At 63.8% G+C, this 57,541-nt stretch carries 50 protein-coding genes, 1 tRNA gene and 2 rRNA genes (1 of these 53 cut by a window edge); 32 read left to right on the top strand and 21 right to left on the bottom strand.

Annotated features, from left to right (window positions below; all coding sequences use genetic code 11):
• The 5 genes from FIV09_RS07610 to FIV09_RS07590 form a co-directional block, all read left to right on the top strand.
• On the top strand, nt 1-556 hold the 3' portion of the coding sequence (locus tag FIV09_RS07610) for a sulfotransferase family protein (RefSeq protein WP_152449425.1). It extends 74 nt beyond the left edge of the window; 556 of the gene's 630 nt are visible here — the last part of the coding sequence; the start codon falls outside the window, past its left edge; the stop codon is at nt 554-556.
• On the top strand, nt 553-2,928 hold the full coding sequence (locus FIV09_RS07605) for a glycosyltransferase family 2 protein (protein ID WP_152449424.1): 2,376 nt from the start codon (nt 553-555) through the stop codon (nt 2,926-2,928). Before FIV09_RS07610 ends, FIV09_RS07605 begins: the two co-directional genes overlap by 4 nt.
• A 2-nt stretch (nt 2,929-2,930) precedes the next feature.
• Nucleotides 2,931-3,623 carry an FkbM family methyltransferase gene (locus FIV09_RS07600; protein WP_152449423.1) on the top strand — a complete coding sequence of 231 codons (693 nt, stop codon included), beginning with the start codon at nt 2,931-2,933 and terminating at the stop codon, nt 3,621-3,623.
• A 4-nt stretch (nt 3,624-3,627) separates the two neighbouring features.
• Nucleotides 3,628-4,677 (top strand): glycosyltransferase family 2 protein, encoded by a 1,050-nt coding sequence (locus FIV09_RS07595; protein ID WP_152449422.1) that lies wholly within the window; start codon nt 3,628-3,630, stop codon nt 4,675-4,677.
• A gap of 114 nt (nt 4,678-4,791) precedes the next feature.
• Nucleotides 4,792-5,772 (top strand): phosphoadenosine phosphosulfate reductase, encoded by a 981-nt coding sequence (locus tag FIV09_RS07590; protein ID WP_152449421.1) that lies wholly within the window; start codon nt 4,792-4,794, stop codon nt 5,770-5,772.
• Nucleotides 5,773-5,779: 7 nt separating this feature from the next.
• On the opposite strand, the gene FIV09_RS07585 is transcribed toward FIV09_RS07590, so the two are convergent.
• On the bottom strand, nt 5,780-6,055 hold the full coding sequence (locus tag FIV09_RS07585; RefSeq protein WP_152449420.1) for a hypothetical protein: 276 nt from the start codon (nt 6,053-6,055) through the stop codon (nt 5,780-5,782).
• 135 nt (nt 6,056-6,190) lie between these two features.
• Between FIV09_RS07585 and pyrC the strand changes: the two genes are divergently transcribed.
• The 17 genes from pyrC to FIV09_RS07500 all read left to right on the top strand — a co-directional run bounded on the left by pyrC (nt 6,191) and on the right by FIV09_RS07500 (nt 21,597).
• A complete protein-coding gene (pyrC, locus tag FIV09_RS07580) occupies nt 6,191-7,225 on the top strand; it encodes a dihydroorotase (RefSeq protein WP_152449419.1) in 1,035 nt (344 codons plus the stop codon).
• A gap of 150 nt (nt 7,226-7,375) precedes the next feature.
• Entirely contained in the window at nt 7,376-8,053 is a 678-nt protein-coding gene (locus FIV09_RS07575) for an orotate phosphoribosyltransferase (RefSeq protein WP_152449418.1), read from the top strand.
• 232 nt (nt 8,054-8,285) lie between these two features.
• A complete protein-coding gene (locus FIV09_RS07570; RefSeq protein WP_152449417.1) occupies nt 8,286-9,779 on the top strand; it encodes a replicative DNA helicase in 1,494 nt (497 codons plus the stop codon).
• On the top strand, nt 9,776-10,177 hold the full coding sequence (locus FIV09_RS07565; RefSeq protein ID WP_152452438.1) for a VOC family protein: 402 nt from the start codon (nt 9,776-9,778) through the stop codon (nt 10,175-10,177). The genes FIV09_RS07570 and FIV09_RS07565 overlap by 4 nt, the downstream gene beginning before the upstream one ends.
• 57 nt (nt 10,178-10,234) lie before the next feature.
• Nucleotides 10,235-11,272, top strand: a complete 1,038-nt coding sequence (alr, locus tag FIV09_RS07560) for an alanine racemase (RefSeq protein ID WP_152449416.1) — start codon at nt 10,235-10,237, stop codon at nt 11,270-11,272.
• The gene (locus tag FIV09_RS07555; RefSeq protein ID WP_152449415.1) at nt 11,247-11,660 is read left to right on the top strand and encodes a hypothetical protein; all 414 of its coding nucleotides are present in this window, start codon (nt 11,247-11,249) and stop codon (nt 11,658-11,660) included. The genes alr and FIV09_RS07555 overlap by 26 nt, the downstream gene beginning before the upstream one ends.
• A 226-nt stretch (nt 11,661-11,886) precedes the next feature.
• The gene (locus FIV09_RS07550; RefSeq protein WP_216646455.1) at nt 11,887-12,708 is read left to right on the top strand and encodes a DNA repair protein; all 822 of its coding nucleotides are present in this window, start codon (nt 11,887-11,889) and stop codon (nt 12,706-12,708) included.
• Between the two features lie 107 nt (nt 12,709-12,815).
• Nucleotides 12,816-14,186 carry a DNA repair protein RadA gene (radA, locus tag FIV09_RS07545; protein WP_152449414.1) on the top strand — a complete coding sequence of 457 codons (1,371 nt, stop codon included), beginning with the start codon at nt 12,816-12,818 and terminating at the stop codon, nt 14,184-14,186.
• Between the two features lie 37 nt (nt 14,187-14,223).
• A complete protein-coding gene (locus tag FIV09_RS07540; protein WP_152449413.1) occupies nt 14,224-14,796 on the top strand; it encodes a CvpA family protein in 573 nt (190 codons plus the stop codon).
• Between the two features lie 140 nt (nt 14,797-14,936).
• Nucleotides 14,937-16,397, top strand: coding sequence for an amidophosphoribosyltransferase (gene purF, locus FIV09_RS07535; protein ID WP_152452436.1), 1,461 nt, complete (start codon nt 14,937-14,939; stop codon nt 16,395-16,397).
• 65 nt (nt 16,398-16,462) lie between these two features.
• On the top strand, nt 16,463-16,924 hold the full coding sequence (locus FIV09_RS07530; protein WP_152449412.1) for a hypothetical protein: 462 nt from the start codon (nt 16,463-16,465) through the stop codon (nt 16,922-16,924).
• Nucleotides 16,908-17,474, top strand: coding sequence for a DUF2199 domain-containing protein (locus tag FIV09_RS07525; protein ID WP_152449411.1), 567 nt, complete (start codon nt 16,908-16,910; stop codon nt 17,472-17,474). Before FIV09_RS07530 ends, FIV09_RS07525 begins: the two co-directional genes overlap by 17 nt.
• A gap of 109 nt (nt 17,475-17,583) precedes the next feature.
• Complete coding sequence (locus tag FIV09_RS07520) at nt 17,584-17,862, top strand: amidophosphoribosyltransferase (RefSeq protein ID WP_152449410.1); 279 nt, start codon at nt 17,584-17,586, stop codon at nt 17,860-17,862.
• A 32-nt stretch (nt 17,863-17,894) separates the two neighbouring features.
• Nucleotides 17,895-18,536 carry an SDR family oxidoreductase gene (locus FIV09_RS07515; RefSeq protein WP_152449409.1) on the top strand — a complete coding sequence of 214 codons (642 nt, stop codon included), beginning with the start codon at nt 17,895-17,897 and terminating at the stop codon, nt 18,534-18,536.
• A 369-nt stretch (nt 18,537-18,905) separates the two neighbouring features.
• Nucleotides 18,906-19,691: a 5'/3'-nucleotidase SurE gene (gene surE / locus FIV09_RS07510; RefSeq protein ID WP_152449408.1), complete on the top strand. Its 786-nt coding sequence runs from the start codon at nt 18,906-18,908 to the stop codon at nt 19,689-19,691.
• On the top strand, nt 19,688-20,332 hold the full coding sequence (locus FIV09_RS07505; protein ID WP_152449407.1) for a protein-L-isoaspartate(D-aspartate) O-methyltransferase: 645 nt from the start codon (nt 19,688-19,690) through the stop codon (nt 20,330-20,332). Before surE ends, FIV09_RS07505 begins: the two co-directional genes overlap by 4 nt.
• A 68-nt stretch (nt 20,333-20,400) precedes the next feature.
• Nucleotides 20,401-21,597, top strand: a complete 1,197-nt coding sequence (locus tag FIV09_RS07500) for a peptidoglycan DD-metalloendopeptidase family protein (RefSeq protein WP_371417771.1) — start codon at nt 20,401-20,403, stop codon at nt 21,595-21,597.
• Between the two features lie 332 nt (nt 21,598-21,929).
• Here FIV09_RS07500 and FIV09_RS07495 read toward each other — a convergent pair whose 3' ends face one another.
• The 4 genes from FIV09_RS07495 to FIV09_RS07480 are packed head-to-tail and all read right to left on the bottom strand — an operon-like array spanning nt 21,930 to nt 24,382.
• Nucleotides 21,930-22,727 (bottom strand): ATP-binding protein, encoded by a 798-nt coding sequence (locus FIV09_RS07495; protein WP_371417770.1) that lies wholly within the window; start codon nt 22,725-22,727, stop codon nt 21,930-21,932.
• Nucleotides 22,728-22,768: 41 nt separating this feature from the next.
• Complete coding sequence (gene tatC / locus FIV09_RS07490) at nt 22,769-23,683, bottom strand: twin-arginine translocase subunit TatC (protein ID WP_152449405.1); 915 nt, start codon at nt 23,681-23,683, stop codon at nt 22,769-22,771.
• Nucleotides 23,680-24,147 carry a Sec-independent protein translocase protein TatB gene (gene tatB, locus FIV09_RS07485; protein WP_152449404.1) on the bottom strand — a complete coding sequence of 156 codons (468 nt, stop codon included), beginning with the start codon at nt 24,145-24,147 and terminating at the stop codon, nt 23,680-23,682. The genes tatC and tatB overlap by 4 nt, the downstream gene beginning before the upstream one ends.
• A gap of 10 nt (nt 24,148-24,157) precedes the next feature.
• A complete protein-coding gene (locus tag FIV09_RS07480; protein WP_152449403.1) occupies nt 24,158-24,382 on the bottom strand; it encodes a twin-arginine translocase TatA/TatE family subunit in 225 nt (74 codons plus the stop codon).
• A 213-nt stretch (nt 24,383-24,595) separates the two neighbouring features.
• On the opposite strand from FIV09_RS07480, the gene FIV09_RS07475 reads away from it, so the two are divergent.
• Nucleotides 24,596-25,267, top strand: coding sequence for a YafY family protein (locus FIV09_RS07475; protein WP_152449402.1), 672 nt, complete (start codon nt 24,596-24,598; stop codon nt 25,265-25,267).
• Between the two features lie 226 nt (nt 25,268-25,493).
• On the opposite strand, the gene FIV09_RS07470 is transcribed toward FIV09_RS07475, so the two are convergent.
• The 4 genes from FIV09_RS07470 to FIV09_RS07455 form a co-directional block, all read right to left on the bottom strand.
• Complete coding sequence (locus FIV09_RS07470; protein ID WP_172975653.1) at nt 25,494-26,585, bottom strand: ABC transporter ATP-binding protein; 1,092 nt, start codon at nt 26,583-26,585, stop codon at nt 25,494-25,496.
• 64 nt (nt 26,586-26,649) lie between these two features.
• Nucleotides 26,650-27,204: an RSP_2648 family PIN domain-containing protein gene (locus tag FIV09_RS07465; RefSeq protein WP_152449400.1), complete on the bottom strand. Its 555-nt coding sequence runs from the start codon at nt 27,202-27,204 to the stop codon at nt 26,650-26,652.
• Nucleotides 27,201-28,397, bottom strand: coding sequence for an RSP_2647 family RNA methyltransferase (locus FIV09_RS07460; RefSeq protein ID WP_152449399.1), 1,197 nt, complete (start codon nt 28,395-28,397; stop codon nt 27,201-27,203). The genes FIV09_RS07465 and FIV09_RS07460 overlap by 4 nt, the downstream gene beginning before the upstream one ends.
• A 36-nt stretch (nt 28,398-28,433) precedes the next feature.
• The gene (locus FIV09_RS07455; RefSeq protein ID WP_152449398.1) at nt 28,434-29,096 is read right to left on the bottom strand and encodes a DUF6778 family protein; all 663 of its coding nucleotides are present in this window, start codon (nt 29,094-29,096) and stop codon (nt 28,434-28,436) included.
• Nucleotides 29,097-29,433: 337 nt separating this feature from the next.
• Between FIV09_RS07455 and edd the strand changes: the two genes are divergently transcribed.
• Nucleotides 29,434-31,239, top strand: coding sequence for a phosphogluconate dehydratase (gene edd, locus FIV09_RS07450; protein WP_152449397.1), 1,806 nt, complete (start codon nt 29,434-29,436; stop codon nt 31,237-31,239).
• A 69-nt stretch (nt 31,240-31,308) separates the two neighbouring features.
• Entirely contained in the window at nt 31,309-31,950 is a 642-nt protein-coding gene (locus FIV09_RS07445; RefSeq protein ID WP_152452432.1) for a bifunctional 4-hydroxy-2-oxoglutarate aldolase/2-dehydro-3-deoxy-phosphogluconate aldolase, read from the top strand.
• Between the two features lie 52 nt (nt 31,951-32,002).
• Here FIV09_RS07445 and FIV09_RS07440 read toward each other — a convergent pair whose 3' ends face one another.
• Nucleotides 32,003-32,260, bottom strand: a complete 258-nt coding sequence (locus tag FIV09_RS07440; protein ID WP_152449396.1) for a hypothetical protein — start codon at nt 32,258-32,260, stop codon at nt 32,003-32,005.
• On the bottom strand, nt 32,257-35,040 hold the full coding sequence (locus tag FIV09_RS07435) for a glutamine-synthetase adenylyltransferase (RefSeq protein WP_152449395.1): 2,784 nt from the start codon (nt 35,038-35,040) through the stop codon (nt 32,257-32,259). The genes FIV09_RS07440 and FIV09_RS07435 overlap by 4 nt, the downstream gene beginning before the upstream one ends.
• A gap of 233 nt (nt 35,041-35,273) precedes the next feature.
• Here FIV09_RS07435 and FIV09_RS07430 point away from each other — a divergent pair, with 233 nt between their 5' ends.
• The 3 genes from FIV09_RS07430 (at nt 35,274) to FIV09_RS07420 (ending at nt 37,207) form a co-directional block, all read left to right on the top strand.
• Nucleotides 35,274-35,696, top strand: a complete 423-nt coding sequence (locus FIV09_RS07430; RefSeq protein ID WP_152449394.1) for a DUF2852 domain-containing protein — start codon at nt 35,274-35,276, stop codon at nt 35,694-35,696.
• Between the two features lie 103 nt (nt 35,697-35,799).
• Nucleotides 35,800-36,243, top strand: coding sequence for an RDD family protein (locus tag FIV09_RS07425; protein WP_152449393.1), 444 nt, complete (start codon nt 35,800-35,802; stop codon nt 36,241-36,243).
• A gap of 151 nt (nt 36,244-36,394) precedes the next feature.
• Nucleotides 36,395-37,207 carry an arginyltransferase gene (locus FIV09_RS07420; RefSeq protein WP_152449392.1) on the top strand — a complete coding sequence of 271 codons (813 nt, stop codon included), beginning with the start codon at nt 36,395-36,397 and terminating at the stop codon, nt 37,205-37,207.
• A gap of 671 nt (nt 37,208-37,878) precedes the next feature.
• On the opposite strand, the gene FIV09_RS07415 is transcribed toward FIV09_RS07420, so the two are convergent.
• The 3 genes from FIV09_RS07415 to FIV09_RS07405 all read right to left on the bottom strand — a co-directional run bounded on the left by FIV09_RS07415 (nt 37,879) and on the right by FIV09_RS07405 (nt 42,374).
• Complete coding sequence (locus tag FIV09_RS07415; RefSeq protein ID WP_152449391.1) at nt 37,879-40,233, bottom strand: TRAP transporter large permease subunit; 2,355 nt, start codon at nt 40,231-40,233, stop codon at nt 37,879-37,881.
• A gap of 17 nt (nt 40,234-40,250) precedes the next feature.
• Complete coding sequence (locus FIV09_RS07410; RefSeq protein WP_371417769.1) at nt 40,251-41,147, bottom strand: TRAP transporter small permease subunit; 897 nt, start codon at nt 41,145-41,147, stop codon at nt 40,251-40,253.
• A 138-nt stretch (nt 41,148-41,285) separates the two neighbouring features.
• Nucleotides 41,286-42,374 carry a TRAP transporter substrate-binding protein gene (locus tag FIV09_RS07405; RefSeq protein WP_152449389.1) on the bottom strand — a complete coding sequence of 363 codons (1,089 nt, stop codon included), beginning with the start codon at nt 42,372-42,374 and terminating at the stop codon, nt 41,286-41,288.
• A gap of 529 nt (nt 42,375-42,903) precedes the next feature.
• Here FIV09_RS07405 and FIV09_RS07400 point away from each other — a divergent pair.
• The 3 genes from FIV09_RS07400 to FIV09_RS07390 all read left to right on the top strand — a co-directional run bounded on the left by FIV09_RS07400 (nt 42,904) and on the right by FIV09_RS07390 (nt 45,940).
• A complete protein-coding gene (locus FIV09_RS07400) occupies nt 42,904-43,887 on the top strand; it encodes a TRAP transporter substrate-binding protein (protein WP_152449388.1) in 984 nt (327 codons plus the stop codon).
• 113 nt (nt 43,888-44,000) lie between these two features.
• A complete protein-coding gene (locus tag FIV09_RS07395; protein ID WP_152449387.1) occupies nt 44,001-44,549 on the top strand; it encodes a TRAP transporter small permease in 549 nt (182 codons plus the stop codon).
• 86 nt (nt 44,550-44,635) lie between these two features.
• Nucleotides 44,636-45,940: a TRAP transporter large permease gene (locus tag FIV09_RS07390; RefSeq protein WP_152449386.1), complete on the top strand. Its 1,305-nt coding sequence runs from the start codon at nt 44,636-44,638 to the stop codon at nt 45,938-45,940.
• A 75-nt stretch (nt 45,941-46,015) separates the two neighbouring features.
• On the opposite strand, the gene FIV09_RS07385 is transcribed toward FIV09_RS07390, so the two are convergent.
• The 4 genes from FIV09_RS07385 to FIV09_RS07370 form a co-directional block, all read right to left on the bottom strand.
• The gene (locus FIV09_RS07385; protein ID WP_152449385.1) at nt 46,016-46,300 is read right to left on the bottom strand and encodes a hypothetical protein; all 285 of its coding nucleotides are present in this window, start codon (nt 46,298-46,300) and stop codon (nt 46,016-46,018) included.
• A gap of 209 nt (nt 46,301-46,509) precedes the next feature.
• Nucleotides 46,510-48,024, bottom strand: coding sequence for a trypsin-like serine protease (locus tag FIV09_RS20590; RefSeq protein WP_254702455.1), 1,515 nt, complete (start codon nt 48,022-48,024; stop codon nt 46,510-46,512).
• Nucleotides 48,025-48,037: 13 nt separating this feature from the next.
• Complete coding sequence (locus FIV09_RS07375; protein ID WP_152449384.1) at nt 48,038-50,689, bottom strand: S8 family serine peptidase; 2,652 nt, start codon at nt 50,687-50,689, stop codon at nt 48,038-48,040.
• A gap of 40 nt (nt 50,690-50,729) precedes the next feature.
• On the bottom strand, nt 50,730-52,337 hold the full coding sequence (locus FIV09_RS07370; RefSeq protein ID WP_152449383.1) for a hypothetical protein: 1,608 nt from the start codon (nt 52,335-52,337) through the stop codon (nt 50,730-50,732).
• A 332-nt stretch (nt 52,338-52,669) separates the two neighbouring features.
• Between FIV09_RS07370 and FIV09_RS07365 the strand changes: the two genes are divergently transcribed.
• Nucleotides 52,670-52,858: a hypothetical protein gene (locus tag FIV09_RS07365; RefSeq protein WP_152449382.1), complete on the top strand. Its 189-nt coding sequence runs from the start codon at nt 52,670-52,672 to the stop codon at nt 52,856-52,858.
• Nucleotides 52,859-53,097: 239 nt separating this feature from the next.
• Here FIV09_RS07365 and FIV09_RS07360 read toward each other — a convergent pair.
• The 3 genes from FIV09_RS07360 to FIV09_RS07350 all read right to left on the bottom strand — a co-directional run bounded on the left by FIV09_RS07360 (nt 53,098) and on the right by FIV09_RS07350 (nt 57,043).
• A tRNA-Met gene (locus tag FIV09_RS07360) sits at nt 53,098-53,174 on the bottom strand.
• 58 nt (nt 53,175-53,232) lie between these two features.
• Nucleotides 53,233-53,347, bottom strand: a 5S ribosomal RNA gene (rrf, locus tag FIV09_RS07355).
• A 195-nt stretch (nt 53,348-53,542) separates the two neighbouring features.
• Nucleotides 53,543-57,043 (bottom strand): 23S ribosomal RNA (locus tag FIV09_RS07350).
• Nucleotides 57,044-57,541 lie beyond the last annotated feature (498 nt).

The following is a 57,541-nucleotide window of genomic DNA, read 5'->3' as shown; positions in this document are numbered from 1 at the left end:
CGCGGGCCTCAACGTGGCGGATTGGAAGATCCGGCCCGAGCAAAGCACGCACGACGCCCTTGAGGGCGAGTTCGTCGGCAAGTGCCTTTATGAGGCGTATTTCACCACCGGTGATCCGCTGGCCGCGATGGCGGAATTCGACGCCTTCTCCGAGATCAGCGCCATTGGCGGCGGGGCGAATTACTGGCCGCAATTCGATTACGGGCTTCTTGCGGCCATCTCGGCCCATCATCCGGGCACGAAGTTCCTGCTGTCCTACCGCGCACCCGCCGATATCGTGGAAAGCATGCTGGCCTGGCGGAACCTTGGAACGGGGCGGCTGCCGAAGAACGCGATCCCGGGCCTGCCGGAAGGATATGGTCAGGACGCGCCGGAGCTGGAGCGCTGGGTTGCGGGCCATTACGCCTATCTGCGGGCCGCTTTCGAGGGGCGCGCCGACTTCATGGAATACAACATCTCCGACCCGCAAGCCCCTGAAAAAATTGGCGCCTTTCTGGGATTGGAGCTGCCCTGGTGGGGCCACGCGAATGAACGCGCGCCCGAGGCCGCCTCGTGAGGATCGTCCTGCATATCGGCCCCGAGGCACAATCCTCCGAACGCATCCAGCGCATCTTCAACGACAAGCGGGAGCAATTGGCGGGCAAAGGCGTGCTTTACGCCCGCTCGCCCGGTGCCAAGAACCACACGCGGCTTTTCATGGCCGTCAGCGATCCCGATGCGGTCGATACGCTGCGGTTCAATCGCGGCTTCACCCTGCCCGAGAAACAGGCGGCCTTGCGCGATGAGGTCGCCGCGGCCTTGCGCGCGGAGGCCGAGCGCGTCGCGCCGGACGTCCTGATCCTGTCGTGTCATCAGCTGGGATCGGCCCTGACATCGACGAGCGAACGTGCGCGCTTGCGCGACCTGCTGCTGCCGATCTCGGACGATATCACGGTTCTGGCGCAGGTGGATGACCCGGCGCGGATGCTCGCGCGCGCCTATGCAGCGCAGGTGATCGAAGGACGCGCCGTGCCTTTGACCCAGGAGTTGGGATTGCTGGAGGCCGAAAGCTGGTGGGATGCGGCGCTGGCAACCCGGCCCGATCCGGCCCCTGAGAAAGGCGTCTTTTCGGATGTGCAGGGCGCGCCCTACTGGCTTGATCTGAAACGCCTTGTCGCGGAATGGGATGGCACCTTCGGGGCCGGTGCGACCCGGCTTTGGGGGCTTGATCCCGATACGCTCTGGTCGGAGCGCGCGACGGAGGCCTTGCGCGCGGCGTTCGGCATCGAGGCGAATTTCGGCCGGGCCGAAGAGGTCACCCGTCCGGCCGCACCGCCCGAGGTCTGGCTGACGCGGGCGCGGATGTTCAATGATGTTGTGCTGCGGCTTCTGGAAAAGCCCGAGACGATCCTCGGACGTCCGCTTTGGCGCAAGCTTGTCATGGAAATGAAAATCGATGGCGCGCCGATCAATACCGGCGCATTGTTCAGCATTTCCAATCGGTTCAAGCCTGACCTTGAAGCACTGCATGAAGCGCATCCGCTGCTCGGTTTCGCCCCGCTGATCCCGCCCGTTCAGTCCGACCCCTGGACCGAGGCTGATCCGCAGATGGGCTTTCGCGCGACGCAATACCTGATGGCCGCGCGCTGGCGCATCGATCAGGCCGCGAAGGAGGAACGCGACAGCAAAGCGGCGGAGCTCGCACAACTCGAAGTGGGCCTGCCCAGCGAGGCGCCCGAGACGGGCCCCGTGCCGGAAGCCGGGCTGACCACGACGGCAAAGGCGATGATGCCGCCGCTTGCGAAACAGAAATTCGCGCAGCTCAAGGGATCGCCCTTCGCGCCCCACAACAAGCTTGGCCGCGTCAACGAGGAAGAGCTGGCAGCGGCTTTCACCGAACACCCGCCGCGCGATCTGCCCGAGGGTCAGAAAGGCCGCGTCATCGTGGGCTGCATGAAGAACGAGGCGCCCTATATCCTCGAATGGGTGGCCTATCACCGCGCGATCGGGGTCGATAATTTCCTCATCTATACAAATGGTTGCGAGGACGGGACGAGCGAAATCCTCGACCGGCTCGACGCGCTTGGCATCGTCCAGCATCGCAACAACGACGATTGGAAAGGCAAGTCGCCGCAGCAGCACGCGCTCAACCAGGCGCTGAAGGAGCCGGTGATCCGGCAGGCGGACTGGATCATCCATATCGACGTGGACGAGTTCATCAATGTGCGCTGCGGAAACGGCACGCTGGACGATTTTTTCGCGCGCGTGCCGGAGGCCACGAATGTCGCGATGACCTGGCGGCTTTTCGGCCATTCTGGGGTGACGCAGCTCTCCGATCAGTTCGTGATCGAACAATTCGATCAATGCGCGCCGCGTTACTGCCCCAAGCCGCACACGGTCTGGGGTTACAAGACGATGTTCCGCAATATCGGGGCTTACCAGAAGATTTCCTGCCACCGGCCCAACAAGCTGATCGATGGCGCCGAGGCCCGCGTGCGCTGGGTCAACGGATCGGGCGAGGACATGACGGGCGAGGCCATTCAGAACGGATGGCGCTCTTCGAAAAAATCCATTGGTTACGACCTGTTGCAGCTCAATCATTATGCACTTCGGTCGGCGGAAAGCTTCCTGATCAAACGCCAGCGGGGCCGCGCGCTGCATGTCGACCGCTCCATCGGTCTGAACTACTGGATCCGCATGGATTGGTCCGGGGCGCGGGATATCACGATCAAGCGCAACGTGCCGCGGCTCAAGGCGGAATATGACCGCTTGCTGGCCGATCCGGAACTGGCGCGCCTGCACGCGGCGGGCCTCGATTGGCATCGCGCGAAAGCCCGGGAATTGCACGGCATGCCGGAATTCGAAGAGCTTTATCAGCAGGCCGTGCGGTTGGAGCTGACCGAAATGGAACGCGTCGCCTATGCGCTGGCGCTCGATATGGAGAGCTGAACATGGACATGGACGTCACCGACACCTTCGAGACCCCGAATGGCCTGCGCTTTCCCCGAGACCGGGATTTCATCTCGCGTCGTACGGAAAAGGCCCTGACGACAGAGGGTTACGAGGACAAGGAAACGCGCGCGGTGGTGCAGCTTCTGCGCCGGGACGACCGCGTGCTCGAACTGGGATCGGGCATCGGCTACATGTCGACGCTCATGGCGCGGCGGCGACCGCTGGAGGCGATCGAGACCTATGAGGCCAATCCGCGCCTGCTGCCTTTCATCCGGGCCGTGCACGCGCTGAACGAGCGCACGGAGATCGCGTCGCACAATGCAATCCTGTCGGAGGGCGGCGGCGACCCGGTACCGTTCTATATCCGCCGCGACTTCCTGGCCTCGTCGCTGTGCCGCGAGGACGATCCCGACACCATCGTCGAGACCGTGGAGGTGCCGCAGATCGACATCGCGGCGGTGACCGCGCGGCTGAAACCCACCTTCCTCGTCTGCGATATCGAAGGGGCCGAGGCCCATCTGCTGCCCGCCGCGGACCTGTCGCATCTGCGCGCGGCTGTGGTGGAACTGCATCCGCAATGGATCGGTCAGGATGGCGTGCAGGCCGTGTTCGACGCCTTCCACCGCGCCGGACTGACCTATTTTCCGAAAGTCAGCCACGCCAAGGTGGTCTGCTTCAAGAAAGGCTTCTAGCCCATTGAATATACTTGCGATCCTCTGTGTGCGCAACGAAGGGGCCTATCTTCTGGATTGGCTGGCCCATGCGCAGGCGGCGGGCATCAGCCACGTTCTGGCCTATACGAACGCGTGCGAGGACGGCACGGATCGGATCCTGGACCGGCTGGCCGAGCTCGGCCATGTGACGCATCGGCCCAATCCGGGGCCTTATGACAAGGGGGGCATTCAGTTCACCGCGCTGAAGGATGCGGCCAAGCAGCCCGTCACGCAGGCTGCGGACTGGATCCTGCCGCTCGATGTGGACGAGTTCGTCAACGTGCATGTGGGCGCGCGCGACCTGCCCGCGCTGATCAACGCCCTGCCCGAGGCGCAGGCGATCACCCTGACGTGGCGGCTGTTCGGATGCGGCGGGCAGGCCCGCTACGATCCCGCGCCCGTGCCGGAGCGGTTCACGCGCGCCGCCCCGCAGGTCATGCACTGGCCTTGGCGGTCGGCGATGTTCAAGACGCTCTATCGCAATGACGGCACGTATCGAAAACCCGGCGTGCATCGCCCGCGCGATCCCGATCCGGCGCGCGTCGAGACGGCGCGCTGGTTCGATGGGTCGGGGCGGGAACTCGACGCGCAGTTTCGCACGCGGCGGATTTTTTCGAATTTCGGGCAGGACAATTGCGCGCTCGTGCAGCTCAACCATTATCCCCTTGGATCGATGGAGGAATTCGTCCTGAAGGCGGCGCGCGGCCGGGCCGTGCATTCGGATGACCTGCTGGGGCTCGACTACTGGGTCGAGCGCAACTTCGACACCAAGGACGACCATTCCATCGCCGAGGTCAGCGCCCGCGCGGCCCCCTTGCGCGCAGCGTTTGCCGCAGATCCGGCACTGGCGGAGCTGCACGCGCGTGCCGTGGCATGGCGTCGCGCGCGGTTCGATGCCTTGATGCTCGAGGAGCCCTATCGCGCCCTGATGGGGCGCCTCCTGATGACGCCATCATCGCGCCCCTTGCCCGCTGATGCCGCACAATTTCTCAAGTCCTACGGGCTGCGTGCGGCAAAAACCCGGGCTGTCTGAACCAAACCCCCTTTGAATTTCCCTGCATCAGGCGCATTTTTGTCAAAATGAAAGGGCATTGTTTCCAGAACACGGCGCTCCTTTCCGCGCCTTTTGTCGATGATGGGTGGCATTATGCCGATTGAGACCGCATGGGATACCGAGCTTGCCGGGCTCGACTATGATGCGTGGCGCACGCAACTGGGCGAGATCGGCGAGGAGACCGGTTTCTTCGAGCCATTGGGCGATCGCCACCATGCGCTGTTCGACGAACGCGGAGACACGCTGCTGGTCAGCTTCGAGACGTTTCCAGGCATCATCACCTATGACAAGGGCGCGCGCCCGATCGCGCTGTCGGTGGCGGAGGCCGAGGATTGGTCGCTTCTGTCCGTGGTGTCGAAGAACGATACCTGGTTCCGCGACGGCGATGTCTTCGCCTTTTTCGACCAGCTGACGGATGACGGCTTTTTCGACGATTTCGAGCGGGTGATCTTTTACGGCGCAGGCCCTTGCGGTTACGCGGCGGCGGCGTTTTCGGTCAGCGCGCCGGGCGCTGTCGTGGTGGCGGCGCAGCCCCAGGCGACGCTCGATCCCGGGCTGACGGGCTGGGACGAACGCTTCACCGAATACCGGCGCATGGATTTCACCAATCGTTACGGCTACGCGCCGGACATGATGGACGCGGCCCTGCGCGGCTATGTGCTGTTCGATCCGCGCGAGACGCTCGATGCGATGCATGCAGCCCTGTTTCACCGCGAAGGCGTGACGCGCCTGCCGATGCCGTTCATGGGCTCGGCCCTGCAAGCGGCGCTGATCGAGATGGAGATCCTGCGCGACGTGTTGCGCGAGGCGGCAGACGGGACATTGAACAGCGTGAGCTTCGCCAAGCTGATGCGGGCACGGCGCGATTACGGGCCGTATCTGCGCAAATTGCTGGCGCGGGTCGAGGCCGATGAGCGTCTGGAGCTGACGCGGTGGCTCTGCACCAATGTGGCCACCCGCAAGAGCGCTCCGCGATTCCGACGCCGTCTGCGCGCCTTGCGCCGGATCGATGAGGCAAGCGCGGAGGTCGACGAGACCCCCAACGATCAGGACGGAAAGACCGCCGCAGAGTGAAGCGGGGTTAGTTCCGGCGGGCGAGGATCGCTTCGCGCAATTCCGACTGGAAATGGCCGATCAGCCCGCCTGCGAGCAGGGCCAGCGGACTCGTCTCGACCCCAATAAGCCCCAGAAGCGCAACCGCGATGGCCAGTGCCAGCGCGAAGGCGACGACACGGCGGCCCGGCTCGTCCGGCAGGTGCTCCTCGCCCAGCCAGCGCCAAAGCGCTTCGGTCACACGGGGTTGCAGCGAAGTCACCGCAGCCCCGGCGAAGATGGCCACGAGAAAGGTCATCAGCATCACGTTCTCCGTTCGATCAAATCGCGCGTCTTCTAGCCTGAACGGGCGCCGGGGCTCAATCGGGTGCGGAGCCGAACCGGGATGGCCCCCATAGGATATCTGGCGCGCGCCGAGCCGCCATGCTACCGCAGATCCATGAAAAGCTTGACCCTCCGCCGCCCCGACGATTGGCATCTGCATCTGCGCGACGGCGCCATGCTGAAGGCCGTGCTGCCCGAAACCGCCCGGCACTTTGCGCGTGCGATCATCATGCCGAATCTCGTGCCGCCCGTGGTGACCGGCGCCGAGGCTGCCGCCTATCGGGACCGGATCATGGCCGCCCTGCCCGAGGGTGCCGCGTTCGAGCCGCTGATGACGCTCTACCTGACCGAGGAGACCGACCCCGAGGATGTGGCCCGCGCCCATGCCGACGGGCTGGTGCGCGCGGTGAAGCTTTATCCTGCCGGGGCGACCACGAACTCCGCCTCCGGCGTGCGGGATTTCGACCGCGTGCGCCCGGTGCTCGAAAAGATGGCGGAGATCGGCCTGCCACTTTGCGTGCATGGCGAAGTGACGGATGCCGAGATCGACATCTTCGACCGCGAGAAAGTGTTCATCGACCGTGTGCTCGATCCGGTGCGCAAAGCGACGCCCGGTCTGCGCGTGGTGATGGAGCATATCACCACCCGCGAAGGCGTCGAATATGCGCGCGCGGGCGGGCCCGATCTTGGGGCCACGATCACCACGCATCACCTGGTCATCAATCGCAACCACATCCTCGTGGGGGGCATCAAGCCGCATTATTACTGCCTGCCCGTCGCCAAGCGCGAAATTCACCGGCTGGCCTTGCGCGCCGCGGCCACCAGCGGCGAGGCCTCGTTCTTTCTGGGCACGGACAGCGCGCCGCATGTGGACGCCGCCAAGGAGACGGGCTGCGGTTGTGCGGGGTGTTTCACCGCGACCAACACGATGTCGGTTCTGGCGGAGGTCTTCGAAACCGAAGGCGCACTCGACCAGCTTGAGGCCTTCGCCTCGCTCAATGGCCCCGCCTTTTACGGGATGGCGCCCAATGAGGCACAGATCACGCTGACCAAGGGCGATCCGGTCAGCTATCCGTCGAAGATCGAGACGGGCGACGGGCCGGTGACCGTGTTCGATCCGGGCTTTCCGCTGCATTGGCGGGTGGCATAAGCGGCGGCTGGTGGTGGGTTTTCACCCACCCTACGAAGAGTCGTCGCAGTGCGGCGGGCGCCACGGCCGCCGCGATCCCGCACGCCCCTTCCCCCCGCGCGACTTTCCCGCTACCGACAGATCGACGAGCGTGACGAGAAAGGCCCGAGAATGATCCCCAGCACCTACCCTGCCCGCGAAGAGATGGCGCGCCTGACCGCCGCCATGCTGCTCGATATCCAGGCGGTGAACTTCAACACCCGAGAGCCCTACACGCTGGCTTCGGGCCTGCCCTCACCGTCCTATATCGATTGCCGCAAGCTCATCTCCTTTCCGCGCATCCGCTCCACGCTGATGGATTTCCTGACGGTGACGGTGATGCGCGATGCCGGGCTCGAGGCGTTTGACAATATCGCGGGCGGCGAGACGGCGGGTATTCCCTTCGCCGCACTGGTGGCGGAGCGCATGGCGTTGCCCATGACCTATGTGCGCAAGAAGCCCAAAGGGTATGGTCGCAACGCGCGGATCGAAGGCGCGATGAGCGAGGGGCAGCGCGTCCTGCTCGTGGAGGATCTGACCACCGATGGCGGCTCCAAGCTGTCCTTCGTGGATGCGATCCGCGAGACGGGTGCCGTCTGCGCGCATACGGCCGTGATCTTCTATTACGACATCTTCCCCGAGACGCGGAAGACGCTCGGCGATCACGGTGTGGCGCTGCATCACCTCTGCACCTGGTGGGACGTTCTAGCCGAAGCCAAGCGGCGCGGCGCCTTCGATGCGGAGACGCTGACGGAGGTCGAGCGCTTCCTGAACGACCCGCGCGCCTGGCAGGCCGAACGCGGCGCTTGAGCCGCTGCCGCGCGAAGCTGACGTAGCGGCAGGAAGGCGCTGTTCCAGTGCCCGCGCGCGCCCGTCCAGCCCGCCACAATTCCCAGATATTGACAGATCGCGTCTGCCTGCCGCACCATGTGGCAGGCAACGCCCGGGATGTGAGTTATCCCCAGAAACATACAAGTTGCGCCAAAGGGGGCCCGTGTCTTAACTAGTGCACCTCAGGCAAAATCAAAGATTCGGAGTGGTGATGAACGAGGTCACAGCCTTCAACGCGACCGGTGCAGAAGTTCAGTCTCCCGATACGATGCCGCATTCCATTGAGGCTGAGCAGCAGCTTCTGGGTGCCATCCTGACGAATAACGACATCTACGACCGCGTCGCCTCGATCATCTCGGCCAAGCATTTCTACGATCCCGTCCATGCGCGTATCTACGAGGTGGCCGCGGCGCGGATTGCGCAGAACAACCTTGCCTCGCCGGTCACGCTCAAGGCCTTCATGGAGGATGACGAGGGCCTGAAGGAACTGGGCGGCCCGGCCTATCTTATGCGCCTTGCCGGGGCGGCGATCGCGTCCTTCGCGGTCAAGGATTACGCCCAGATGATCTACGAGCTTGCGGTGCGCCGCGAGCTGATCGGCCTCGGGCGCGATATCTCCGCCAAGGCGGCCAAGGTCGATGTGGCCTCGGAGCCCTCCGAACAGATCATCGAAGCCGAACAGGCGCTCTACCAGATGGCCGAACAGGGCCAGGCGCAGCGCGGATTCGTGTCCTTCCTGCGCGCCGTGACCGGAGCCGTGAACGTCGCCAATGCCGCCTACAAGCGCGAAGGCGGTCTGTCGGGGGTCTCCACCGGTCTGATCGACATGGACAAGAAGCTGGGCGGCCTGCACAAGTCGGACCTTCTGATCCTCGCCGGGCGTCCGTCGATGGGCAAGACGTCGCTTGCGACGAACATCGCCTACAACATCGCCAAGGCCTACAAGCGCGGCGTCCGCGAGGACGGCACCGAAGGGGCGGTCGAAGGCGGCGTCGTCGGGTTCTACTCGCTCGAGATGTCGGCGGAGCAGTTGGCGGCGCGGATCCTGTCCGAAGCCGCGGAAGTCCCGTCAGAGCAGATCCGCCGCGGCGACATGACCGAAGAGGAGTTCCGCCGCTTCGTGGAAGCCGCGAAAAGCCTGGAGGCCTGCCCGCTTTATATCGACGACACGCCGGCCCTGCCCATCTCGCAGCTGGCGGCACGGGCGCGGCGGTTGAAGCGGACGCATGGGCTCGATGTGCTGATGGTGGACTACCTGCAGCTCGTGCGGGGCACCGGCAAGGGCGATCAGAGCCGAGTGAACGAGATCGCGGAAATCTCCATGGGTCTGAAAGCCATCGCCAAGGAGCTGGAAATCCCGGTCATCGCGCTGTCGCAGCTCAGCCGCCAGGTCGAAAGCCGCGACGACAAGCGGCCGCAGCTGTCGGACCTGCGGGAATCGGGCTCGATCGAGCAGGATGCCGACGTGGTGATGTTCGTGTTCCGGGAGGAATACTACAAGGAACGCGAGAAGCCCGGCGATCATGATCTCGACAAAATGGCCGCCTGGCAGGAGGAGATGGAGCGTCTGCATGGCCGCGCCGAGGTCATCATCGGCAAGCAGCGTCACGGACCCATCGGCACGGTCGAGCTGTCCTTCGAGGGTCAGTTCACGCGCTTCGGCAACCTCGTGAAGCCGTGGCAGAACGCCGATGGCGGATTTTGATCACGGGGCTCAATCATCTGACGCTGGCCGTGTCGGACCTTGATCGCTCGGTCGCTTTTTATCGCGATATATTGGGTGGGACGCCGCGCGCGGCCAGTGACGGCATGACCTATATGAGCCTTGGCGCGCTTTGGCTCTGCCTTGAAGCATCGGATGAAGTGCGCCCCGCAAGGGGCGGAACACATTACGCCTTTTCTGCCTCTGGCTCTGCCTTCGAGGCGCTGGCTCGCCGCATCAGGGGGGCCGCGCCGATCTGGAAAGAGAACCGCTCCGAAGGCGCGTCGGTCTATTTCCTCGATCCCGACGGGCACAGGCTGGAACTGCATGACGGCGATCTGGACAGCCGCCTTGCCCATTACCGTGCGCATCCCGAAAAAGGCGTAGCGGTTCTGTCGTAGCATAGGTGCGGCGCAATTCCGGCTTGACCTGAGCGGGTGCCGTGGCAAAGAGCGCGCATGGCTCAGGCGACCTTGAACATTGATCTCGACGCGATTGTCACCAATTGGCGCAATCTCGACCGGCAGAATACCGGCGAGACGGCCGCGGTGGTGAAAGCCGACGCTTACGGGCTCGGGGCCGAAAAGGTGGCGCCCGCGCTCGCGCGTGCCGGGGCGCGCCGCTTTTTCGTGGCGATTGCCGAAGAAGGCGTGGCGCTGCGCCGGATCCTGGGCCACGGCCCGGAAATCTGCGTCTTTTCGGGCCATATGGAGGGCGACGCCTCGCTCCTACGCGACGCGGACCTGGTGCCGATGCTCAACTCCATCGACCAGATGCTGCGCCATGTGGAGGCGCTTCCGGGTCATCCGCTGGGCATCCAGCTTGATTCGGGCATGAACCGGCTGGGGATGGAAGCGGCAGAATGGGCGGCGTTGCGCGACATCGCCCTGGCGCAATCCCCGCGCCTCGTGATGAGCCACCTGGCCTGCGCCGATGAGCCGGATCATGCCATGAACGGCGACCAACTTGCCGCCTTTCAGGAGATGACGGACGGGATCGACGCGCCCCGGTCGCTTGCGGCAACGGGCGGCATCCTGATGAAACCGGATTTCCATTTCGACCTCGCGCGGCCGGGGATCGGGCTTTATGGCGGGCTGCCCTTCGCCGATGCGCAGCCTGTGGCCTATCTAGACATTCCGGTGATCCAGATCCGCGACGTGGAGCCGGGCGAGAGCGTGGGCTACGGCAATACCTGGATCGCGCGGGCACCGACGCGCGTTGCGACCATCTCGGCGGGCTATGCCGACGGGGTTCTGCGCGGTATGGGACCGGACGCGCATGTCTGGGCGGGCGAGACGCGCTGCAAGGTGCTGGGCCGGATCTCAATGGATCTGATCGGCGTCGACGTGACGGATGTGCAGGGCAACCCCGCGACCGTGGAGTTGCTGGGCCGGCATCAATCCGTCGATACGCTGGCCGGATGGGCCGGAACGATCGGCTACGAGATCCTGACATCGCTGGGCGCGCGGTATGCCCGGCAGTATCACGGCGGCTGAGATGGGCAATTTCCAACCCGACCCGACGCTGATCGCGCTCATCTTCGTCAAACGCTTCGTCTATTTCGAACTCCTTTTCGCGCTGGCCCTTCTGCGCACGATCCTGGCGCGCGGCCTGTCGCGCTGGATTGCCGTGGCAACCCTTGCTTTGTGCGCGATCTGCATCCTCGTGACTTTCGCGCCCGCGCTCGGATTGCAGGAAAGCGGGTGGTATCCGCCGCTCGCCCGCGCCCTCAGCGCCGGTCAGGGCATGCGGATCCCGCTGGCGTTGTCCGCGCTGTTCTTCGTCTCGGGCTTTGTGCCGGAGCGGTCGCGGCGCTGGATCGACGCGCTCCATGTGGCGCTTTTGCTAGGTTTTCTGGGGCTTTGGGGCAGCACGCTTCTGTGATTGTCGCCACGCGGCGGACAATCGGCGCGATGCCCCGGATCTGTTCGCGTTTTGTGACAAAGCGCACATTTTTCGACACATTTTAGCAAAAAGTCCCATTCTGCCAGTACCATGCGTATGGATCGCCAATTTCGGGCGATTCGCTGAGGTCTCGGGGGACCGAATTATGTCACGTGTTGGTTTATCGCTTTTTTGGGCGATCAGGGTCGCTTTTCAATTCATTACAATGGCGCTTTTGATCGCCGCGGGCCTTGCGGCCCTTCTGGCCACTCTGGCCGCAGCGCTGGGGCACCTGCCCTGGCTTGATCTGTCGCTCAGCTTTGGCGGCACCGTCTATCCGCAGGCGGGCATGGCGGTGCAGATCGCAGGCACCGCGCTGATCGTGGGCCTTCTGGCCTATCTGCCGGGCAATGCGCGCGTTCTGGCGCTGGAGAATTCGCACCGGAAATTTCACATCACGATGGAAGATGTGACGCGCGCCTACCGCATCGCCCATGCCGCGGACCGGACGGGCGTCTTTAACCTGAAATCGGAGTTCGATTCGGTGCGCGAACGGATCGCCTATCTGCGCGATCACCCGGACCTTGCGGAGCTTGAAGCGCCGGTCATCGAGGTCGCGGCACAGATGAGCCACCTGTCGCGGGATCTCGCGCGGGTCTATTCCGATGACGCGGTCCGCCGCGCCACGGATTTCCTGACCCAGCGCCAGACCGAGGTCGACGATTTCAACCGCAGGCTGGATGAAGCCAAGTCCCATGCGGTCGGGCTGCGCGCCTGGATCGAAGATGTGGAAATGGACGAAGCCGTCGCCGAAGCGCAGCTTGCGCGGATCTGCGAGGAGCTGCACGAGCTTCTGCCGGAGCTGTCCGAAACCCTGCGGGAGGACGCACAGCCCGTGGTCGAGGCCACCGCGCGAGACGCGGCCCCTGCCCGCGACGCCGCGCGGGACTGGATCGACGATGTGGCGTGTGACGACGATTTCGCGGCCGATCCCGTGAAATCCGACAGCGACATCGTCGAGCTGCTCTCGCGCAGGGCTGCGCAGTAGCGTCAGGGGATCTCGCGTCTCCGGACCGCCGGCCGCAGATCATTTTCCTCAAAGGCAAGGCACCCCGCATCTTGCGGGCAAAGCCGTGATCGGCCACAAGATCGGGCATGGCACGCCCTCCCAAATCGACCTTCGTTTGCACCGAATGCGGCAATACCACGTCCAAATGGTCGGGGCGCTGCGAAGCCTGCGGCGCATGGAACACGATCCAGGAAGAAACCCCGCTGTCGGCGGGTCCCGCAGCCAAGACGCTCGGTGCCGATCGCGGACGCACGGTTCCGCTGAGCGATCTGTCTGCGACGGAAGCCCCGCCCCCGCGCACCGCCTGCGGCCTGTCCGAACTGGATCGCGTGCTGGGCGGCGGGCTTGTTCCCGCGTCAGCGATCCTCGTGGGAGGCGATCCGGGCATCGGCAAATCCACCCTTCTGCTGCAGGCGGCGGCGGCCTTTTCGGCGTCGGGTCTGAAGGTGGTCTATATCTCAGGCGAGGAAGCCTCCGCCCAGATCCGCATGCGGGCTCAGCGGCTGGGGCTGTCTGACGCGACCGTGGCCCTGGGCGCGGAGACGAACCTGCGCGACATCCTGACGACGCTCGAGGCGGAACGCCCCAATCTCGCGATCATCGATTCGGTGCAGACCATGTGGGCCGACCATGTGCCAAGCGCGCCGGGATCGGTGGCGCAGGTCCGTGCTGCGGCGCATGAGCTGACAAGTTTCGCAAAGCGGCGGAATACCGCCGTCATCATGGTGGGCCATGTCACCAAGGACGGGCAGATCGCGGGCCCCCGCGTCGTGGAGCACATGGTCGATACCGTGCTCTATTTCGAGGGTGAGCGCGGGCACCAGTTCCGCATTCTGCGCGCGGTGAAAAACCGCTTCGGCCCCGCAGACGAGATCGGGGTCTTCGAGATGACGGGCATGGGGCTCGCCGAGGTCACCAACCCCTCGGCGCTGTTTCTGTCCGAGCGTGGCAACCCGAGCCCCGGATCGGTGGTTTTTTCAGGCATAGAGGGTACGCGGCCCGTCTTGTGCGAGTTCCAGGCGCTGGTCGCGCCCACGCCCCATGCGCAGCCCCGCCGCCAGACAGTCGGCTGGGACGGCGGGCGGCTGTCGATGATCCTCGCCGTGCTGGAGGCGCGCTGCGGCATCCCCTTCACCGGGCTCGATGTCTATCTGAACGTGGCGGGCGGCATGAAGGTCGCGGAACCTGCCGCGGATCTCGCTGTGGCGGCGGCGCTACTTTCGGCGCGCGAGGATGCGGCATTGCCCCCCGAGACTGTCGTTTTCGGAGAAATCAGCCTATCCGGTGCCCTACGTCCGGTCAGCCAGACCGAAAACAGGTTGAAAGAAGCGCAGAAACTTGGTTTCTCCGCGGCGATTGCGCCCGAGGGCGGTAAAAACGTGGATGCATCCGGGCTGCGCCTGACCCGCATGGGCGATCTGGCAAGCTTTGTGGGCGAGGTATTCGGAGCGGGCTGAGGCCCGGCCGATTAGAGTCGGAAGAAAGAGGCAGGCAATGGAAGGCTTTACAGCAATCGACGCCGTTGTGGCGGTGGTGATCGTGTTGTCGGCGCTTCTCGCCTATTCACGCGGTCTGGTGCGCGAGGCGATGGCCATCGCAGGCTGGGTCGCGGCGGCCTTCCTCGCGTTCATCTTCGCGGCGCAAGTGCAGCCGCTGGTCAAGGAATTGCCGGTAATCGGCGAATTCCTGTCGGATAGCTGCGAACTTTCCATCATCGCGGCCTTCGCGGGCGTCTTCGCGCTGGCGCTGATCGTGGTGTCCTTCTTCACGCCGCTTTTCTCCAGCCTCGTGCAGCGCTCCGCTTTGGGCGGGCTCGACCAAGGTCTCGGCTTTCTGTTCGGTGTGGCGCGCGGCATCCTGCTCGTCGCGATCGCGTTCTTCGTCTACGAGACGGTGATCACCGCGCAGGACGTGCCGATGGTCGATGACAGCCGCGCGGCGGCGGTCTTCTCGCGCTTCACCGATGAGATCGAGGCGCGGAATCCCGATGAGGCGCTGGGTTGGGTCACCCGTCAATACGAAGAGCTGGTCGGCGTCTGCGCTGCCCCCGGGGCCAACGACGCCTGATCTTCACGGCCCGCGTGTTGTAACAAAAACCAAAGACTGCCAGGCTTTTGTGATAGTGCCGTGACAGAGCCGCGGACAGACACTAAGTAAGGCTCAAATCCGCACTGGAATCGGAGCGCTGCCTCTTGTCCGACGCCCATATGCCCCCGGCCCATCCCTTCGACGATGACAAACTGCGCGAGGAGTGCGGCGTCTTCGGATTGATCGGATCGGCGGATGCCGCCAATTTCGTCGCCCTCGGCCTGCACGCGCTGCAGCATCGCGGGCAGGAAGCGGGTGGCATCGTCAGCTACGAGCCCTCTCAAGGCTTCAACTCCGCGCGGCGCTTCGGCTATGTGCGCGACAACTTCACCTCGCAATCGCTGATGGAAACGCTGCCCGGCAGTCTGGCCATCGGGCATGTGCGCTACTCGACCTCCGGCTCGAAGGGTCCGACGCAGATCCGCGACGTGCAGCCCTTCTTCGGCGAGTTCTCCATGGGCGGTGCGGCCATCGCCCATAATGGCAACATCACCAATGCCGACGCGCTGCGGCGTGAGTTGATCGAGCGCGGCTCGATCTTCCAGTCCTCCTCGGACAGCGAATGCATCATCCACCTGATGGCCCGGTCCCTGCAGCGTGATATCCCTTCGCGGATGGAAGATGCGCTGCGCCGGGTCGAGGGCGCGTTCTCCGTCGTCGCCATGACCCGCACGAAGCTCATCGGTGTGCGCGACCCCTTGGGCGTGCGGCCGCTGGTTCTAGGCCGCGTGGGCGATGCCTGGGCGCTGGCCTCCGAGACCTGCGCGCTCGACATCATCGGCGCGGAATATGTGCGCGAGATCGAGCCCGGCGAAATGGTGGTCATCACCGAGAAGGAAGGCGTGCAAAGCCTGCGCCCCTTCCGCCCGCAACGCCCCCGCTTCTGTATCTTCGAGCATGTCTATTTCAGCCGTCCCGATTCGATCATCGGCAGCCGTTCGGTCTACGAGACGCGTCGCCAGATCGGTGTGGAACTGGCGAAAGAGGCGCCCGTGGAGGCAGATCTCGTCTGCCCGGTGCCCGATAGCGGCACGCCCGCGGCCATCGGCTTCGCCCATGAGAGCGGCATTCCCTACGGCATGGGCATCGTGCGCAATCAGTATATGGGCCGCACCTTCATCGAGCCGACGGAGCAGATCCGCAACATGGGCGTGCGTCTCAAGCTGAACGTCAATCGCGCGCTCATCGAGGGCAAGCGCGTGATCCTCGTGGACGACTCGGTTGTGCGCGGCACCACAAGCCGCAAGATCAAGGAGATGATCCTCGATGCGGGCGCGGCGGAGGTGCATTTCCGCATCGCCTCCCCGCCCACGGCCTGGCCCTGTTTCTACGGCGTGGATACGCCCCAGCGCGAGAAACTGCTCGCCGCCTCAATGTCCGAGGAAGAGATGCGCGAGCATCTGCAGGTCGACTCCTTGCGCTTCATCTCTCTGGACGGACTTTACCGCGCGGTCGGCGAGGCCAAGGGCCGCGACGCCGCCAGTCCGCAATATTGCGACGCGTGTTTCTCCGGCGAATACCCCGTGGAGCCGTCGGACCAGATCGAGAAGGGCTTCCAGCTCAAGACGGCGGCCGAGTGAACCCAGTGCATGATAGCTTCACGGCTTCCACAGCAATGGTTGGCGCTGCGGGCGAGCACTACGTTATGTCCCAGTTGCTTATACGCGGGTATATTGCCGCGCTCGCTCCCCAAGGCGCTCCCAATCTAGACATAATTGTTTCCTCAGCAGACGGCACCAGACAAGCGGGTATTCAAGTCAAGACCAGACGATTATCGAAAACAAAAAACTGGACAATGTCGAAAAAGAACGAAGAGTTTTGCAGCCCTTCCGTCTATTATTGTCTGGTACAACTTGCAGCAGACGCCCTAGAAAAACCTGAAGTTTTTATTGTACCGAGCAGCGTTGTCGCGGATTTGCTTTACCGCTCACATAGGTCTTGGCTGAATCTCACAAGTTTGGACGGAAAGAAACGGACAGATACAAACCGCAGATCCTTGGATTGGGATTTCTCAAGAATTTTTAGGGAAGAAGATACTGGCTTTGGGGCCGGATGGTTGGAACAATATCGAGACAATTGGGCACAACTCCATGTCTCGACTTCTTAATCTCGATGCCCGCTGGCAGCGTCTGAACGACCCGGATTATGCCTGCCCCTGTTGTGGCCGCAGCTTCGGCGGCCTGATCGATATCGGCTACGACGCGCCCGAGGATTGGCCGCACGCCCTGCCCGAGCCGGGCGCGGTGATCGAGGCCGGAGAAGACCGCCTGTCGTCCGAACTCTGCCGTCTCGGCGATCGCCGGTTTCTGCGGGCGCATCTGGCCCTTCCGGTGCGTGGCAGCGAGGATGCGGTGCATCTGGCCCCCTGGGTCGAGGTCGCGCCCGCGGATTTCTACGCAGCCCTCGACCGGCTCGAGGCAGGCGATGCCGCCCCGACCGAGATGGCCGCCATGCTGGCCAATACCCTGCCCGGCCCGCTTGCGGATATGGGCGCCGGACAGCTGCGCGATGTCGCCGCGGAAGCGCGGCCGGAATTTCTGCCGGCACCTGGCCCTGCCGCCGATCTCGTGAGCGAAGGTCTCTCCTTCGATGCCGTGCTCGATCTTTATGCCGAGATCGGGGAGGACATTCGGCCGCACCTCACCGGGCGCGCATAGGCCATCTACCGCCGCTGCCTCGGCGGCATTCTGCAGATGCGAAATCGCCCCGCTTGCGCTGTCGCGACCCGGTTCATAGATGCCGCGCGACACCAGAATTCGAGGCATCATGTCCAATCCTGAAACTCCACAGAATGTGGCCGAAACGGCCACACAGCATGCAGATATCGACCTGTCGGACATCGCGCTGCTGGGCGTGATGGGCACCGAGGAAGAGCCCACGGCGCTTCTGCGCCTGCCCTCGGGCAAAGTGGCCAAGGTCGCGCCGGGCACGCAGGTCGGCAACAAGGTGGTTGCCGCCATCGACCACGCGCGCCTTGCGCTGGCCGCGCGGGATGGCCGCACGACCTGGATCGAAATTCCCGGAAGCGATGGCGGGCGCAGTTGACAAGCCCCGCAGGTCGCGCGACATGCAGCGCCATGAGCAAACCTGCCGCATTGGTAACCGGGGCGTCCCGGGGTCTGGGCTTCGCATTGGCGGAGGCCCTGTCTGACACGCATCACGTCGTGGCCGTCGCCCGCACCGTGGGCGGGCTCGAGGATCTGGACGACCGGATCAAGGCCCGCGGCGGCGACGCCACGCTTGCTCCCATGGACATAACCGACCGCGATGCCATGGCGCATCTCTGCCGCTCGATCCATGACCGCTGGGGTGGTGCTGCGCTTTGGGTGCATACCGCCGTGCATGCCGGTCCGCTGACCCCGGCCGATCACATCGTCGCCAAGGATTGGTCGAAATCGGTCGATGTGAACATGACCGCGATGGGTCATCTCATTCCCTTCGTCTCGGCGCTGATCGGGCCAGAAGGACGCGCCGTGTTTTTCGACGATGCGCGCGGCGGCGAGAAGTTCTTCGGCCTTTACGGGGCGACCAAGGCGGGGCAGATCGCGCTCGCCCGGTCCTGGGCCGCCGAGACGGAAAAGACAGGCCCCGACGTGCGCATCCTGACGCCCGCCCCGTTTCGAAGCGCCACCCGCGGGCGGTTCTTCCCCGGCGAGGAAAAGGACGCGCTGCCCAGCCCGCAAGAGGCTGCCGCCGCGCTTCTGCCGCAGATCCTCTGACGCGGTTTCTCGAAGACAGGCAGCATCGCGGTCGGCACGGTCGGATTGCGTTTATCGGGAAAGGTGAAGCATGGACAGGCGCGCCCTGTCCGTGACGCGCACGCTAGCGCACACGCCGATATCCACACTTGACCGAACCCGCGTGCCCCGACACCGCACACCTTTCGCGACTTGTTTTTCGTTCGCGGACCCCGCTCGCGCCGCCCGCGCGCCGGGTCCGGTCCGGGAACCGCCCCTGCCCCTTCACCTTTCCAAAAAAACGCATGGCTCCCCATCCGCCCGCCCCTGTCGCCGGGGTTGCGGCCAAAGCTCCCTTGCTCAAGCCCCCTGCCTTCCATAGGAACGAGGGGAGCAAAAACAGGCGGGATCATGCGCATTCTCATCACCAACGACGACGGTATCAACGCGCCCGGCCTCGCGGTTCTGAAAGAGATCGCGATCGAGCTTGCGGGCGATGCGGGCGAGGTCTGGACCGTGGCGCCGGCCTTCGAGCAATCGGGCGTCGGGCACACGATTTCCTATTCCAGCCCGTTCATGGTCTCCGAACTGGGCGAGCGCACCTTCGCCGCCGAGGGCAGCCCGGCCGATTGCGTGCTCGCCGCGATCCACGACGTGATGAGCGACCATCCCCCCGATCTCGTGCTGTCGGGCGTGAACCGGGGCAACAATTCCGCCGAAAACGTGCTCTATTCCGGCACGATCGGGGCCGCGATGGAGGCCGCCCTTCAGGATCTGCCCGCGATTGCGCTGTCGCAATTCCTCGGGCCGGAGAACTGGAACGCCTCGGACATGTTCGAAGCCGCGCGCGTGCACGGGGCCGATGTGATCCGCCGCGTGCTGGATCGCAAGGCCAGCGACGATCATGCCTACCGGCTCTTCTACAACATCAACTTCCCGCCCGTTCCCGCAGCCGCGGTGGCCGGGATCACGGCGGCGCCGCAGGGCAAGCGCCCCGGCACCGGCTTCTCGGTCGAGCCGCAATTGTCGCCCGCGGGGCGTCGGTTCTTCTGGATCAAGGGCGGCGATCAGCGGCGCGCGACGGCGGCCGGCTCGGATGCGGATGTGAACCTCAAGGGCTATATCTCCGTCACCCCGATGCGGGCCGATCTGACCGCGCATGATGACCTGACCGATCTGGCAGACGCGCTTTCATGACAGCCGATGCGGAACGCAAGATGCAGTTCCTTTTCGCGCTCCGCTCCCGCGGGGTGACGGATAAACGCGTGCTCTCGGCGATGGAGACCATCGATCGCGGCCCTTTCATCCGCCATTACTTCACCGATCGCGCCTATGAGGACATGCCCCTGCCCATAGCCTGCGGGCAGACGATTTCGCAGCCTTCGGTCGTGGGGCTGATGACGCAGGCGCTCGATGTGAGCCCGCGCGACAAGGTGCTCGAAGTGGGGACCGGCTCGGGCTACCAGGCGGCCGTTCTCAGCCAGCTCGCGCGCCGGGTCTACACGGTCGACCGGCACAAGCGGCTGGTGCGCGAGGCGCGCGAGGTCTTCGACGATCTGGGCCTCGTGAACATCACCGCCTTCACCGCCGATGGCAGCCACGGCCTGCCCGACCAGGCGCCCTTCGACCGCATTATCGTGACCGCCGCCGCCGAGGATCCGCCCGGGCCGCTCTTGGCGCAGCTGAAGATCGGCGGTATCATGGTTTTGCCCGTCGGCCAATCGGACGCGGTCCAGAGCCTGATCCGCGTCACCCGAAGTGAGACGGGCTTTGAGTACAGCGAATTGCGCCCGGTGCGGTTCGTGCCCCTCGTCGAGGGGCTGGGACGGGACAGCTGAGCCACAGCTGTGGCATGGACGAGATGTTGAACCGCCCCGGGACAAGGGGCAGCGACGTGAGGAAGAGCATGATGGCCGAGATTGACACGCGATACGGCGCGGCATGGCGTGCGGGCCAGGCGGGCCTTCTGGTGCTGGCGCTGGCCGCCTGCGAAGGACCGATGGATTTCGATCTGCGCCCGACAGCGGCGAACACCTCGGATGCGGCGCTGAATGCGGTGGGCGACAGGCCTGCTGCGGATGCGCGCGGCGTGATCTCCTACCCGACCTATCAGGTGGCGGTGGCCCGGCGCGGCGATACCCTTTCGGATGTGGCGACGCGGGTCGGACTGCCTGCGGGCGAGCTTGCGCGCTATAACGGCATCGAGGTGGGCGACGTGCTGCGCGAGGGCGAGATCGTCGCCCTGCCGCGCCGTGTAACCGAACCTTCGGCGAGCACGGGTGCCGTGGATATCACGGCCTTGGCCTCGAACGCCATCGACAATGCGCCCGCAACGCCAGTGCCTTCGGGCACCGTGGCCCCCGCGCCTGGCGGGGTCGAGCCGGTGCGCCACCAGGTCAGCCGCGGCGAGACGGCCTATTCCATCGCGCGGCTCTACAACGTGACGCCGCGGGCGCTCGCGGATTGGAACGGGCTCGATCAGAACTATTCTGTGCGCGAAGGCCAGTACCTGCTGATCCCGGTGGCCACCGGGACGGCCTCGGCCGCGGGCACGCAGGTCGCGGCCAATGTCACCGCGCCCGGAAGCGGATCGCCGACCCCCACACCGCCTTCGGCAGCAGAGCCGCTGCCGCCCGCCCCCGTGACCGACGGCACGGCCTTGCCGCCCGCATCCGGGGAAACCAGCGCACAGGCCCCGGCCCCGGCCACGCCCGCGCCGGATGTGGGCGAGGTCTCGGAGCCGCCCGCCTCGCAGGGCGCATTCCGCATGCCCGTCTCGGGCACGATCATTCGCGAATACGCGCCCGGCAGCAATGACGGGATCGATATTGCCGCGCCCGCGGGCACGACCGTCTCCGCGGCCGCCAGCGGCACCGTGGCCGCGATCACCACGAATACCGACGGCATCCCGATCCTCGTGATCAAGCACCCGGACAATATCCTGACGGTCTACACGCATATCGACAACATCTCGGTGGCCAAGGGCGATGCCGTGAGCCGCGGGCAATCCATCGCCAATGTGCGCGCGGGCGATCCCGCACGGATGCATTTCGAGGTGCGCGATGGCTTCGACGCGGTGGATCCGAACCTCTACCTGAACTGAGGCGCCCAGCCGCATCGCTGGCGCCCTCTTCCGAAGCCGGGGCGGGTCAAGGCTGCCGCAGGCACCGCGCGGCACGCGCGGCTCGGCCTTGACGCGGTCCGGGTTCGGATATCCTCGATGAGGCGTCTTGAGAGGCAGACTGCCTCCTCAAGCGCTTCTCAGCAAAAAGGTTGCATTGGCTGAAACACAGACCCGCCGTCGGAGTGACAGCCCCTACCTTGAACCTCGAAAAAAGCGGCGAAGCCTCGCCCGCCCCGCAGGGGCCCCGAAGGGGCAGACCTTTGCGCGGCGGAGCCGCGCCGGGGCGACCGGGCGCAGCCCGGGCGCAAATCTCACGAAACGCGGATACCGTGCCGTCCGGCGAGATCGGTGAAGAATTGCCAGGCCACGCGGCCCGAACGGGCACCGCGCGTGGCCTGCCATTCGATGGCTTCGGCGCGCAGGGTCTCGGGATCGACCGAAACCCCGTAGGCGTCGCAATAGCCGTCGATCATCGCCAGGTATTCGTCCTGGCTGCAGGGATGGAATCCCAGCCACAGCCCGAAGCGGTCGGATAGGGATACTTTTTCCTCGACCGCCTCGGACGGATTGATCGAGGAGGAGCGCTCGTTCTCGATCATGTCGCGCGGCATCAGGTGACGCCGGTTCGACGTCGCATAGAAAAGCACGTTTTCCGGCCGCCCCTCGATCCCGCCATCGAGCACCGCTTTCAGCGATTTGTAGTGCTGATCGTCATGCGAAAAGGACAGATCATCGCAGAAAAGCAGGAAGCGGAACGGTGCCGCGCGCAGGATGTTCAGAAGCCGCGCGACCGAGGGTAGATCCTCGCGCTGCAGCTCCACGATCTTGAGCGGATGGCCTTCCTCGACCACGGCCGCGTGCACGGCCTTCACGATCGAGGATTTCCCCATGCCCCGCGCGCCCCAAAGCAGTGCGTTATTCGCCGCGTGACCGGCGGCGAACTGGCGGGTGTTCTGCAGAAGCGTGTCGCGTGAGCGATCGATGCCCACGAGAAGCGACAGATCGATCCGGCTGACCACCGGGACGGGTTCAAGCCGGTCGGGCGCCGTATGCCAGACGAAGGCATCCGAATTACCGAGGTCGGGGGCGGAGAGCGGCGCAGGCGCCATGCGCTCCAGCGCGGCGGCGATGCGGCTCAGCACCTCCTCGGTCACTTGCGCGTGCCCTCGTCGCCGCGGCTGTCATCGTCGTCTTCGTCAAACTCCGCCATCAGCGGATCTTCGTCCTCGTCATCCTCTTCGAACCAGACGCCCTGCGCCTTCAGCTCCGCGATCCGCTTCTTCTCGACGCGGGCCACGAGGAAGATCGACACCTCGTAGAGGCCGTAGACCACAACGAAGAGGATGCCTTGCGTGATGACATCGGGCGGCGTCACGAGCGCGGCCAGCACGAGGATGCCGACGACGGCATATTTGCGCACATCGCCCAGGCCCTTGGCCGAAACGAGCCCGGCCTTGCCCATCAGCGTCAGCAGGACGGGCAGCTGGAAGCAGAGACCGAAGGCCACGATGAACTTGATGGTGAGGTTCAGATATTCCTGCGCGGAGCCCTGGAAGACCACCGAGAGGCCCTGGCTCACCTCTTCGCCGACCACGGCCTCGCCCTCGGCGCCGAATTGCTGGAAGCCCAGGAAGAAGTCATAGGCCAGCGGCGTCACCACGTAGAAGGCGAAGGACGCGCCCAGGAAGAACATGAAGGGCGAAGCCACGAGGAAGGGCAGGAACGCCCCCTTCTCGGACTTGTAGAGCCCCGGCGCCACGAAACGCCACATCTGGTTCGCGATGAACGGGAAGGCCAGCATGAAGCCCCCCAGAAGCGACACCTTGATCGCCACGAAGAAGCCTTCCTGCGGCGAGATGAAAATGAGGTCGCAGTCCTGACCGCGCGCCGACAGCACCTGGCAGAGCGGGTTGGTCAGGAAGTTGAAGATCGGCGTGGCGACCGTGAAGCAGATCACCATGCCGATCAGGAAATAGACGACGCAGCGAATGAGCCGCGTGCGCAGTTCGGCCAGATGCTCGATCAGCGGGGCGGCGCTGTCTTCGATCTCGTCCTTGACGCTCACGCCTTGTCTCCGTCATCGCTGCCGAGTTTTGCCTCGAGGGCATCGGCGGCCTTCATCGCCTCTTCGGCCTCGCGGGCCTTGCGTTCGGCCGCCTTGCGGGCCGTTGCGGCCTCGATCTTCTTGGCGGCTTCCGCGCGCTCCGGCGAGGGTTTCGCGACATCAGCCTTCTTGGCAGGCTTGGTGCTGTCGAGGTCGAGGTTGGTCATGTCCTTGGCCGCCGATTTCACGCCATCCATGGCGGAATTGAGCGGGTTGGAGGCGGCCTTGAAGGTCTTCTGGACGTCCTTCATGCCCGACTCGTCGGCGGCATCGTTCATCGCCTTGGAGAACTCGCGCGCCATGCCCTTCGCCTTGCCGACGAAGCGGCCGATATTGCGAAACAGCATCGGCAGGTCTTTCGGGCCGACCACGATCAACGCGACGATCCCGATGACCAGAAGCTCGGTCCAGCCAAGGTCGAACATGGGGGCGGCCTCAGACCTTGTCTTTTTCGTTCTCGGGCGTCACGTCGCGCGCCGTCTCCGACTTGCCGTCCTCGTCTTCGAGCTGCTCTTCGCTGCCATCCTTCACGCCTTTCTTGAAGGCGGTGATGCCCTTGCCGACCTCGCCCATGAGGCTGGAGATCTTGCCGCGCCCGAACAGGACAAGCACGACGACCGCGATGAGAAGAAGGCCCGGAAGGCCGATATTGTTGAGCATGATCCGTCTCCCGATAGGCAGGCCTGCCACTGGATGGGCGCGCCTGCTGCGCATGTACTCCTGTGCCCGCAATAGCGGTTTCGGCGCGCGCGTGAAAGCGTCATGGCCCCGGAAAATCACCCGAACATGGCTGGTCATGTCGCATTATTTGTCACTATCCTGTCAGTTGTCAGTTTGATGACAAACCCTGCCTGCTGACCCGGAGAATCGCCCATGCGCCGCGCCGACCGGCTTTACGCCCTGATGACCCGTCTCAAGGATGGCCGCCTGCACCGGGCAGAGGATCTGGCCCGTGCGCTTGGCGTCTCGCTGAGGACGATCTACCGCGACATGGACACGCTGGCGGCCTCGGGCGTGCCGATCGAGGGCGAGCGCGGGCGCGGCTTCACCGCGCGGGCCATGACGACGCTGCCGCCTTTGAACCTGACCGAAGACGAGCTCGAGGCGCTGCATCTGGGGCTGGCCGCCGTGGGATCGGCGGATATGGACCGGATCTCCGCCGCAGCCGAGGCGCTGTCGCAAAAGATCGAAGCCGTGCTGCCGGAAGATACCGGCATGGCTGCAAAGCGCTTCGGCTTTGCCACCTATCCTTTCGCCGAGGCGGCAGAGGGGTTCCGCCACATGCCTGCCTTCCGGGCCGCGATCCGCACCCGCCAGAAACTGCGCATCCGCATTGCCGACGAGGAAACACCGCGCGACGTGCGGCCCCTCCATCTCGATTATTGGGGACGGATCTGGACGGCGGTGGTCTGGGATGAGGGGGCCGGGGATTTCGCCACGTTCCGGATCGACCGGGTGCGGGATCTGCGGCCCCTGCCCGGCCTCTTCGTCGAAGAGCCCGGCAAGCGCTACGCCGATTACAAGGCCGCTCACCCTCACGAATGAGGCGGGCCCTCACAGGACGCATGCCCCTGAGAGGGGGCTGGGCACGCGCCCTGCAAGGTAACCCTGCACAGCGCAGGGTGGACGCCCGGTTGCAGTACTCACGAATGACAATATCGCAGGTACCGTTTACGCAACACATCCGCTTCCGGACGCCCTCCGCAGCCACGAAGAACGGACGAGGCCAGTTTCAGGGAATTCGCGCAAGACCGGCTTTCGATCCCTGCAATCAGACAGCGTCCTGCGCGGGAAAGACAAAACACCGGTCGCGGCGCACCGACAGCCACATCGGCGTGCCCACCTTGGGCAGGAAGACGTTGGGCACGGTGGCGCGCAAGACCTGCCCGTCATGGTCCATCCGGAACTCGACAAGGCTTTCGGAGCCCATGAAACGCGCGCGTTCCACCACGCCGCGGGCGGGCGTGCCCTGGATCGCGGTCGGGTTCGGTCCGCGACCCTGCCGGTCGAAATCGATGGAGACATGCTGCGGGCGAAAGACGATATCGACCCGCGCCCCGTCGGGCACGCCGGGGGCCAGGAACTGGCCGAAGGGCGTCTCCGTGAGCGCGCCCTGCACCGTGCCGGTGATCACGTTGATATCGGAGAAGAACGCCACGGCCGCCTTGTCAACGGGCGCGTTGTAGATGTTGTAGGGCGCGCCGCGCTGCACGATCCGGCCATCGCGCATGAGCGCGATCTCGTCGGCCATGCGCATCGCCTCTTCGGGCTCATGGGTAACCAGCAGGACGCTCGTGCCCTCCTCTTTCAGAAGGGCCAGCGTCTCGTCGCGGATGCCGTCGCGCAGGCGATTGTCGAGGCCCGAGAACGGCTCGTCCATCAGCATGACGCGCGGACGCGGGGCAAGCGCGCGCGCCAGGGCCACGCGCTGTTGCTCGCCGCCGGAGAGTTCGTGCGGATAGGCCTCGATAAAGTGCAACAGGCCCACGCGGTCGAGAAGCTGCTCCACCCGGGCGCGATTTTCTCGGTGCGTGCCTTTCAGGCCGAAGGAGACGTTCTTTTCCACCGACAGATGCGGGAAAAGCGCGAAATCCTGGAACATCAGCCCGATGGAGCGGCGTTCGGGCGGAATGCGGAACACCGTGTCGCAAACGAGGTTGCCATCGACATAGATGTGCCCCGAATCCTGCAAATCGACCCCGGCAATCATCCGCAACGTGGTGGATTTTCCGCAGCCCGAGGGCCCGAGAAGGCAGGTCACATGGCCGGGCATGATCGACAGCGACACATCATCCACGACGGTCTTGCCCTCGAACCGGCGGGTGAGGTGCTGGATTTCAAGTCGGGGATGCGAAGCTGCCACGCTGGGGCTCCATAACCGATGAAAAACGTCAGGCACTCGCAGCTAGCAGCCGCAGCGGGCGGGTTCAAGCCTGCCTGCCACCCTCCAGCGCTTTGGCAAGGCGCGGCAATTTGGCCTTCTTCAGAAGCGGGCGCATCTGCCAGTCCTCCCCCGAGAGGCGCCGCGCCTCTGCGAGCACGGTCTGGCAGGCCTCTTCGGTGGCATCGGGGGACGCACGGTACTGGCCCATAAGGAAGGCATCGGGATCGGCGCGCGACACGCCCTCCTCGGCCAGAGTGCCGCGCGGAAAGTCAGAGGCGTTCAGCGTCAGGATCACATCGGCAGAGCCCGCGATGGCGGCGGCAAGAACGTGGATGTCGTTCGGATCAGGCAACCAGAGCCGCGCCTCAAGCGAGGGCGGCCACGAGACCTCCGAGTCCGGCCAGCGCGCCCGCAGCGCGGCGATCTCTGCGCGGGCCTGATCTTCGCCGCCGGGTCCAAGCTTGCGCGCGGCGCGGGCCCATTCCTCAAGGATCCGCGCCGACCAAAGCGGTTTGAACGCGCCGGAAGCCGCCACGCCCAACGTCACCTCGCGCATCACCGTGGGGTAGAGAACGCAAGCGTCGATCAGGACCTTCACAGGCGGAAGAACAACGCTTTGAGATAGCCCGACTCGGCCAGCTGCGGCAGAAGCGGATGATCCGGCCCCGCCCCGCCCGTATGGATGAGTTGCGCGCGGCGACCTGCCCGGCCAATGCCCCGCAGACAGGCGCCCTGGAAGGCCGCGAGGTCCGCGGCATGCGAGCAGGAGCAGAGGACGAGATAGCCGCCCTCCTCCACCAGCGGTGCCGCGAGGCGGGCGATCCGTTCATAGGCGCGCAGACCGGGTTCGAGCGCGGGTTTGGCAGGCGCGAAGGCGGGCGGATCGCAGATCACCAGATCGAAGCGGGCCTCTTCCGCGCCCATCGCCGTCAACGTGTCGAAAGCGTCGCCCTGGCGTGTGGCGAAGCGGTCGCTCGCGCCCATGGCCGCAGCCCCCTGCTCCGCCAAGGCCAGCGCCGGGGCCGATCCGTCGACGGCCAACGCCTCTGCCGCGCCGCCCGCAAGGGCCGCGAGCGCAAAGCCCCCCACATGGGAAAAGACATCGAGCACCTTGGCACCTTTCGCCAAACGCCTCGCGAAAGCATGGTTCGGACGCTGATCGTAGAACAGGCCCGTCTTCTGGCCGCCGGTCAGGTCGGCCATGTAGGTCGCGCCGTTCATCGTCACGGGCAGCGGCCCGTCCGGCGCATCCCCACGGACGGTCGCATCGACATCGTCCAGCCCTTCGAGCTGCCGCCCGCGCCCGCCTGCATTCTTCAGGATCGTGGTAACGCGCGTGACCTCTGTTAGCGCATCGCAAAGCGTGTCGAGCAGCACGTCCGCCCAGGCGGAATTGGGCTGGATCACCGCCGTATCGCCAAAGCGGTCGATGATCACGCCGGGCAGGCCATCGGCCTCGGCATGGACGAGCCGGTAGAACGGCGCGTCGTAGAGGCGCTCACGCAATTCAAGCGCACGGGTCAGACGCGCGGCCAACCAGCCCTTGTCGACGGTGGCGCCGGGATCGCGGTCAAGCATCCGTGCGGCGATCTTCGAGCCGGGCGTGACACCGACCACGCCCAAGGGCACGCGATCATGATCCTCCAGCACGGCAATGGTGCCTGGCCCCAGCGCTTTGGAGCGGCGGTCGAGCACGAGTTCATTTGCGAAGACCCAGGGAAAGCCGCGGCGGATCGCGCGGGCATTCGCTTTGGGTTTCAGGCGGATCACGGGAAAAGAGGGCGCTGTCATGGCGCCCTCTTATCCAGTCATGATCGCGGGGGGAAGTCAGCGCGCGTAGTTCATCGCCTGAATAAGCCCGAGCTGCGCGTTCTGATGTCCGGCAGGTGCCGTCAGCTCCTGCAGAAACGTGTTGGACAGATGCGAGGTGATGCGGACGCGCTGGGTCTGGCCCGCCGCATCGGCAGCAATGGCCGCGGAGCCGCCGAACGCCTTGAGATCGGCGCGCACGGTCTTGATCGGGCGCAGAAGCTCGCCGGTCACGGCATGGAAGATCGCTACGTCGAAGACGATGTTGTGCACGCCGCCGGTGGTGTAGCGCGCCTTTTCGGTCAGAGCGTGGAAGCGGCGCACGACGATCTTGACGTTCACGGGCACACCCGTGGTCAGGCCCGCCGCACTGGCGCGCAGGCTGTCGTCGAAGATCGCCTTCACCTGTGCGTAGCGGTCGCCCTGCGGCTCACCGCGCCAGACGATGTCGCCGCGGGGGATATAGGCATTGGCCTCGGAGACCTTGAGGCTTTGCGGAACCTCGACCTCGTAGCCCACGAGCGTCACGGGGGCGAGCGCCTCGGGCGAGACGGAGAGCGCAGGTCCGGGCACGGTGCCGGCGCTCAGCCCGGTCGCGTTTCGCGATGCCGTTTCCATGCCACTACAGGCCGTCAATCCAAACAGGGCCAGGAGGGCCACGACGCGTTTCACCGTAATCATTTTTGGTCTCCCATTCAGGCAGAACGGATTTTTTGTTCGGCATTGGGTGTGACGGGCGAATCGGGCCGGATTGGGGCGCGTTAACGTTAATTTTGGTACCGAGCCCGGCTGGCGCGCCCGATTTCGCGGCCAAATTACATCAACGAACGCCCCTCGCCTGCGCCCGGCCAGCCCTCGGCATTCCAAGGAGTCGCGGTGCTTTGCCCGCGTTTCGCCCGCGTATTTGTCACTTTACCGTTAGCGCTAACTGGGTTAAATCCTGCCGCAAAGGATGCGCAGCGCGCCCTGCCCGTGCCAGCATCGTCATTCGCCACCGACATCGCCAAGGAGGCCCGCCATGACCCTGAACGCCACCATCGCCAAAGTGACCGACCGGATCGAGGAACGCTCCGAGGCGCGCCGCAGCACCTATCTCGACCGCATGCGCCGCGCGGCCGAGGAAGGCCCGCGCCGGGCGCATCTGTCCTGTGGCAACCAGGCCCATGCCTATGCGGCGATGGGCGGCGACAAGGATGCGCTCGCGGGCGCGCGCAGCCCGAATATCGGGATCGTGACCGCCTATAACGACATGCTGTCGGCGCATCAGCCCTTCGAGAAGTTTCCCGACATCATCCGTGCCGCGGCCCGCGAGGTCGGCGCCACGGCCCAGGTCGCAGGCGGCGTGCCCGCCATGTGCGACGGCGTCACGCAAGGCCAGGTCGGCATGGAGCTGTCGCTCTTCTCGCGTGACGTGATAGCGCTCGCGGCAGGCGTGGCGCTGTCGCACAACACCTTCGACAGCGCGCTTTATCTCGGGGTCTGCGACAAGATCGTGCCGGGCCTCGTGATCGCGGCGGGCACCTTCGGCTACATCCCCGGCATCTTTCTGCCTGCTGGCCCCATGACCAGCGGCCTGCCCAATGACGAAAAGGCCCGCGTGCGCCAGCAATTCGCCGCCGGTGAAGTGGGCCGCGACAAGCTGATGGAGGCCGAGATGGCGTCCTATCACGGGCCGGGCACCTGCACCTTCTACGGCACGGCGAACTCGAACCAGATGCTGATGGAATTCATGGGCCTGCACCTGCCGGGCGCGTCCTTCGTCAACCCGAACACGCCCTTGCGCGAAGCGCTGACCATCGCGGGAACCGAACGCGTGGCCGAGATCACGGCGCTTGGCAATGATTACCGCCCGGTCTGCGATATCCTCGACGCGAAGGCCTTCGTGAACGGCATTGTGGGCCTGATGGCGACGGGCGGCTCCACGAACCTCGTGCTGCACCTGCCCGCCATGGCGCGCGCGGCCGGGATCGAACTGACGCTCGAAGATTTCGACGAGATCTCGAATGTCGTGCCGCTGATGGCCAAGGTCTATCCGAACGGTCTGGCCGACGTGAACCATTTCCACGCCGCGGGCGGGCTCAGCTACATGATCGGCGAGCTTCTGAAAAACGGCCTCCTGCACGAAGACGTCAAGACGGCGGCGGGCGACGGGCTGTCGCTTTATACCCAAGAGCCGAAGCTGAAGGACAACCGCGTTGTCTACGAGGCGGGCAGCGGCACCACACAGAACGACAAGATCCTGCGCCCGGCGGATGATCCGTTCCAGAAAACCGGCGGCCTGCAGCAACTCGCGGGCAATCTCGGCCGCGGCATGATGAAGACCTCCGCCGTGGCCCCCGAGCGGCACGTGATCGAGGCCAAGGCCCGAATCTTCCAGGACCAGGAAGCCGTGAAAACCGCGTTCAAGGCCGGCGAATTCACCGAGGATACGGTTGTCGTCGTCCGCTTTCAGGGCCCCTCGGCCAATGGCATGCCGGAGCTGCATTCGCTGACGCCGACGCTGGCGGTCCTACAGGATCGCGGGCTGAAAGTGGCGCTGGTGACCGATGGCCGGATGTCCGGCGCCTCGGGCAAGGTGCCCTCCTGCATCCATGTCGCCCCCGAGGCTGCCAAGGGTGGCCCGCTTGCGCGGCTGCGCGACGGGGACATCGTGCGCGTCGATGCGGTGAAGGGCGAAATCAGCTGCCTTGCGGAGGATTTCGACAGCCGGGAGCCGGTCTCGGCCGATCTCAGCGACAATGGCCACGGCGTCGGACGTGAATTGTTCGAGGCGTTCCGCCAGAATGTCGGCCTCGCCTCCGACGGCGCGGCAGTGGTGGTCTGAGCCGACGCTCACTGTCATAACCTCCCTGAAAACCACGCAACTCCGAGCAACGAAAGCCGCAGCCCCATGATCACCCCGCAAGACGCCAGCCAAGCTTCCGAGAAACTCTGCCGCATGGCGCCGGTCATCCCGGTCCTCGTGATCGACGATCTGGCCCATGCGCGCCCGCTGGCCGAGGCGCTTGTCGCCGGTGGTCTGCCGGTCCTTGAGGTGACGCTGCGCACGCCCGTGGCGCTCGAGGCCATCGCCGAGATGGCACAGGTCGAAGGCGGTGTCGTTGGGGCCGGTACGCTCCTGACGCCTGCGGATGTGGAAAAGGCGGTAGCCGCTGGCGCGCGCTTCGGTGTCTCGCCCGGCGCAACCGATACGATCCTCGATGCCTGCGAAGCGGCCGATCTGCCGCTTCTGCCCGGTGCTGCGACATCGTCCGAGGTCATGCGGCTTCTGGAGCGCGGCTACAGCGTACAGAAATTCTTCCCCGCCGAGGCCAATGGCGGTGCCAAGGCGCTGAAAGCCATCGGTGCGCCGCTGCCGCAGGTGCGTTTCTGCCCGACGGGGGGCGTGTCACTCGCCAACGCGCCCGATTATCTCGGACTTTCCAACACGCTCTGCGTGGGCGGCTCCTGGGTGGCGCCGAAAGCCAAGATGGATGCAGGGGACTGGGAGGGGATCACCGCCCTCGCCCGCGAGGCGGCAGAGCTCTCCCGCTAAGGGGCGAGCCAGAACCGGCGTGGCGTCCCGGCCCCGACGCCCCGCAGGTCCGCTAGTGGCGCGAGCGCCAACCGCCGCGCCTGCGCGGTGCGCCGAGGGTCATCAGCCCTTCCTGCAGAACGGCCGTCATCGGATGGCCGTCCGTGCCATGCTGGGCGAGCATCTCCCGTATGGCGGTGGCGTTGTCGATCTCCAGCGGCAATCCCAACGCCCAATCGAGGAAGATCGTCCGGCAATCGGCCTCGTCGATCCCCTCGATGCGATAGGCTTCACGGATCAGGCCTTTGGGGTCGTAATTGGGCGTGGTCATTCAGGGCTCTCCTGGCCAAGCGCGCGGTCGATGATCGCTCCTGCCGCTTCTGTTCGCGCCGACATATGTGCGGCAAGATCTTCGGTCGAGGCCTCTCCGCTCAGGCGCAACAGGAAATCGACCGCGCCGCCGCCACAGGCCTCGGGATCAAGCGCGCCGTCGCTGACCAGCCGCGCCCCGATCTGCAACGCCCAGAGCCATTTGTAGGTCTCGGTCAGCGTCTCGGCATCCTCAAGCGGCATCAGACCGGCCTTCGCGCCCGCATGCAGTCCTTTCCCGACCTCCCGCGGTGCGTCACCGGACACAAGCGCGCCGGTTTGCGCCATCAATTCGATTTCCTGCAAGCGCCCGCGCCCGACCTTGGGGTCCCAACGCGCGCCGCGTCCCTTGGCGGCCGTGATCCGCGTACGCATTTCCGCCATCTCGTGCAGGATGCGGTCGGGATCGGACACATCGGTCAGGAGCGCAGAGCGGAATGCTTCGACCTCCGCGCCGAGGGCGGCATTGCCTGCGACGAACCGCGCCCGCGTCAGGGCCATATGCTCCCACACCCAGGCTTCGTTCTGCTGGTATTGCCGGAAGGCCGAAAAGGACGTGGCCACAGGCCCCTGATTGCCGGAGGGACGCAGCCGCATATCCATCTCGTACAGCCGTCCTTCGGCCATGGGTGCCGTGATCGCAGCCACCAGCGCCTGGGTGAGCCGCGCATAATAAGCCCTTGCCGTCAGGGATTTTTTCCCATTCGACGCCTCGACGCCATCGGCATCGTAGATGACGATCACATCGAGATCGGAGCGCGCATGCAGGCGTCGCCCACCGAGCGAGCCCATGCCCAGAACGACCGCCCCCTTGCCCGGCGGCGCACCGTAGCGGCGCGAAAATTCCTCAACCACGACCGGCCACAAGGCGGCGAGCGAGGCCTCGGCCACATCCGCATATTGCGCGGCGGCCTCCTCGGGCGTGGTCAGGCCGCGCAACAGGTGCACGCCTGCGCGGAAATGCCATTCCTTGCCCCATCGGCGCGCCGCATCGAGCCTGCGTTCGTAATCGTCCTCTCGGGCCAGCACCTCGGCCAGCGCGTCGCGCAGGGCGCTGCAACCGGGCCAGTCGGCGAAGAAGTCGCCCACGATGACCGCGTCGAAAACCTGCGCATTGCGTGAAAGGTAACGCGCAAGATCCTGAGACGTGGAGACAATATCGACAAGCAGTTCGATGAGCTGCGGGTTGGCCTCGAACAGCGAAAAGAGCTGAACGCCCGCGGGCAGGCCCGACAGGAACCCGTCAAATGCAACAAGCGCTTCCTCGGGACGGGCCGCCTTGTGCAGGCGCGCCAGGATGTCCGGTTTCAACCGGTCAAAGATCGCAACCGCGCGGGCCGAGCGCAGCGCCGGATAGGTCGGCCAGCGCAGCACGATCTCGGACCCGAACTCGGGATCGCAGGGTTCCAGAGCGGACTGGCTGTCGGGGCTGAAAAAGCCTTCCGTCGCTTCGTGCGTCTCTTCGAGTTTTGCATGAATATCGGAGCGCAAGCCCTTGATATCCCGCCCCATCAGGCAGGCGAGACGTTCGAAGCCATCGTCGGAATTCGGCAGCAGATGGGTCTGGGCGTCGTTGATCATCTGCACGCGATGCTCGACTTCGCGATGGGCGCGGTAATTTCGTGTGAGGGTTTCGGCCAAAGCCTCTGGAATCCAATCCTTTTCCGCGAGAACGCGGAGGCTTTCCACCGTGCCGCGGCGGCGCAGATCCGGATCGCGACCGCCGGAGATGATCTGCTGGGTCTGGGTGAAGAACTCGATCTCGCGGATGCCCCCGCGGCCGAGCTTCATGTTGTGGCCCGGCAAGGTGATCGGACCGCCGAGGCCCTTGTGCTTGCGGATGCGCAGCCGCATATCATGCGCGTCCTGGATCGCCGCGAAATCGAGATGCCTGCGCCAGACAAACGGCGTGAGCGTCTCCAGGAAGCGCTGCCCCGCCTCAAGATCACCCGCGGCAGGCCGCGCCTTGATATAGGCCGCGCGCTCCCAGGTCCGTCCGAGGCTTTCGTAATACCGCTCCGCCGCCTCCATCGCCATGCAGACAGGGGTCACGGCAGGATCGGGACGCAGGCGCAGGTCGGTGCGAAAGACGTAGCCCTCGCCCGTCATCTCGGAGAGCATGGACGACATTTTCCGCGTGGCGCGGACGAAACTCATGCGCGCATCATGATAATCGTCGGGATCGAAGCGGGACTCGTCGAAGAGACAGATGAGGTCGATATCCGACGAATAGTTCAGCTCGAAGGCGCCCATCTTGCCCATGGCGAGCGCGACCATCCCGCCCGCCTGGGGGATATCGTCCTCGGTCGCACCGGGCAGCTTGCCGCGCCGGATTTCAGCACCGATCGTGGCTTCAAGCGCCAATTGCACCGACAGGTCGGCGAAGTCCGTCAGCGTGCCGGTCACCGTTTCTAGCGGCCAGACACCGGCAAGATCCGCAAGGCCCGCAAGCAGTGCGACCCGGCGCTTGGCCTGTCGCAGATCAGCGGCGCGCGTCTCGACCGGGCGCGCGCGCAGATCCTCGAAAAGCGTCTTGATAGCGCTTTCAGGGTCGTCCAAAGCGCTTTCAAGCCACCCAGGCTCTTTCTCGATAAGCCCCTTGAGATAGGGGCTCGATCCGGCGGTACCTTCGATCAGGCGCGCGACCTCGCCTTCTGCCCAGGGCACGGCTTTGCGGGCATCGCGGCCCTGATCCTGGTCGAAGGGGCGCGGGCAACGGGTCATTCGGGATGCAAAACTCATGGTGTGATGTGGCCATGGCCGGAGGCGAAGCGCAATGGTCCGATCCGGCCAGGGCCTGCCGCAGACCTTCGAAGACCCCGCCCAAGGGCAAAAAACGCCTCCGTGGGCGGCCTCGAGCAGAAAATGTAAAAAGTATTCACATGAGCCCTTGAAAGCCGCCCGCTGCATCCCGATCTGTTGTAATGTGAAAGGCATTCACATCGAACAAAACCCGATCCCTGAAAGGAGACCCGATGAGCATCGCCGCCGAAACCCAAACCCTGCCCGCCAATGCGGGTTGGCTGAGCCGCGCCGAGGCGTGGCTGGACCAGAAAGGCAAATTCGCCTGGATCGCCGCGATGATCCTCGGCTTCGTCTTCTTCTGGCCCGCAGGCCTCGCCCTTCTTGCCTACATGATCTGGAGCAAACGCATGTTTTCCTGTTCTTCCCGCCGCAGTTCGACCTCGCGCAGCGCCTTCTCCGCGATGAAGCCCTCGGGCAACATGGCCTTCGATTCCTACAAGGCCGAGACCCTGCGTCGCCTCGAAGAGGAACAGGCTGAATTCGAAAGCTTCCTCAAGCGGCTGCGTGAGGCCCGCGACAAGGCCGAGTTCGACCAGTTCATGGACGACCGCAAAACCCGCGCGGATCACGACACGGGCGCAGAAACCGCCTGACCGGACGACACCGGGCCCCTCACCGGGCCCGGTCCCTTGCGCGAACGGCGCGCGAGACCCAAATCGTTATTACAGAGACAGCCCCGCAAGGAGCCCGCATATCATGACCGCCTTCGACACCCATCTGCCTGACCCGGTGCGCCAGCCCGAGTTCTACGACAGCGTCACGCTCAAGCGCTTCCTGGCCTGGGTGATCGACTCGATCTTCGTGGCGATCCTCGTGGTGCCCGCCATCATCTTCACCTTCGGGATCGCGCTGTTCTTCTTCCCGCTCGTCTGGATCGCGGTCAGCTTCACCTATCGCTGGGTCACGATCGCCAACGGGTCGGCGACCTGGGGCATGCGCGTCATGGCGATTGAGCTGCGCGACGCCTACGCCAACCGGCTCGATGCCAGCACCGCCTTCATGCATACGCTGGGCTACGCGCTTTCGGTGTCGACCTTCATCGTGCAATTGGGCTCGGTGCTGCTGATGCTGAACACCGAGCGCAAGCAGGGTCTGAGCGACCTCGTGCTGGGCACGGTAATGATTAACCGACGCGTCTGAGCCCGCCCCCTCCCACGCCGAACGCGAGCGGTTCCGACGAAAACCGGCGGGGCCGTTGCGCATTTCGGAAGGTCGCGTGCGATGGGGGCCTTGGCGGCCTCAGATTTCGTTGCTACCGTCCAGAGACATCACACACGGACCCGACCCATCCATGCGCCATTCGCTGCCCCTGGCACCTCAATTCTATGTCACGGCCCCGCAGCCCTGCCCGTATCTGGATGGCCGGATGGAGCGGAAGCTGTTCACGGCATTGCAGGGACCGCAAGCCGAACGGCTGAACGATTCGCTCTCGAAACAGGGCTTTCGCCGCTCGCAGAACGTGCTTTACCGCCCGTCCTGTTCGGAATGCGCGGCGTGCCTTTCGGCGCGGATCGACGTGTCGCGCTTCGAGCCGTCGAAAAGCCAGCGCCGCACCCTGAACCGCAATCGCCACCTCGTGCGCCGCGCCACCAGCCCCTGGGCCACGGAGGAGCAATACGCCCTCTTCCGGCGCTACCTCGATGCGCGGCACGCCGATGGCGGCATGGCGGATATGGATATCTTCGAGTTTGCCGCCATGGTCGAGGAGACGCCGATCCGCAGCCGCGTTGTGGAATACGTGGATGCCGAAAGCGACACCTTGATCGCGACCTGTCTCACGGACGTGCTCGATGACGGGGTGTCGATGGTCTACTCCTTCTACGAGCCGGACCTGCCGAAGCAATCGCTGGGCGCCTACATGATCCTCGATCATGTCGACCTGGCCCGGGAGGCGGGCCTGCCGTACGTCTATCTCGGCTATTGGGTGCCGGGCAGCCAGAAGATGGGCTACAAGCGCAACTTCACCGGGCTCGAGGTGTTCCGCCGCGGCGCGTGGGAGCGGCTGACCGGGCAGGAGGATTTCTCGGAGGAATTGTCGCCCGACGGGACCGATCCGATCGCCGAGCAGGTGGCGAATATCGCCCTGCCCGATCCCGTTCGCTGACGCGCAGTTCAGTTTTGACCTTGGGGAAAGCCCTGTTCCGAGGGCCAGCCCAACGATTTTCGCGTTTCAGCTTGAGGTGGATCGCTTTGCAGGCAAGACGCGACCTCCTCAGTCCTTGCCTGGAATATCTTTGCTGGGCCGCGCCCAAGGTCAGCTAGGCGGACAGATGCCGGGTTTGTCGACATTGCTGCTTTAAACTACGATAGAGGGCGAGCCTTGTGGGATGGCCTGTCATGACGATACCAAAGTTGAAGCGGATCAGAGTAGCGACTGAGCAGGAATTGAGACACGCCCTCGCGAAGGAATTCGGATCTGACCGGGAGTTGATGATCGTCACCAGCAATCCGAAGTCTCGAAACAAGCACATCAGCAGCAAACAGGTCCGAGAGGCCGCCCGAGAAAACGGCTGGCACCCTGGGCGGAGTTATACTCTATCAGGCAACCTCCTCGGACATGTCGTCAGTCACAGTTGATACCGTCGAACGCATCCGACGAAGCAGCGTCAGGACGAATTGTGGACTTCGGTCATTGCCGCAGCACCCGGTGGGTTTGGGCTCAAATCGGACGTCGCTCCGCGCCTCCTGCCAACTCAACCGAACCGCAAAATAAAAGCCCGGTCCTAAGACCGGGCTTTTTTGTGGGGCGCTCTTGGGTAAGTCCCCATCCCCGCATCAATTCGGGATCAGATCCGGCACGATGGTCACGATGCCCGGGAAGAACCATAGGATCGCGAGGCCCAGCACCTGGATCGCCACGAAAGGCGCGACGCCGCGGTAGATGTGGCCTGTGGTAACCTCCTTGGGTGCGACGCCCCGCAGGTAGAAGAGCGCAAAGCCGAAGGGCGGCGTGAGGAACGAGGTCTGCAAATTCACCGCGATCATGATCGTGACCCATTTCGGATCGAAGGAGCCGCCATAGATCACGGGGCCCACGATGGGCACGACGATGTAGATGATCTCGAGGAAATCGAGAACGAAACCCAGCACGAAGAGCACCAGCATCACGATCAGGAAGACTTTGAACTCGTTGTCGAAGCTTTGCAGGAATTGCTGGATGTAATGCTCTCCGCCGAAGGAGATCACCACGAGGTTCAGAAGCTGCGAGGCAATGAGGATGGTGAAGACCATCGAGGTGACCTTCGCCGTCTCGCGCACGGCAGGCGTCAGAACACCGCCCGCGAACAGAACCCAGCATGCATAAAGCAGCCCGAAGAAGGCAAAGAGATACATCCCGTAGCTGACGAAGAAGGCAAACCAGTTCGCGGCCGACACCTCTTCGATGTTAATGCGCAGATCAAAATTGATGCCGATCAGGATCGTGCCGATCACCGCCAGCGTCGCATAGGTGATGATCCAGGGATCGCGGTCCTGCTCCTTCAGCTTGCGATAGGCGGCGAGCATGATCGCGCCTGCCGCACCAAGTGCCGCGGCGGGTGTGGGGTTGGTGATACCGCCGAGGATCGAGCCAAGGACAGCTACGATCAGCACGAGCGGCGGGAAGACCACGCGGATGAGCTCGTTCCGGGCCATGCGCGCGGCAGCGGCCCGCACGCCCCAAAGCGCCACGATGGCCGGGATCGCGATCAGCGCCACGGTCGCCAGCGGCGAGGTCATGGGCGAGATCAGAAGGATATCGACAATGAGCACCCCGAGCGTGCCAACCGCCCCCGCGATCAGAGGCAGCGGATCGTCCAGAGGCGCAACGCCCCGGCCCACTGCCAGCATCAGACCGAAGAACAGCGCGATGAGCGCGATGCCGGTGCCGATAGGCGCGGCATTGGCAATCTGCTCGGCGCGGGCAGCCTCGATCTCCTCGGCGGTGCGGCGTTCGCTGGCAACGGCCCCGCCTGCCTCGTTGATCGCGGCCTGTTCGGCCACAGCCGCATCCCAGGCGTCCTGTCCGTGCAGCTCGATCATCGAGGCCTGGCATTCGGCGCTGACATTGGTGCGCAGCGACGCGGCCTCCCCGCTGGTGGTGAAGCTGTCGACCTGGGTGGACTGGCTGCCGACGAGGTTCACATTGGACAGGATCAGCATGCCCGCGATCAGGGCGACGGGCACCATGAGGAACCAGGTCAGCTTCTCGCCGGGGGTGATGACCTCGCCCGTGGCGCTGCCCAGTTCGACGGCGGGGGCCTTCGAGGGGTTCAGGAGTGCGTAACCGAAGGCATAGGCCGCATAGAGGAAGGCCAGAAGGATGCCCGGCAGAAGTGCGGCCTGAAACAGCGTGCCGACGGACACGACCGCAGGCTCACCCAGATAGGTCAGCGCATCGGTGCAACCTGCCAGCTGCGCGCGATTTTCCTGTGCGGCCGAATAGAGATCGCCGGCAAGCGTGCCCAGAAGAACAATGACGATGGAGGGCGGGATGATCTGGCCCAGCGTGCCGGAGGCAGCGATCACGCCGGTGGCGAGCTCGGGCGAGTAATTGTTGCGCAGCATGGTGGGCAGCGCCAGAAGGCCCATCGTTACCACGGTCGCGCCGACAATGCCGGTGGAGGCCGCAAGGAACGCGCCCACCACGACGATGGAGACCGCAAGGCCGCCCGGCAGCGGGCCAAACACGCGGGCCATGGTGGTCAGCAGGTCATTGGCGATCTTGGAGCGTTCGAGCACGATCCCCATCAGCACGAACATCAGAACGGCAAGCAGCGTCTCGATGGACTGACCCGCGAGCACGCGTTCGTTGATCCGGTTCACGATGAAGGACACGTTGCGGTCGAGCGCCACCTGCCAGCCATCGGGGAAGACGCCATAGGCCACCCGTGGCAGATCGGGATGGGTGAAGATCGAGATCGCCTTCTCGTTGGCACCTGCCGCCACCACGGCGGCAAACTCCGCCGAGTCGGTGTCGAGCGCCTGGTGGATGAGCAGCCCGGCGCTGTCGAGTGCCGCGATGATCCCGAAGGAGATGACGCCCGCTCCGCCGATGGCAAAGGCCACCGGGAAGCCCGACAGGATCGCCGAGAAGAGCGTGATGAAGACGATGATCAGGCCGATTTCGACCCCGTCCAGTCCGAATAGCATAGTCTGTCCCCTGCCCCTTAGATGTCGACGCGATCAGCGTGCACTTCGACGGGATCGTCGAGGCGGTCGATGTCGAGATATTTGTCCTCGCTCTCGGGGCCTTCCTTCCACTCCAGATAGGAGCGGTAGAAGAACGCGATGGCCTGCAGGAAGATGAGGCCCGCAATCGAGAGCAGCAGGATCTTGAAGAGAAAATAGCCGGTGAAGCCGTTGGGGCTGAAGCCGATGGTCTCCACGTTCCAGCGCAGCGCGCGGGATTTCAGCAAGAGCCGGTCGAGCGTGTCGGAGGCCGAGGGGTTCGGCACGATGAGGTGCCGCCACAGGAAGAACCACGCATAAAGCCAGATCAGCACCGCCATGGGCATCATGAAGAAGAGGCTGCCCGCCATGTCGATCACCCGCTTGGTGCGGAAGCTGACGGCGGAATAGACGAGGTCCACGCGCACATGGCCCTTCTGCACAAAGGTGTAGGTGAGGCAGAGCGCCACGACCAATGCGTTGTAAAGCTTGAGCTCCTCGGCCCACCACGAGATGTCAAAGCTGAGCGGAATGCCGAAGCCGAACGAGATGTCGGGCCGGGTGAAGATCCGCTGCATGAAGACGATCACCACCTGCTGGATGACCATCAGAAGACCTGCCCAGGCGAAGACGCGGCCCAGCACGTTGGCCAGCCCCTCGAGCCCGCGCACGGCCCCCCACATGATCGAATTCTTCCAAAGGCCCACGCCAGTAAGCACCAGGAAGGCGGTGAAGACCACGAAGAAGAACTCGGTCGAGCCGCCGTAATAGACGAAGCGCATGATCGCTTCTTTGTTCGACCAGTCGAGCCAGAGGCCGGGATGCGTGATCGCGTAGCCGAAATTGTAGAAGGCCAGCGCGATGTTCTGGATGACCCAAACAATGCCGGAGCCCATAGCCCCGAGTGCCGTGCCGAACCCGATGGCGGCGTCCTCTTCCATCTCTCCCCCTCCCCGGTCTGGTGCCGAAGCTCTTTGGTATCACCGAAGGGCCCACGCGGATGCGGGGCCCTTCGCTTTGTTTTCAGGCGCGGATCAGCCCTCGCCGAGGACGCGCACGCGCTGTGCGACGTAATAGCCGTCGGACTTGTTGATCCAGGACGCCGAGGCCGCGAGGCTCTCGTCGAAGGACGTGCGGATCTTCGCGAAGATCTCATCGTCCATGTTCTCGTCCATGACTTCCTTGGACGCAGCACCAAACGCATCCCAGACGTCGTCGGGGAATTGCAGCGTCTGCACGCCCTGGCTTTGCAGGCGAGCGAGCGCGGCACCGTTATTGGCCAGCGTTTCGGCCAGCTGGTAGTGCGTGACGGCCTGCGACGCGATGTTCAGGATGTCCTTGTGCTTCTGGCTGAGCTCGTTCCAGACATCGAGGTTCACGGAAGCGGCCAGCGCCGAGCCCGGCTCGTGGAAGCCCGCAGTGTAGTAGATCTTCGCGACTTCCTGGAAGCCCGCGCGCTCGTCCGCCATCGGGCCGACCCATTCGAGACCGTCGAGGGCGCCCGAGGACAGCGCCTGGTAAAGCTCACCGCCGGGGATGTTCTGCACGGATGCGCCGAGCTTGCCCAGCACCTGGCCGCCAAGGCCCGGCATGCGGAACTTGAGGCCGTTGAAGTCCTCGGCCGAGGTGATCTCGTTGCGGAACCAGCCGCCCGACTGCGAGCCCGAGTTACCGGCGATCAGACCCTTGAGGTTGAAGATCGAGCCCAGCTCGTCATGCAGCTCCTGGCCGCCGCCATGGTGGTACCAGTTGGTCACTTCCTGCGCGGTGCCGCCGAAGGGCACGGCGGTGAAGAAGGCGTAGCCCGGATGCTGGCCGACGAAGTAGTAATCGGCGGAATGGTACATGTCCGCCTGGCCCGAGGACACGGCGTCGAACACTTCGAGCGCGCCCACAAGCTCGCCCGGTGCCTTCTTGTCGATGGTCAGCTCGCCATCGGACAGGGCCGAGACGTATTGCTCAAGATAGGTGGCCGCATCATCCAGCACCGCGAAGCCGCGGGGCCAGGACGTGACCATGGTGAGAGTCCGCTTGCCCTGCGCATAGGCCGGTGCGGCCAGCGTCGAGGCGGCAGCGGCAGAGCCGCCAAGCGCGGATGTTCTCAGAAATGAACGACGATCCATGTGGTTCCTCCCGTTTATGGCCGGGAGAAGGCACAGGGCACAGGTCTCCTGCCCTGCGCGATGCGACGATCCTCTCCCCCGGCGGATCGTTAAGTGCAGGGACACTAGCGCCGCATTTTTACGCACGAAATACCCAATGCTACGGAGCGGCGGCAAATAAAGGTGCTTTCCCTTGCGTCGCCCGAGCGTCTTCATCCCGCCCGGCGGAGCGTCTCGCCTCGCCCCGAGCCCACAAAAACGGCGAATCCCGCAAGATGAAGGCGCGACGGAGGCGCCAGCCCTTGCAAAAGCGCCGGAGCGCGGGCGCAATTTGCAACCGGACGGACCGGGCTCGGGGCCTCTTGGCACGGCATGGGGCACAGGAGGAGGCACAGCCTGGCGCGGAGGCCGCGGACTTGCGCCAAGGGCCGCGAGCCGCTCTTATGAGCCACGTCCACATGTGGCTCTGGAAGGCGTCAAGACCTTCGGCCGGGCCGTCTGGCGAAACGAACGCGTCCCGAGAGGCGCGCATTGCAACAGGGAAACAACGATGACGACATTTACCAAACTCAAGGCATTTGCAGCCGTATCGGCAACCGCGGTCACGCTCGCGCATGCGGCCCCGGTGCTGGCACAGACCGCCTGGGACATGGCCACACCCTATCCCGACGCGGAATTCCACACTCGGAACATCGCGCAATTCGCCGAGGACATCTCTGCGGCGACGGAAGGCGGGCTCGACATCACCATCCATTCCGGCTCCTCGCTGTTCAAACATCCCGAGATCAAGCGGGCGGTGCAGAACCAGTTCGTGCCCATCGGCGAGGTGCTGATGGCGAACCTCTTCAACGAGGATCCGATCTTCGGCGCGGACAACATCCCCTTCATCGCCACCACCTACGAGGAGGCCAAAGCGCTTTGGGACGCGCAGCGCCCGCTCGTTGAGGAGAAGCTGGCAGAAGACGGCATTCGCCTGCTCTATGCGGTGCCGTGGCCGGGTCAGGGCTTCTACACCAACAAGGCGCTTGAGACGGGCAGCGACATCGAAGGCCTGCGGTTCCGCACCTACAACGCGACCACCGCACGCATGGCCGAGCTTCTGGGGGCCGCACCGACCACGATCGAGGCGGTCGAGATCCCGCAGGCCTTCTCGACAGGGATCGTGGACGCGATGGTGACCTCGGGTGCCACCGGCGCGCGCACCAAGGCGTGGGATTTCACGACCGAATTCTACGACCTGCAGGCCTGGTTGCCGAAGAACATGATCATCGTGAACGAAGCGGCCTTCTCGGGCCTGCCCGAGGATCAGCAGCAGGCCATTCTGGACGCGGCTGCGGCCGCCGAAACCCGCGGCTGGGAAATGAGTGCCGCCATTGCCGAGGAATCGGTCAGCGAGCTTGATGCCAACATGACCGTGCACATGCCGAGTGACGCGCTGAAAGCCGATCTGGGCGAGGTCGGTGAGACGATGGCCGCCGAATGGGCCGAGAGTGTCGGCGAAGAGGGTCAGACGATCCTCGACGCGCTGAACTGATCTGACGTGTCGGCCCGGGCTCGCGGCGCCTGTCGCGGGGCCGGGCCGGTCCGCCACGCTGCACCTCAAGCGTGACATCCGGCCCCATCCGCCGGGCGAACGATAGGAACAACATGCTCACACGGTCTCTTCACAGGCTCTATGACGCAGCCGGTGCGCTGGCAGGCGTCTTTCTGGTGGCGATCTGCGTCATCGTTACGGCCCAGATCGTGGCCCGCCAATTGGGCACGATCATCCCGTCGGCCGATCAATATGCGGGCTTCTGCCTGGCGGCGACATCGTTCTTGGGCCTTGCCTACAGCTTTCGCGGAGGCAGCCATATCCGCGTGACCCTGTTCGTGCAGGGCCTGCGCGGCAAGCCCGAGCGTGCATTGCTGGTTCTCGCACTCGCCACGGCGGCGGCGATCACGCTTCTTCTGGCCTGGCACACGGTTGCGATGGTGATCCAGAACTTCTCTCGCGGGGAGGTGACCTCCGGGCTGGTGCCCATGCCGCTCTGGGTGCCGCAGCTGGGCATGGCCATCGGCATCACCCTGTTCGGCATTGCCCTTCTCGAAGATCTGTTCTGCGCCATCACGGGCCGCCAACCGGCGTTCAATCAAGCGGAACGCGACCTCGCGGCCCGCCAGACGGACGGCGTAGAGCCGCCCTCCTCGTCGTGACCTCGACCCATCGGGCGGGCCTGCAATGGACCCGGCGCCTCCCCCACGCGCATCCTGAAAGATAAGCAAAGGAGACCTTGCGTCTCATGGATCCAAGCCTCGTCTCCATCATCCTGATCGGCGCCATGCTCGTCATGCTGGCGCTTGGCATCTGGGTGGCCCTGACCCTCATGATCGTGGGGTTTCTCGGGATTGCGCTCTTTTCCGGTGCGCCTGCAGGCGCGATCATGGCCACCACGATCTGGGGCCAATCCTATTCCTGGGCGCTGACTGCGTTGCCGCTCTTCATCTGGATGGGCGAGATCCTCTATCGCACGCGGCTCGCGGCCAACATGTTCACGGGGCTAGCGCCCTGGATGAACGCCCTGCCCGGTCGGCTGCTCCATGTGAACGTGGTCAGTTGCGGGCTGTTCGCGGCGGTGTCGGGATCGTCCGCGGCGACCACGGCGACGATCGGACGGATCACTATCCCGGAGCTTGAGAAGCGCGACTACGATCAGAAGATGATCGTCGGCAGTCTTGCGGGATCTGCGACGCTGGGCTTCCTGATCCCGCCCTCGATCATCCTGATCGTCTACGGGGTGGCCGCCGAGGTCTCCATCAGCCGGTTGTTCATCGCGGGCATCCTGCCTGGGCTGATGCTGATGGTGCTGTTCATGGGCTACATCATGATCTGGTCGGCGGCGCATCCCGACCGCACGCCCCCGCCCGAGCCGCGCGTGCCGTTCCTGGCGCGCATCCGCGCCACGGCGGGGCTCTTTCCGATGCTGGGGTTGATCGTGGCAGTCATCGGCTCGATCTATGCGGGCTTTGCCACCCCCACCGAAGCCGCCGCCGTCGGTGTTCTGGGCGCGCTGATCCTCTCGGCACTGTCGGGCATGCTCAGCTGGGCCTCCTTCACCGAGAGCGTGGCAGGCGCCACCCGCACGACCTGCATGATCACGCTGATCCTCGCCGGAGCAGCCTTCCTGTCGGTGTCGATGGGCTTCACCGGCATACCGCGCAACCTCGCAGCCTGGGTCGGCTCCTTCGAGCTGAGCCGGTTCGAGCTGCTTCTTGCGCTGACGCTTCTGTTCGTGGTGATGGGCTGTTTCCTCGACGGGATTTCCATCGTCGTGCTGACCGCCTCGGTCATCATGCCGATGGTCCAGGCGGCCGGGATCGATCTGATCTGGTTCGGCATCTACCTCGTGATCGTCATCGAGATGTCGCAGATCACGCCGCCCGTGGGCATCAACCTCTTCATCCTGCAATCGATGACGCGGCACGACCTGCTGTCGGTGGCGAAAATGGCCTTCCCGTTCTTCCTGGTCCTGGTGGTTGCGACGATCCTGTTGATCGTCTTTCCAGAAATCGCGACCTTCCTGCCTTCGCTCATGACGCGCGGCTGACCGCCCCGCATTCGCGTCAGGCAGAACAAAGCCCGGGCCCGCCCGAAAGGGCCGACCCGGGCCGCACGGCGCGGCTCAATTGGCAGCGCGCGTGACGGTTTGCGGGGCGCCGTCCTGCATCATCTGCAGCACCCGGTCGCGGAATGCCTGGTTCTGGCGATCGATGATCGCGATCCGGGCCTTCCGTTCGCCATCCGCCGCGTCGGCTTCGCGGATCTGAACAATCTGGTTCAGGGTGTAATTCGCCGGATTGAGACCGAGCTCCTTGGCGAAGCGCTCATGCACAGAGCTTTGGGCATGGGCGGCAAGGGCAGGCAGCGAGACGGCCAGTGCGGCGGCGGTGAGAACACGAACAAACATATCAAATCTCCTTTGCGTGGCTAAATGCGTTCCCATGATCTGCGGGAACACCCCAAGACTGCGCCGCGCCGCGCAACGCAGCGCAAATCCAGCGCAAAGGCAGCGTCAATTCGTCAGAACGGCTGCATTCGGGTAGGAATTCACGAAGAAAAGCCGCCGCCCCGACGCATCGGGAACGGCGGCTCTGGATCGTCGGAGCGCGCTGGTGCCTAGTTCCCGCCCCCTGCGAAGACGCGCGGCACATCAAGCGGCGTGCTCCGCGCGAGCAGTTCCGGGCTCGTCACCGCATCCAGCCAGTCCTGCACGGCTTTCGTGTCGATCCGCACGGCATTGCGCACGGGCTGCGTCGCGAGCACGGCATCGGTGACCTCGTCATGGCAAAGGTTTTCGGTGCCCATGCCGGAGACCACGCCCATCAGCACAAGCGCACCGTAGCCATCGGGCGCGTCCGCGGCGTACTTGAACATGCCACTGCCGCTATCGCCGGCGCAGATGGCCTTGCCCTCTTCGTGGAACAAGGCCGATTGATGCCCCTCGCAGCGGCCCGCATCATCGGTCGGTCCGTGGCAGGCGCCGAGCCCCTGAAAGGCGATCTGCATCTTCCGTTTATCAGCGCGCGCCTCCAGATCCTGCGAGCGCCCGAAGCCGATCGTGATGAACTCGTTCTGAACGCCGAGCGGGACAAGCCAATCGGTATCCTGCCGGTCACCGGGCGCAAGAGACGCCATGCTGCGCGACACGTGATCGGGATTGCGGCCCGCCGTGGTCAACATCGTCTGTACCGCATCGAGGCTGCCCGGTGGCATGCGCATGGTCGCGAGGTCTCCGCGTTCGATCCGCTCTTCGAGGGGCAATCCGCTGCTTGCACAGACGCCTGCATGGTTGAAAAACCGCACGCCATCCGGTTCGGGCGTGACCGGCGCCCAATCCTGCGCGATGCCGACGGAGATGGCGACATCGGCGCGCAATTCTCCCTGGTCGACGCGATCACACAGGCAATGGGCGGCCGTCAGCACATGGCGCGGGGAAATGAGCGTGCCCGTGCAGAACACCCCGTCGATCGAATCCGATAACCGCACGGAATAGAACGCGCAGCCGATCGTTTCGGCGGCAGGCATGTCATCGCAGGGCGGCGTGATTGGCTCCGTGAGAATTTCTACCGGTCGTTCTTTTTCGGGTTTCTTTTCAAGTAAATCGCCAAAATTGAAGACGACGAATTGACTCCTGCAACTGCTTGAGCCCGTTGCGAGCGCGTCCGGGAAATAGGCGCGCCCCGTGAACCGGGCTTCGGGGCGGAGATCCCCGCGCGGCTCCAGCAATCGCGCGCCATCGGTGACCACAAGCTGGTCGTTCAGCAGATACGTGACATAGCTGCCGCCATCCATGAACTCGATGCGCGCATGCCCTCCTCCGCAATCGAGCCCATCCCTGAGATTTTGCCAGATATCCTGGGGCACCTGATCCAGTTGCGAGAGGTCTCTTTCGGTCAGATCCGAGATCAGATCGTCGGGAATGGCGGAGGGCAGCGTCGGCATGGACTGCCAGTTCACGCTGCTCGAGGACGTGAAATCCGGTTGTCCGGATGTGAAGTCCGTCACTGTCGCGCCGGGGTCGGCGTAAGGCGCCACGTAGATGGGCCGCGCCGGTTGCTGCGCGGAGGCGAGCGACGCCAGTGACACCGCCGCGAGGCCTGCCAGGGCCGCTGTCTTAGGAAAACGTCTCATGAGGCATGCTCCCTTAAAAGGACGTCAGGTCCACGGCGCCGTAGCCATGCTCCAGCTGTTCATAGGGGACGGACTTGGTCACGTGGCCGATCAGCGCCGCGCGCAGCCCCGGACCTGTGAGCGGCAAGTCGGGCGTCTGGGAAATCTGCCGTTCCGCCAGAAGCGCGATCACACCGCCCACTTCGGCCGAGGCGGCAGAGGTCCCGCCGAAGCCCCAAATCTGCCCGGCATGGCTGGTATCGGCCATGGGATCGGAGGCGAAGCCGCCGGGGCCGCGCAGATCGGCAGTGGGCACCGGCGTGCTGCCGTCGCCTGACGCCCCATCGCAGCGATAGGGTGGATTGGTGTTCTGGTCCGAGGGCGCCAGGACGCAAAGACCGGGGCCATATTGGCTGTAGCCAGCGCGGTGATGCGCGCTCCGGTCCATTTCCGCGGGGTCGAGATCCGGCGCATCGTCGTAATTGGCAGCCCCCACGACGATGATGCCCGTATCCGCAAAGGGATCGCCCGTGTCGTAAGCGGCTTGCGTGAAGAGTGGCAGGTTCGACAGCTCATCTGAGACGAAGGTGTCGAAGGAGTCCCGCAACGCATTACGGATGTCAGCGCTGTTCTCGGCATCGGCGTAAGCCGCGTTGTAGCTGCTGATCATGTCGACCAAGAGCTCGAACACGTAAGCGCGCCCGTCCGGGTGTTTGAGCAAGGCGACAATCGCGGCGTAATCGTCTGGGCTGCCCGGATAGGCCAGCCGGTTGCCGCCGCCATTCCCGGACGGGATCACGACCGCCACCGCATTCTGCACCAGAAGGATCGCCAGCGCGAATGGATCGCAGGCGGGTCCTTCGCCATCGCTGGCCGCGTCGATCAGCTTTTCGAGCTCTCCCTTGCCCGCGGCCGTCTCGATCTGCTCGGCGGTAAGGTATTCGGCCCGCGCGTAATCCGGGCGCTGGAAGTCCAGCGACAGGACCACCGCCGCAATCCGGGCACCCACCGCGCCGTCCGTGCAATGCGGCGGCATGGCCCGGCTTCCGTTCAGACCGACGCCCAGAAGCGCCACGCCCAGTTCGAACCGGTCGTCATGGTCATCCCGCGCGAGGTTGGCGCAGCGCACCGGCAAAACCTTCGCGCCGGGTGCGACGCCCAGACGCTTGGCGTCGGTCCGGCCTGCGATCAACCCCGCCATCGCCGTGCCGTGCCCGATACCCTTGGAGCCCATGCACCACGGATCATCGAGCGGGATCGGGTAGTCTAGATTGATGAACGCATTCTCGATCGCGCCGGAAATCGCCGGATGCGCCACGTCGACGGCCGTGTCGAAAAGCCCGATCACCGTGCCGGCCCCCGTCTCGGACGGCGTTTCGGCCTGAAGCCCGAGCGCCGTCAGGTTCCAGCCAAGCGCCGGATCGGGGTCGGGCCGCGCGGGCGGCTCCGTGATCGCGCCGGGCCTGCCCAGCAGGTGGCAATTGGCCAGCGGATCGGTATTCAACTCGGCAATGGCGTCGGTGAAGACCTCATCGAGGATCAGCCGCAGGATCGGAAAGGCCGCGCTGGCGGCGAGGATCCCCGCCTCGGTATCGGAGGCATAATGCACCCCGGCATATTCGCGATTGACGCTGATCCTCTCGGCCGTATCGAAAAGGCGCGCGACCAAGGCGGAATCCTCGTAGATCTCGGCCAGGCCATGGGCGATGAGATGGGTCTGCACCGCATGTGCGCTGGGATAGGCCGAATGTGTTGGCACGGGGATCGCGGGCTTCACCCGTGGATCGAAGACATTCGGACGCAGGCGACCGAACTGGCGCTTGAAGTAATAGCCGACCACGAAGCCCGACATGTCCATGAGGTTCAGAACCCGCAGAACGCCCGACGGCGGCCCGCCGAAATCGGCGACCAGATCGAGAAACGGCGTGGCGATGTCATCGACCTCCGCGTCGATCTCGGGCAGGCGGGTGATGCGTTCCTTGCTGGTCTGCATCTCCAGCAAAACGGCGATTTCGTCCTGCGTCTCGGAGCCGCTATATTGCGGCGGCGCCAATCTGAACGCTGCGGAGGCGTCATCCTGCTGCAGCAATTCCGCGATGGTTGGCAGGCATTCGGTCACCCGGCGCCGGTAATGCGCGGTCTCTTCCTCGAACAACTTGTCGAGACGGGCCTGCGCGTTGCCGAAATCGCCAACCATGCGGTCGGGCCCGCGGCCCCTGCCCCGCCCGCGACCCCGTCCGCGACCGCGCCCCCGGCCCCTTCCACGACCACGTCCCCGTCCGACGCCGCCGATCGTTTTCGTGCTGAAGATATTCTCGGGAAAGCCGCCTGCCGGGCTGTGGCAGCCGGTCACGGGTGTGTCGATGACCGCGTTATCCGGCGCATCATGGCCGGTCACGGTCACGAAGGTAGGACCATCCGGGCCGATGCCGGTCACGAAATTCGCCGTCGGGTTGGCATAGAGGCCTGCTAGGTCCAGCCGGGGCCCGGTCTGCGGGCTGTGGCAATTCGTGATCTCGGGCACGCCAAGCATCTGCGCGCCTTTCACGGCGCTTCGCAAGGTGCCGATGAGACCGTCGTCCGATGGTGTGAAACAAGCGGCGGGTTGCGCAAAAACCGGATTGGCACGGAGCCCGACAAGGGCGGACGCCCCACAGAGCAGGACGCTGCGACGTGAAAAATTCATGATCAATTCCCCCAGATCGGGCGATTGCAAAATGACTTTCTTAAGTATGACCAAGCACCCGGAACGTCCGCCCGATGGCGTCCCGGCTGGCTGCACTCGGTAATGGGTAATTCGGGTCCTGCACGGCCTCGGCACTGAACAGGCAATCGCGGGCGCGAACCCGCTGCACCATATCCTCGGCCTGGGAAAGCTGGCCGAGCGCCGAATGGCTCGCAGCGGCGTGGCGCATCACCGCAAGAAATTCCGGCAGGCGCATCAGCACCGAATGAGAGACCTGCACCGCGGTCTCATGCTCGCCCGTGAGCGTCGCGGTAATTGCGAGCGACGAGCGGAACAATTCACGATAGGGACTGTATTGCCCGAGCTGCGCGGCCTTGCGGCTGAACCGCATCGCGTCCGGAAAGGCGCCCCGGTAGATCGCGTTCATGGCGGAAAAATCCCAGGCCTGCGGCAAGGCGGGCGCCTGGCGCCGTGCAAGCTTTGTCGCTTCCGCCCCGACCGAGAAATCGCGCAGCGCAAAGCCGAAGACATGGCCGCAAAAGGCCAGAACCAGCGGGTTCTGCATATCGAGCTCAAGCGCCCGCGTCGCGTGACGCCGCGCCTCTTCAAGATCGGCAAGCGACGGATCGCCTTCGCCCAGCGTGTTGGCGACCGACAGCGCATAACAGGCATTGGCCAGGGCCGATCCGCCCAGTTCGGGATGCCCTTCGAGATAGCGGCGCACGGAATGCTGCCCGTCCCGCGACATGCCGTATAGCTGGTGGATGACTCCGATCATGGATTGCGGCCCCCGCTCTCGAAAGGAGGGGCCTTCATGCTTGCGAAAGGCCGCCTTGAGGATCGCGTCGACGGTCTGGTTGGCAAACGCCGCGACATCGTCATGGGAAAACAGGAACGGCCCGGATTGATCGGCGGAGGTGGCATGCGCCCAGAGGATCTGGCGCCCTCGGCGCACCGAAACCGAAAGCTGCGCCATGGTCCGCACCTTCGTCAGGCTGAGCCGGAGATAAAGCTCCGGATCGGCCATGCTGGGGGCCCCTTGGGCGAAATGATCCGTCTCGAGATCGCGAAAATCGAACAGATCAAAGATTTCGTAGGCGCGCAGGCTCTCCACCACGAAGTCGAGCACCTGCGTGGCCAAGAGCGCCGCCATCGGCTCATCGAGACGCTCCTGCGTGGGTAGAATGCCAATGCAGATGCGCCGGGTCGGGCCGCGCTCCTGCGCCACAATCAACGGCAATTGCGGCTTGGCGCGATGGCGCTCGATCTGCAGCCATTCCTCGAACGCGGCACCTATATCGGTGGGTGCGTCTTCGAAAAAGGCCTCACCGTTTCCCGGAAGATGCAAATCCACCGGCCCGTTGAGCCAGATATGGGTCCGGTTTGCCCCTATCAGATCAGCATCGGCGCCAAGATCCTGACGCAGGCTCGAAAGCGCCGTGCGCATGCTGCCGGAGGCCTGCTTCTCGTCGCTGCGCGGCCAAAGCAGCGCCTTCAGCGCATCGCGGGACTTCTTGTGCCCGTCGGTCGTGGCAAGGATGGCGAGGATCGCGCGGGCGCGGCTGGCTTTGACGTTGATTTCCTGCCCGGATGCTTCGAGCTTGAAATTGCCGTCCAACGATATCGAGGTCGCCTTCGTTCGCAGCATGATCGCCTCCTCGCGTCGTGCCACTTTCGATCCACGCGCCCGGAGCAATCAATGCGGATCAGCAGAACCCGTTTCGAATTGACGTTGGATTAACGCTAGCATGAACGCTCTGATTTTTCAATTTGGAGCCGTTTGGCGGTGTTTTCTGGGTATTTTCCGCGATTTCTTGCCATTTACGGGCCCGAACGGGCTGACTCTCAGGCGCCGCGATGGTCACCCGGGCGGCGAAACCAGCCGCCAGGACATGCCAAACGAGGCCACGCGCGACATCAGACTTGCGGGCTTGCGTGCCCTCCCACTAATATCCGAGCTTTACCGCATGGGGGTGCAACATGGTTCAGCTGATCGCAGAGACCGACGAGAACGGCGGATTGCTCTGGGTCTGGATCCAGAAGGACAGACACGAACGCGCGCGACCTATCAAGGATGCCGAAGCGCACCGCGCCCTTCTGGAGCAGGCAAGTTTCTTCGGCGCCTCCGAGCGGGATTTCCGAAACTGGTTCGAGAGATACGCGCGCTGAGGCACGCAGACCAACACTCGATATCTGTGCGTTCTCGACGCCAAAAACGCACTGTGTCTGCTCTCGATTTACTTCGATTTTTGGAAGCCCTGCACTTGCTGTGGGATGATCCACAGTCTGTGTCGGGGCAAGTGTCAGCGGAGGACGCTGATCATTTTATGTGTAGAGATGCTTACAGCCGTTACTGACGCGGGCCAACGGGGCGCGTTGTTTGGTGTTGATGCTGATTTGGGTATTATTGGTTGCGGGAGTAGGATTTGAACCTACGACCTTCAGGTTATGAGCCTGACGAGCTACCGGACTGCTCCATCCCGCGACGCTTGGTGTTTTTTGCGCTGACCGTTTTGAGAGATACGATGTCTGGGTTTTGCTAGGTTTGGCGGCGACCTACTCTCCCACGTCTTAAGACGCAGTACCATTGGCGCGACGGCACTTAACGGCCGGGTTCGGAATGGAGCCGGGTGTTTTGCTCGTGCTATGACCACCAAACCAAGTAAAACCCAGGTGCTGGCACCTGGGTTTTAATTAGCGGGAGGCAGCGTATTTGCATGCAAATGCGCGTTCCCGCACCGGTGTCATTCCAGGTGCTGCAATATCAACCTTTATCGCTGTCCAAGCGTACTGTTTGTGTATGCTTTTGATTTTCATCCGGTAAGCGCAGGTTCCACCTGTCTGTTACTGGATCAAATCAAGCCTATCGGGCCATTAGTACCGGTCAACTGAACGCATTGCTGCGCTTACATCTCCGGCCTATCGACGTGGTGGTCTTCCACGGCCCTCAGGGATACCTTGTTTTGAGGGGGGCTTCCCGCTTAGATGCCTTCAGCGGTTATCCTGTCCGATCATAGCTACCCTGCACTGCTGCTGGCGCAACAACAGGTCCACCAGTGGATCGTTCACCCCGGTCCTCTCGTACTAGGGGCAACTCCTCTCAAGTATCCTACACCCACGGCAGATAGGGACCGAACTGTCTCACGACGTTCTAAACCCAGCTCACGTACCTCTTTAAACGGCGAACAGCCGTACCCTTGGGACCTGCTCCAGCCCCAGGATGAGATGAGCCGACATCGAGGTGCCAAACACTGCCGTCGATATGGACTCTTGGGCAGTATCAGCCTGTTATCCCCGGCGTACCTTTTATCCGTTGAGCGATGGCCCTCCCACTTGGGACCACCGGATCACTATGGCCGTCTTTCGACTCTGCTCGACTTGTCAGTCTCGCAGTCAGGCTGGCTTCTGCCATTGCACTCAACGAGCGATTTCCGACCGCTCTGAGCCAACCTTCGCGCGCCTCCGTTACGATTTAGGAGGCGACCGCCCCAGTCAAACTACCCGCCACAGAGGGTCCCGGAACCGGATAACGGTTCGCGGTTAGACATCAAGCAGGCGAAGGGTGGTATCTCAAGGATGGCTCCACAGAAACTGGCGTTCCTGCTTCGAAGCCTACCACCTATCCTGCACATCACATGCCTGATGCCAGTCTGAAGCTGTAGTAAAGGTGCACGGGGTCTTTCCGTCTAACCGCGGGAAGCCTGCATCTTGACAGGCAATTCAATTTCGCTGAGTCGATGTTGGAGACAGCGGGGAAGTCGTTACGCCATTCGTGCAGGTCGGAACTTACCCGACAAGGAATTTCGCTACCTTAGGACCGTTATAGTTACGGCCGCCGTTTACCTGGGCTTCAATTCAGAGCTTGCACCCCTCCTTTTAACCTTCAGGCACCGGGCAGGCGTCAGACCCTATACGTCGTCTTGCGACTTCGCAGAGCCCTGTGTTTTTAGTAAACAGTCGCCACCCCCTGGTTTGTGCCCCCAGCCCCTAGTTGCCTAGGAACCGGGCCTCCTTCTCGCGAACTTACGGAGGTATTTTGCCGAGTTCCTTCAACATCGTTCTCTCAAGCGCCTTGGTATTCTCTACCAGTCCACCTGTGTCGGTTTCGGGTACGGTCCGAAGGAGGGCTATTTCCAGGGACTGCTCAGCGGCCCATCCAATCCGATAAGGATGAACAACCTCCGCAATCCGTCACCATCTCCTGGCCCAGGAATATTAACCTGGTTCCCATCGACTACGCCTTTCGGCCTCGCCTTAGGGGCCGGCTTACCCTGCTCAGATTAGCTTTAAGCAGGAACCCTTGGACTTTCGGCGAGAGTGTCTCTCACACTCTTTGTCGCTACTCATGTCATCATTCTCGCTAGTGATCTCTCCACCGGATGGCTCACGCCCCGGCTTCACAGAAAGAACCCGTTCCTCCGCTACATCCCGAAGGATGCAAAAGAGGACAGGTCCTATGTCACACTACGCTCTGCTACCATGCCTTACGGCATCCTAAGCTTCGGCTCGTGGCTTGAGCCCCGTTACATCTTCGCCGCAGGACAACTTGTTTAGACCAGTGAGCTGTTACGCTATCTTTAAAGGATGGCTGCTTCTAAGCCAACCTCCTGGTTGTTTTGGTCGTCCCACCTGCTTTCCCACTTAGCCACGAATTGGGGGCCTTAGCTGTAGGTCAGGGTTGTTTCCCTCTCCACTACGGACGTTAGCATCCGCAGTGTGTCTGCCATCTAGTACTCCCGGGTATTCGGAGTTTGGTTAGGATCAGTAAGCCTGTGGGGCCCCATTACCCATCCAGTGCTCTACCCCCCGGGGTATTCGGATGACGCTCTACCTAAATAGATTTCGCAGAGAACCAGCTATCTCCGAGTTTGATTGGCCTTTCACCCCTAGGCACAACTCATCCCGACCTTTTTCAACAGGTGTGGGTTCGGACCTCCAGTAAGTGTTACCTTACCTTCATCCTGGTCATGCCTAGATCACTCGGTTTCGGGTCTGATCCATCTAACTCATCGCCCTATTCAGACTCGCTTTCGCTGCGCCTACACCTAACGGCTTAAGCTTGCTAGATAGACCAAGTCGATGACCCATTATACAAAAGGTACGCCGTCACAAGACTGGACACTTATAAACTCTGTCGGGAACGTTCATCGCAATGGCATGGAGACCCGGAATTGCACCGTTTCGATCCCCGGATTGTCTTCGTAGATCCCGGCGCTCGATCGATGGTCATAGCTGAGGCTCGCGCGCCAGCCATTCCGCATCTCGTAGCCGAACTCGATCCCGGATCGGAAGGCGATCGGCCCTCCAAGGTCGAATTCGTTCTCCACCCAGATGCCAGGCATCGAGTGCAGCTCGGCGTAAACCGGGCTGTTGCCGAGATTGATCGTGTAGGTCGACCCAAAGCCGATCCACGATCCCGCCTCGCCCGTCGACAGACCCAGGGCCTGGCCGAATGGCCCGCGCTTGTGTCCGAGATCGTAGCGAAGATAAACTTCCGGGCTTTCTTCGGCATTCCGTTCGATCACCGACCCGGCCGAGAAGGCCACGCGCGGTGTCGTATCGGTCTTGCCGAGGCAACCCGTTGCCGTGCCGCAATAATTGAGACCCATGTCGGTCAGACCCGCCACGAACATCAATACTGCAAACGTTCCATCAGCCATGTTAGTGCCCTACCACTTTGTTACTTGAGGGCAGAGCATCCGACAGCCCTACCACTTCGTTACTTGAGGGCTTTTGCCGCTCAACTCCTCGTGGAGGACCATGGCCTCAGAGTGTCATAAGAGTCCAGTCAAGCTCCGACTGATTGTAGGCGCTCGGTTTCAGGTACTGTTTCACTCCCCTCGTCGGGGTGCTTTTCACCTTTCCCTCACGGTACTGGTTCGCTATCGGTCAGCAAGGAGTACTTAGCCTTCGAGGGTGGTCCCCCGATCTTCAGACAGGATTTCACGTGTCCCGCCCTACTTAATACGTCCCATCACGCTTCTCATACGGGGCTGTCACCCGCTATGGCCCAGCTTTCCAACTGGTTCTGATCACGCTCAAGGCTCGGCTGGTCCCCGTTCGCTCGCCGCTACTAGGGGAGTATCAATTGATTTCCTTTCCTCCGGGTACTTAGATGTTTCAGTTCCCCGGGTTTGCTTTTATAACCCTATATATTCAGGTCATAAATACCTGGTCATGAGTGTTATTAGCTGCCCGAAGGCAATAATAACAAACATTCAGGTGGGTTGCCCCATTCGGAGATCCCTGGATCAAAGCCTATTCTCGGCTCCCCAGAGCTTATCGCAGAGTATCACGTCCTTCATCGCCTCTTGCTGCCAAGGCATCCACCAAACGCCCTTCTCGCGCTTGATTTGATCCAGTAAAAGACAGGTTAGTTCGCTACCGCTTCGCTACTTGAGCGATTGAGTAACGCGTTATCCGCTTCTACCGATCAAAAGCATACTTTCCCGCCTGACCCTGTCGGGTCAGACAATCTCATTCAAACCTTGCGGAATGAATGAGGGGTTAGTGTACTTGACTTGGACAACGATTGCTCGTTTCAGAAGGGGTATATGTTCCAGGCCGGCTAGACTTGGTTCATACCGCTCACTCGAGGTGAGACCAACTGAGGTCGCCAAACACTTATGGCAACCAAGCAATGTTGATTTGTATCTCTCTAAACGATGTCAGTGATCCGTCCGATTGGACGGCTCAACACTGAACTCAGTGCTGAGCGATCTAATCGGAAGGCTCTGTCTGTTGGTATCTGTCATGGAATATGTCAGCTCCTGGAATGGAGAGGATGCGGCTCTCATTGCTTTTGCAGGCAAAAGCAACTGCCGCCACCTTCACTGCCGACTGCGTCGCCAG

The sequence above is a fragment of the Roseivivax sp. THAF197b genome (genome assembly GCF_009363255.1).
In the GTDB taxonomy this organism is placed as follows: Bacteria; Pseudomonadota; Alphaproteobacteria; order Rhodobacterales; family Rhodobacteraceae; genus Roseivivax.
This window is presented reverse-complemented; position numbering and strand designations above follow the sequence as displayed.

Bases quoted from the DNA above. Each gene is read 5' to 3' on its own strand.
- FIV09_RS07600 (WP_152449423.1), top strand. From the start codon at position 2,931: ATGGACATGGACGTCACCGACACCTTCGAGACCCCGAATGGCCTGCGC.
- FIV09_RS07590 (WP_152449421.1), top strand. From the start codon at position 4,792: ATGCCGATTGAGACCGCATGGGATACCGAGCTTGCCGGGCTCGACTAT.
- FIV09_RS07585 (WP_152449420.1), bottom strand. From the start codon at position 6,055: ATGCTGATGACCTTTCTCGTGGCCATCTTCGCCGGGGCTGCGGTGACT.
- pyrC (WP_152449419.1), top strand. From the start codon at position 6,191: ATGAAAAGCTTGACCCTCCGCCGCCCCGACGATTGGCATCTGCATCTG.
- FIV09_RS07575 (WP_152449418.1), top strand. From the start codon at position 7,376: ATGATCCCCAGCACCTACCCTGCCCGCGAAGAGATGGCGCGCCTGACC.
- FIV09_RS07570 (WP_152449417.1), top strand. From the start codon at position 8,286: ATGAACGAGGTCACAGCCTTCAACGCGACCGGTGCAGAAGTTCAGTCT.
- alr (WP_152449416.1), top strand. From the start codon at position 10,235: ATGGCTCAGGCGACCTTGAACATTGATCTCGACGCGATTGTCACCAAT.
- FIV09_RS07555 (WP_152449415.1), top strand. From the start codon at position 11,247: ATGCCCGGCAGTATCACGGCGGCTGAGATGGGCAATTTCCAACCCGAC.
- FIV09_RS07550 (WP_216646455.1), top strand. From the start codon at position 11,887: ATGGCGCTTTTGATCGCCGCGGGCCTTGCGGCCCTTCTGGCCACTCTG.
- radA (WP_152449414.1), top strand. From the start codon at position 12,816: ATGGCACGCCCTCCCAAATCGACCTTCGTTTGCACCGAATGCGGCAAT.
- FIV09_RS07540 (WP_152449413.1), top strand. From the start codon at position 14,224: ATGGAAGGCTTTACAGCAATCGACGCCGTTGTGGCGGTGGTGATCGTG.
- purF (WP_152452436.1), top strand. From the start codon at position 14,937: ATGCCCCCGGCCCATCCCTTCGACGATGACAAACTGCGCGAGGAGTGC.
- FIV09_RS07530 (WP_152449412.1), top strand. From the start codon at position 16,463: ATGTCCCAGTTGCTTATACGCGGGTATATTGCCGCGCTCGCTCCCCAA.
- FIV09_RS07525 (WP_152449411.1), top strand. From the start codon at position 16,908: ATGTCTCGACTTCTTAATCTCGATGCCCGCTGGCAGCGTCTGAACGAC.
- FIV09_RS07520 (WP_152449410.1), top strand. From the start codon at position 17,584: ATGTCCAATCCTGAAACTCCACAGAATGTGGCCGAAACGGCCACACAG.
- FIV09_RS07515 (WP_152449409.1), top strand. From the start codon at position 17,895: ATGAGCAAACCTGCCGCATTGGTAACCGGGGCGTCCCGGGGTCTGGGC.
- surE (WP_152449408.1), top strand. From the start codon at position 18,906: ATGCGCATTCTCATCACCAACGACGACGGTATCAACGCGCCCGGCCTC.
- FIV09_RS07505 (WP_152449407.1), top strand. From the start codon at position 19,688: ATGACAGCCGATGCGGAACGCAAGATGCAGTTCCTTTTCGCGCTCCGC.
- FIV09_RS07500 (WP_371417771.1), top strand. From the start codon at position 20,401: ATGATGGCCGAGATTGACACGCGATACGGCGCGGCATGGCGTGCGGGC.
- FIV09_RS07495 (WP_371417770.1), bottom strand. From the start codon at position 22,727: ATGGCGCCTGCGCCGCTCTCCGCCCCCGACCTCGGTAATTCGGATGCC.
- tatB (WP_152449404.1), bottom strand. From the start codon at position 24,147: ATGTTCGACCTTGGCTGGACCGAGCTTCTGGTCATCGGGATCGTCGCG.
- FIV09_RS07480 (WP_152449403.1), bottom strand. From the start codon at position 24,382: ATGCTCAACAATATCGGCCTTCCGGGCCTTCTTCTCATCGCGGTCGTC.
- FIV09_RS07475 (WP_152449402.1), top strand. From the start codon at position 24,596: ATGCGCCGCGCCGACCGGCTTTACGCCCTGATGACCCGTCTCAAGGAT.
- FIV09_RS07460 (WP_152449399.1), bottom strand. From the start codon at position 28,397: ATGACAGCGCCCTCTTTTCCCGTGATCCGCCTGAAACCCAAAGCGAAT.
- FIV09_RS07455 (WP_152449398.1), bottom strand. From the start codon at position 29,096: ATGATTACGGTGAAACGCGTCGTGGCCCTCCTGGCCCTGTTTGGATTG.
- edd (WP_152449397.1), top strand. From the start codon at position 29,434: ATGACCCTGAACGCCACCATCGCCAAAGTGACCGACCGGATCGAGGAA.
- FIV09_RS07440 (WP_152449396.1), bottom strand. From the start codon at position 32,260: ATGACCACGCCCAATTACGACCCCAAAGGCCTGATCCGTGAAGCCTAT.
- FIV09_RS07435 (WP_152449395.1), bottom strand. From the start codon at position 35,040: ATGAGTTTTGCATCCCGAATGACCCGTTGCCCGCGCCCCTTCGACCAG.
- FIV09_RS07430 (WP_152449394.1), top strand. From the start codon at position 35,274: ATGAGCATCGCCGCCGAAACCCAAACCCTGCCCGCCAATGCGGGTTGG.
- FIV09_RS07425 (WP_152449393.1), top strand. From the start codon at position 35,800: ATGACCGCCTTCGACACCCATCTGCCTGACCCGGTGCGCCAGCCCGAG.
- FIV09_RS07420 (WP_152449392.1), top strand. From the start codon at position 36,395: ATGCGCCATTCGCTGCCCCTGGCACCTCAATTCTATGTCACGGCCCCG.
- FIV09_RS07415 (WP_152449391.1), bottom strand. From the start codon at position 40,233: ATGCTATTCGGACTGGACGGGGTCGAAATCGGCCTGATCATCGTCTTC.
- FIV09_RS07410 (WP_371417769.1), bottom strand. From the start codon at position 41,147: ATGGGCTCCGGCATTGTTTGGGTCATCCAGAACATCGCGCTGGCCTTC.
- FIV09_RS07405 (WP_152449389.1), bottom strand. From the start codon at position 42,374: ATGGATCGTCGTTCATTTCTGAGAACATCCGCGCTTGGCGGCTCTGCC.
- FIV09_RS07400 (WP_152449388.1), top strand. From the start codon at position 42,904: ATGACGACATTTACCAAACTCAAGGCATTTGCAGCCGTATCGGCAACC.
- FIV09_RS07395 (WP_152449387.1), top strand. From the start codon at position 44,001: ATGCTCACACGGTCTCTTCACAGGCTCTATGACGCAGCCGGTGCGCTG.
- FIV09_RS07390 (WP_152449386.1), top strand. From the start codon at position 44,636: ATGGATCCAAGCCTCGTCTCCATCATCCTGATCGGCGCCATGCTCGTC.
- FIV09_RS07385 (WP_152449385.1), bottom strand. From the start codon at position 46,300: ATGTTTGTTCGTGTTCTCACCGCCGCCGCACTGGCCGTCTCGCTGCCT.
- FIV09_RS20590 (WP_254702455.1), bottom strand. From the start codon at position 48,024: ATGAGACGTTTTCCTAAGACAGCGGCCCTGGCAGGCCTCGCGGCGGTG.
- FIV09_RS07375 (WP_152449384.1), bottom strand. From the start codon at position 50,689: ATGAATTTTTCACGTCGCAGCGTCCTGCTCTGTGGGGCGTCCGCCCTT.
- FIV09_RS07370 (WP_152449383.1), bottom strand. From the start codon at position 52,337: ATGCTGCGAACGAAGGCGACCTCGATATCGTTGGACGGCAATTTCAAG.
- FIV09_RS07365 (WP_152449382.1), top strand. From the start codon at position 52,670: ATGGTTCAGCTGATCGCAGAGACCGACGAGAACGGCGGATTGCTCTGG.